The organism is Enterococcus sp. 2STP (genome assembly GCF_032465635.1).
GTDB classification, from domain to species: domain Bacteria; phylum Bacillota; class Bacilli; order Lactobacillales; family Enterococcaceae; genus Enterococcus_B; species Enterococcus_B lactis.
On the sequence record NZ_JAWDJH010000013.1, the window covers coordinates 57,672 to 115,342 of the forward strand.

Genomic DNA, 57,671 nt, shown 5'->3' on the forward strand with positions numbered 1-57,671 from the left:
TCGCAATCGTTGCATTGATCAAAGGCCCCGTGATGATTTTGTGGGGGATGTTGTATTCCTTTCTAGTGGGGCTATTCCCACCTATCGGTATTTTGCTTTCAGCGATTTTCTTTTTATTGAACATTGGAACATTTACAAAGAACTGGCGGATGACCTTAGTAGGGATCTATTTTTATTTTTATCCCTTCGGAGTGATGGCACTTCGTGAAGTCATGCATTGGAATAATCATTGGTTTTCAGCTGGTGCCTTGCTTTTAGGATTGATCTTGCTTCACGTGATGTTGACGAAACTGTATCAGCGTTATGGTATTGGAAGAACGATTTTCTGGTATGTCTTTTCGATTCCATTTGCACTGCTTACTGCGCTCTTACCAAGCCGTTTGAAGACAAAAATAAAAGGTTACCATAAAATCAAATAATAGGATTTTTACAAAATAAAGAAAACAATCATCGATTTTGACCTCGATGATTGTTTTCTTTATTTTAAATACTATTAGTAGATGTCAACAAATTATTGCTTTCAAAATCCTTGGATGTAAGAGACAATAAAATAAAAAGGAGTACCCCAGATGAACCAATTAAAAACCGCCCGTCCACTTATCATTATGTTGCTTCTTTCTGTCTTTACGATTCCTATCAGCCTTTTTCTTAATTGGCAGACAGAGGAAAGGATCACAAATATTTTATTCAACTATTCGCAGCCACTTTTTCTTTTGTTTTTAGGAAGCTGCAGATTCCATCGGTGGGTAAAGCTCGTCCTTCTTTTTCTAGGATACATTTTATATGGTTATATGTGTCTTTATTATATGATTGGCTTCCATAATTCTTACTGGGGCAATTGACAGGAATCAAAAAAACCTCGCAAGCAGCATTGTCTTGCGAGGTTTTCTTATGATTTTATGCGATCTCTGAGCCATTCGGCATGGATTTTGGTGCTTCAATCACTTGTAAAGAGCCATCTGGTGCTTCTGCGGAAAGGATCATTCCTTGACTGATTTGTCCACGCATCTTTCGTGGTTTCAGATTTGCTACAATAACGACTTTTTTCCCGATCAATTCGCTTGGATCAGGATAGAATTCAGCGATTCCTGACAAAATTTGACGATCTTGGCTGTCTCCAGCATCTAGTCGGAATTGCAACAACTTATCTGCCCCTTCTACTTTTTGGCAGTTGATGACTTCTGCTACTTTTAGTTCAACTTTTTCAAATACATCAAATTTGATTTGTTTTTCTTTCGTTGAAACAAGTTCTGTTTCTTCTGGATCCCATTTGACTGTATCTTCGTTTGTTTGAGTACCTTCAGACATTTTTTCTTGGATAAAAGCAACTTCTTCTTCCATATCCAAACGTGGGAAGATTGGTGTACCTTTTGCAACTACTTTTGTTCCTGAAGGGAATTCGCCAAAGTGCAATCCTTCAAGATTCATCGTTTCAGGGTCCAACCCTAGTTGATTGAAGATCTTCTCTGGCGTTTCTGTCATGATCGGTTGAAGTAAAATTGCGGCGATACGCAAGGATTCAGCTAAATGGATCATGACACTATTCAATTCAGCTTTCTTTTCTTCATCTTTTGCTAATACCCATGGTTCTGTTTCGTCAATGTATTTGTTTGCACGAGAAATCAGCACCCAGATTTCAGCTAACGCTGTATTGAATTCCATTTTTTCCATTGCATCATGGTAACGTCCGACAACGTTAGCAGCCGTCGTAGACAGTTCACTGTCAAATGGAGTGACAAGTGAGGCATAATCAGGAACGAGTCCATCACAATATTTATTGATCATAGCGATCGTACGATTCAATAAGTTCCCTAGATCATTTGCCAGATCATAATTGACACGAGAAACAAAATCTTCTGGCGTAAAGACGCCATCTGACCCAAATGGCACAGCACGAAGCAAATAATAACGGAGTGCATCTAAACCATAACGTTCCACAAGCATTTCAGGATAAACGACATTTCCTTTTGATTTAGACATTTTTCCATCTTTCATCAATAACCAGCCATGACCAAATACTTTTTTAGGCAGAGGCAAATCAAGAGCCATCAGCATGATTGGCCAATAGATCGTATGGAAGCGAACGATTTCTTTACCGACCATCTGAACATCTGCAGGCCAGTATTTTTCGAATAGACTTTCATCCTCGGACCCGTAGCCTAGTGCAGTGATGTAATTGGACAATGCATCGATCCATACATACACCACATGTTTCGGATCACTCTTGACTGGTACCCCCCAAGTAAAGGTTGTTCTTGAAACTGCAAGATCTTCTAATCCTGGTTTGATAAAATTGTTGATCATTTCATTTTTACGAGATTCTGGTTGGATGAATTCGGGATGTTCTTCATAGTATTCCAACAGACGATCTGCGTATTTGCTCATGCGGAAGAAGTAAGATTCTTCTTTTACCAATTCTACTTCATGTCCGCTTGGCGCTTTACCGCCGATCACATTACCTTCATCATCTTTGTACACTTCTGCAAGTTGTGTTTCTGTAAAGAATTCTTCGTCAGAAACAGAGTACCAGCCTTCATATTCACCTAAGTAAATGTCTCCCTGTTCTAATAAACGATCAAATATTTTTTGAACAGCTGCTTTATGGTAATCATCTGTCGTACGAATGAATTTGTCATAACTGATATCAAGCGTTTTCCATAATTTTTTGACATCAGCCGCCATTTTATCTACGTATTCTTGCGGTTTTACACCTAATTCTTCTGCTTTTGTTTCGATTTTTTGACCATGTTCATCCACTCCAGTGAGATAAAACACATCAAAGCCCATCAACCGTTTATAACGAGCAATTGCGTCACATGCAATCGTAGTATATGAGTTGCCGATATGAAGTTTGCCGCTTGGATAATAGATTGGCGTAGTGATATAAAAAGTTTCCTTTTCTGCCACGGGGCTCTTCCTCCTTTATCGCATGATGCGAATTCGTTTCCTTGCTAGTATACCATAAAAAAAGCATGCTGTTAGCTTTTTTTCAAAATGAAAAAGTCTGGATAAATGACTTCTTCTCTATGATGAATCCCTCCTTCAAAAGGAAGGACAGAGGGAATAAATGCTATTTTTCATCTTGTTTCACGTTTAGTTGGAGACGGCTTTTTATTTCTCTTCTGACTCGTGGTATAATAAAGACTATCTATTTTAGTAAGGGACTGGAACGATCATGCAGAAGAAATATCTTTTTTTTACACTTAGTATTGCTTTTCTTTCATTAGCACATTTGATATTCAGCTATTTTTATATTCGTATGTATGGTTATTTTAACCTTCATGGGCATTTGAACAGTTTCATGACAGTCGCATGGCTTTTACGTTTTGTCATTGACGCATATATCGTTATTTGCGGCTTCTTTGCCGTTCGTGAAGAGCGGTATAAAGTTTTGCCGTTTTATCTGCTTTTCTTTTTATTCAATCTAGTACTTCCATTTATTTTTCATATTTAAGGGAGAACCAAGGATTTTTCAAGTAAATCCTTGGTTTTTTTTCAGAGTCTGCTACAATAAGGTAAAAAGTACTTTTAATGTCAACGGAGGTGGTCTGATGAACCGATTTGCTTCTAAAGAAGAAGAAAAATTATATTATGAACATGAAGCAAGTGAAGAAGATTTTCTTAACTGGTATCAAAAACAGGAACGTCCAGAATATGACAAGCCCTCTTTGACTGTCGATATCGTACTGATGTGCTATAACAAAGAAGAAGATCAGCTGAAAGTATTGCTGATCCAACGAAAAGGGCATCCTTATCGAAATTCATGGGCATTACCTGGTGGTTTTGTCCAAAAGGATGAGTCAACTGGAGAAAGTGTCCTAAGAGAAACAAAGGAAGAAACTGGTGTAGTTATCTCTAAAGAAAACATTGAACAACTGCATACATTCAGCACGCCTAATCGAGATCCGCGAGGCTGGGTCGTCACAGTCAGCTACTTAGCTTTCATTGGAGAAGAACCGCTGATCGCCGGAGATGATGCTAAGGAAGTACGCTGGTTCACATTGGAACGTCACGGCAACAAAATCAATTTATCGAGCGGAGAAGTAGCTATCTCACTTGACTTAGTCACTGGAGAGTCTTCTGGCAAAGATACTTTAGCTTTTGATCATAGTCAAATCATTTTGAAAGCATTCAACCGTGTAGTCAATAAAATGGAACACGAACCGCAAGTTTTGCAAGTTTTAGGTAAAGATTTCACGATTACAGAAGCTCGAAAAGTATTTGCAAAGTTCTTAGGAATCGATTATAAAACGATCGATCATTCCAATTTTAAGAAAGCTATGCTCCAATATTTCGACGAGATTGGCGAACGTCCTGTAGGAATCGGTCGCCCTTCAAAAATCTATCAGCTCAAGCCGGGGCATCATGAGTAAGGATTGTGAAGAAAGGGCTCCGTTCTAAACACTCAAGAAAAATGGAAAGCCGCTCTTTGTGTTTTGCGTTTTTTGCTCTATACTTTGGCGTGTCAGTAAAATTCTTCGAATAAAAAAATAACAATAGCAGAAAAAACTCGTACGAATTTTTTCTGCTATTGTTTTATTGGTTTGTCATAATTAGTGAGCTTTTCTTCAAAAGAAAATTCCTAGAAACAAAAGTCAATCAGACTTTTTATTAACAAGGCGAACCCTAACGCTCCTGTCAGTTTCATTCATTTTTTATTCCTTGATGACCGAATGCCTGCCTAGTTGTTCTAACACTTGGCTCTTTCTTACAGAATTGCTTTCTTCTGCTCCGTCGGTATTGATCAAAAGAAATTTTTTATTATACCATTGGGACTTATAACGCAATTTTGTTATTAATTTATGCCAGTCATGAATAGAAAAATCAGCATGTGCCTCTTCTTTTGGAAAAGATTCTACAAATAAGTAGTCATATTGTTTGACCAATTTCCCAGATAATTGTTCAAGATAATCTTCTCGCTGGTTCTTTTGTTTCAGATAAAGATCCATTACTTTTCTCTTTTGTTTCTGATAATTGCTTGCCTTATCTAACCTGGTCTTTCTATGGTGAGCGGAGCGGACTTTTACGCTTAATTTCCGCTGTGCATGCTGAAGTTTTTCTTCTGTCTGGTCAAATTTTGGCAAAGTTACTTCTATGGGCTGCGATGTTTCGATCAATGTTTTTGGATGATAGGCAATCCCAATCCATTTAGCTGAAGATTCTTTTTTTATTGATGAAACATCACAAAGTAGTGCGACATAGAACTCTTCATTATATCGAGCAGAAATCGTAGCGGAACGAATCGTGCCTTCGACTGGACGGTGCTGGTTTATCTTGATCAGTTCTTTTTGTTTTGGTAATTTTAAATGACCGTTTTTCAGATAGACCGTATGGGTTTGATTATTCGTCGTATAAGATTGCCACATACTTTTTTTCGTTTTAAGCTTTGGAAAGCTGGCACGTCCCTTGAAATAATTGCGAAAAGCTCGGTCCAAATTAAGCTGTGCATTTGCTAAAGCAAGACTGTCTACCTCTTTTAAGAATGGGTATTCTTTTTTTAACGTAGCAGGCGTGAGCGAAAAATCGGCCACTCCTGTTTGTTGCCAACTTTTCTGCCGTTCTTTCAGCAAATGGTTATAGGTAAATCGAACACAGCCAAAAGTACGGATCAATTGCTGTTTTTGTTCTTCTGTCGGATACATACGGAATTTAAAAGCTTTTAGCATCTATGTCCCTCCTAGTTAGCAACCAGAAGAGATTCCTTTTGTCGTTTTAATTTTTTTGCATAATATGGGACTTCCTGCTCAGTTGCATAAACAAAATGTTCTGGTGCGATTTCACGAAGCTGACGTACTTGTCCGTCATCTGGTTCGGGTTGATATTTGATTCTTCTGCGCTTTCTCTCATGATCTGGATCTGGCAAAGGAATAGCAGATAACAAACTTTCTGTATAAGGATGGACACCATGATTATAGATTTCATCACTTTTACCCATTTCTAATAACAAACCGTTATGCATTACACCGATTCGGTCGCTGATATGTTTAACCATTGATAAATCATGCGCAATAAATAGATAGGTCAATTGATGTTCTCGTTGGAGATCTTGCAATAAATTGACAACTTGGGCTTGAATGGAAACATCTAATGCAGAAATCGGTTCATCGCAAATGATAAATCGCGGTTTTACTGCTAATGCTCGTGCAATACCAATACGCTGGCGTTGTCCTCCTGAAAATTCATGGGGATAACGAGTGCCATGGCTCGGATTCAATCCAACGGTTCTTAGTAGATCATCGACTTTTTTGGCACGTTCCTCTGGTGATTTAGCTAACCCATTGACATCAATTCCTTCCGCAATGATATCTCTGACTTTCATCCGAGGATTCAACGAAGCGTATGGATCTTGAAAGATCATCTGAACATCATGTCGGAATTTCGTCAATCCTTTTTTGTCTTTGATCTTCGTTACATCTTGACCGTCGAATAATATCTCACCGTCAGTAGGTTCATTCAAACGAATGATCGTACGGCCAGTAGTGGATTTTCCGCTTCCAGATTCTCCTACTAAACCAAATGTTTCTCCTTCATAGATGTGAAAGCTGATGTCATTTACAGCATGTACTTCATTCTTTTTTCCTACATTGAAATACTGTTTCAGTCCTTTAACTTCAAGTAGTTTATTTGGCATCAGCAATTCCTCCTTGACCATAAGTATGTTTTTGTTTCTCTTTAAAAATAGCCCAGCGACGTTGGATTTCTTCTGGCGGCGTCACTTTAGGCGCTTGTGGAGCAAGTAGCCAAGTTGCTGCCTTGTGTGTTTTTGATAGTTCAAAAAATGGCGGTTCTTGTTCTGCATCGATTTTCATCGCGAATTCATTTCTTGGGTAGAATGCGTCTCCTTTTGGCGGGTTCAATAAATCCGGTGGAGAACCAGGAATGGCATACAATCGGTCGTTCGCACTGTCTAATGTCGGCATTGAGCCAAGCAGTCCCCAAGTATAGGGATGTTGTGGGTTGTAGAAAATCTCTTCGGATGTTCCAACTTCAACGATTCTTCCCCCATACATAACAGCTACACGGTCAGCAACGTTTGCTACTACACCAAGGTCATGAGTGATAAAAATGATTGATGTATCGATTTTTGTCTGAATTTCTTTCAGCAGTTCCAAAATTTGTGCTTGGATAGTCACATCAAGTGCTGTTGTGGGTTCATCAGCAATCAGTATTTCCGGATAACATACCAGTGCGATCGCAATCACGATCCGTTGGCGTTGACCTCCTGAAAACTGATGGGGATAACTATTGATACGTTTCTCAGCTTCAGGTATACCAACTAATTTAAGCAGTTCTAATGCAGCTTTTTGTCCCTCTTTTTTCGAAACTTTATTATGCTTTCTAAGAGACTCAGCAACTTGTTTCCCAATAGGCATCGTCGGATCTAAAGAGGTCATTGGATCTTGGAAAATCATTGCTATTTCTTTTCCGCGGATTTTTTGCATCTCTCTTTCTGTCTTTTCAACGATGTCTTTACCTTTAAAGAGGATTTGCCCAGCATCTATATTGGCATTGCTTGACAGCAAGCGCATGATGCTTCTGGTCGTCACTGATTTTCCGCTTCCAGATTCCCCAACGATCGCCAATGTTTCTCCTTTATTCAAATAAAAATTGACACCGCGAATCGCTCGTACCTTTCCAGCATACGTATCAAAAGAGATTTCTAAGTCTTTCACTTCTAAAATTTTCGTCATCGTCCTCACTCTTTCATTTTAGGATCAAAGGCATCACGCAATCCATCAGCAAGTAAGTTAAAGCCAATCATGATAACCGATAAAGTTACTGCCGGAATCCATAACAGATAAGGCAGATACAGGAATGTCTTGTACCCTTCGCTCAACATCGTTCCTAATGAAGCTGACGGAGGCGTAAGACCTAAACCGATAAAACTTAAAAAGGCTTCGAAGAAAATAGCAGATGGGATGCTAAACATCATTTGAATAATAATGACACTGGAGATATTCGGCAAAATATGTTTGAATGCAATTTTCATTCTTGATTCACCTAATGTCAATCCAGCTAGAACATATTCTTGATCTTTTAATTTCATTGTTTGTGCACGAACGATACGTGCCATTGGTATCCAGTTTGTGATGGCCATAGCAGCCACGATGGAAAAAATTCCTGGTTCAAAAACGACCAACATCAAGATCATGACAACGAGGTTTGGAATTCCTGACAAGATTTCCAAAAAACGTTGCATCGCATTATCGACACGTCCGCCTAACAAACCAGATATTAACCCGTAAGCTACACCAATCGTTACATCTAGTAATGCAGCAATAAATGCGATCAACAACGAGATTCTCGTTCCCATAAATAAACGGCTTAATACATCACGGCCCAAACCGTCTGTTCCTAAAAAGAAACTTACATTTGAAGGAACGTTTGCTTGAGCATATTTATCCACCAGTTCACCGCCGACCATTGCTTTTCCATTCAATCCATCGATATTGATTCCCGGAATACGAGGAGGCAAATTGATATAAGCCACATTTTGGGCAGTTGGATCATGTGGAGAAACAAAGATCGTGACCACAGAGATCAAAATGATGACCAACAGTAAAAACATTGAAATAACGGCAGCTTTGTTTTTCTTTAAACGGCGCCATGAATCTTGGATAAAATTCAAAGAAGGCGCAGTAATCTGCTCACGTTCTTCTTCGGTATTTTTTTGTAATGGAAGAAACTCATCCGCAGGAATATCTGCGACTGTTTCATAACGCTTTGGTGTCATTTCCATTTATCCTCGGCTCCCTTCTGAAACACGAATTCTTGGATCAACTAGACCGTACAACAAATCAACGATCAAAATAACAAAAATCAACATAAATGAGTAAAGGATCGTTACAGCCATGATCGTAGGATAATCATTTGTTGTGATCGACTTAACGAATTGTTCCCCGATACCAGGAATAGCAAAGATATTTTCTACCACCAGTGATCCGGTCATCAATGCGACAGCCAAGGGTCCTAATAAAGTCATCAATGGGATCAAACTATTTCGAAGACCATGTTTAAAGGCGATTTCCCAACGGCTCAACCCTTTTGCTTTTGCTAATTCCACGTAATCACTATGCAGTACTTCCACCATTTCCGTCCGGATAAATCGAGCAGAATCAGCAAGCGGCGACATGGCCAATGCAATTGTCGGCAAGATCGTGTACACAAAGCCATCCCATTTTGCGATTGGTAAAACTTGTAATTTGATTGCAAAGATATATTGTAGTAAAACAGCAAATACAAAGTTTGGAATGGAACGACCTAATATCGCTACAAGTGTAGAAGATGTATCTGCCCATGTATTTTGCTTCATGGCAGAAATCGTTCCTAAAATCGTTCCTAGGACTGTTCCAAAGATAATTGCCTGTAACCCTAATTGCAAAGATGGTCCGATTCTTCCAGCTAACAAATGTGCGACTGGCTGGTTTTTAAATTGGAAGGAAATTCCAAAATCTCCTTGAAGCAAATTAGAAAGATAAATCCCATATTGTACGATAACTGGTTTATCCAAACCGACTTGTTTATTTAGCATCTCGATTGTTTCAGGACTCAAACGTTCCTGATTCGTATATGGCGTGCCCGGCAGCAATTGCATCAAGAAAAAGGTGATTGTTGCAATTAACCAAAGCGTGATGATCATGAAAAAGACACGTTTTAATACATATTTGATATAACTATTCACTAATGTTTCCCCCTAGCTTTTGACTTCTGACAGATGTTTCGCTACATTATTAGATAATGAACCAAAAATAAAGGAGCAATCAAATGAAAAAAAAATCTATCCCTTACGCAGTAGCTTTTCTACTGATTCTGGTTATTTTAATAAAAAACGTCATCAACCATTCCTTTACACTCATTCAATTATCTAATGATCTATTCTTATGGTCATTGCCGTTTCTGATTATCGGCGGTTTTTTATGGGTCTTTTCTTCGGGTTTCTTTGATCATTTTCAGCGATCGGTCCATCTTGCACGAACAAGGAACCGAAAGAAAAAACCAGAATTTTCCTCGCTCTCGTCTGCCAGCTACGGTATGTACAGCTTTTGGCTGATCATTGCCGGAATACTAATTGCTCTTTCTGCTATTTTCATGCTTTTTTCTTTGTTAGGATAAGTAAATATGAGAACGAGGTTGCGACATTTGCCGCAGCCTCGTTTTTTCTCATGCTCACGGTATTAACGATTATTCTTCAACGTATGTCCATTTGTAATCCCATGAAGCGCCTGCAGCATGGTGAACGATACCTTTGATTTTTTCATTCACTAGGTGACCTTCTGCTTTTTGGTACACCGGAACGACACCCATATCATCAGAGATGATCTTGATTGCTTTTTGGAAATCATCCCAACGTGCTTGTTCATCGCCAGCATCTGTTGATGAAGCTGCTTTAACTGCTTCGTCATATTCTGCATTGCTCCAGCGTCCACGGTTGTATGAATTACCTGTGACAAACAAATCAGTAAAGCTGCTTGGGTCTGCATAGTCAGCAGCCCATCCGCCTAGTACTGCGTCAAAATCACCCGAAGTTGAGCGGTCAAGACGTACAGAGAATGGAACAGGTGTCGGTTTGACTGTTACGCCATCCAAGTTTTCTTGGATTGAGTTTTGAACATATTCGATTACTTTTTTCGATGAATCATCATCAGAAGCCATCAAATCAAATTCTAAAGAATCAACGCCCAATTCTTTTTTCGCTTTTTCCCAATATTCTTTTGCTTTGTCTTTGTCATAAGAAACTAATTTTCCAGCTTCTTTTGCAAAGTCTTCGTTCGTTGTTGGACTTTTTACCATATCTGATGGGATCAATCCTGTAGAGACAACTGATCCGTCACCTAGTACTTGTTTTACTAAAGCTTCACGATCGATAGAATAAGAAATAGCTTTTCTTAGGTTCACATTGTTGAATGGTGAATTCTTTTCGCGTTGGTTGAATTCGATATAGCTTGTTCGTGCTTCTTTAACAGAAGTATAAGCTGGATCGTTTGCGTTTTGCTGTGCTAATTCACCAGACAAGATCACATCATCTGCTTGGCCATCTTTGAATAAGTTCAAAGCAGTAGAAGATTCTTTTACTACACTGACTTTGATTTCAGAAAGTTTTACTGTGTCTTTGTCCCAGTAATGGTCATTTTTCTTATAAGTCCATTCTGTATCTGTTCCTGGTCCATCGAAATCTTCTAATGTGAATGGTCCATTATAAACAGCTTTATCACTTGCAGATGCATAGGCATCCCCATTTTCTTCCACTACGGATTGTTTTTGTGGGAAAAATGATGGGAAAGCAAGCAGGTATTGGAAATATGGTGTTTGTTTCGTCAATTTGATTTCTAATTCATAGTCGCCAACTGCTTTGATCCCTAGTTCTGATTTATCTTTCTTTCCAGCTGTGATGTCTTCTGCATTTTCAACTGGCGCATACAGGTAAGCATATTCAGAAGCTGTAGCTGGGTCTACTGTTCGTTGCCAGCCATAAACGTAATCCGCTGCTGTCACAGGATCACCATTTGACCATTTTGCGTCTTCTCGTAATTTGATTTTGTAAGTTAATCCGTCTTCACTGACTTCTGCCAACTCGCTAGCTCCTGCCGGCTGTGGTTTGCTATCTTCATCAAGACGGTAAATACCTTCATAAACGTTATTCAATGCTGTAAAACTGATTGTATCTGTTGCAACTGATAAGTCAGCTGTAGGCATTTCTTGAGGCACGACTAAGTTAAATACGCCTCCTCCATCTGCTGAACCGCTTTTTGCTGAACTATTGCTTGTGGCTGAACTGCCGCCATAACATCCAGCAAGTACAAGGCCGCATACCGCAACCAAACCAAATGTAAATTTCTTTTTCATTTTACGTACCCCTTTATTGGAATTTTCAGAATAATTAATATTTTCTGAAGTTGTTTAAGAGTTTAATGAATAATTATTAAAAAATCAACACTTTTTTTTGCCTTTTTCATAAAATAATGATTTTTTCGTGAGGTTTCAAGGGATTTTTCAGAAAAAATAGCTTTGTACAAGGTTTTCTATTGTCTTTCAGTAGCCATTAAATAATTTTTGTTATATTGTCTATTATTGCCATACAAAGATAAAAAAGAATAAACAAAAAGGAACTCTGACAAAAGTCTTGTCACAGTTCCTTATCCGAATAAACGGTGTTCAATCAGCTGACCCTCGATATTAGCTCAACAAACGGCAAAATATGAAGAACTATTTTTCCGTTTGTTGAGCTAATACTCAGGTCAGGACGCTGATTTCACAACCTCTTTTTATTATTGAGAATCTGGTCGAGGAATAATCGTTTTTGCCATCCAAATATCCGGTTTGTCCCAACCACTTGCATTTGGTAAGACACCTACGATTTTATAACCTAATTTTTCATAGAACTCATATGGATGTTCACGAAGGTTCTGGATGGAGGCCACTTTATCAAACGTATGCTCATACAGGTCCGTTTGACTTAACGTTGTTCCATGGTCTAAATCATCCGTACCTAAATAAATCGTTATTCCTCCTCTGGAAGCTACTTCTTTTTCTAAGTAATTGACTAATCGAGTACCTATTTGGTTCTTTCGTCGGGAGCTTTCTACAACTAATGGATGCAATTCCCAACCTGTGATACCGTATTGAGGGATTGCACCAATAAATCCTACTAACTCATCTTGGTCAACCGCTGCTACCGCGATCCGTTCTGGATTCATCATTTCTTCTACTTCTTCTGCCGAGCTGTCTCCATATTCTTCCGGCCAAGTCAGTCTCAGTAAATCAGAAAGCTGATCTTTCAATACTGGATTATTACGGTCAAATTCACTGATTATCATACGTCTTCCCCCTTGTTCTTGCTTATTCTAACAGTCCTTTTGAAAAAACGAAATGTTCTCGCTCAAAAATCTTTAGCTACCAATCATTATCCCTATTCTTTCATTATTTACCTTACTTATAAAATAAAAAAATTATACAGAAACACTTTATTCAAAATAGGAAAGATCAGGAAGGCCATCAATTGGAGGGAAAAACTCTGTTTGTTCATCATGATATAGATTATCTTTTGCTTTAAAAAAACCAATTATGAATTGACAAATGAAACACATTTTTGTAAAATAATCTAAATATTCAGAATTTTTAGATCATTTAAATAAGCAAGAGGAATCGTAGAAAATACTAAGAGGAACAAAAATTCATTATTTTCGTTTTCAATGTTTTTGTACTTATTTTATTTTTAGGATACTTATTGATGATTTCAAGGTGTTCATGCCACCTTATTCATTACTTATCCTGTCTTAGGTTCGCCTCTACTCCATCTACAGCCGCGGTCAGAAAGATCACTCTTTAAAATTTTAACCCGTTTCAACGAAGAAAGAAGGAAAAGAATATGAGTCAAAGTGTTTTCTTACCAAATTATACCATTGGAACAGATGCGTATGAAAAAGCAAATGGAATCGTCAAAGAATATGGGAAAAAAGTAGTGCTGATTGGAGGGAAGACTGCACTTTCAAAGGCAGAAAACAAAATAAAAGCAGCTTTGACTCAGGAAATAGAAGTTATCGCCAGTCTCTGGTACGGGGGTAATTCAACTTATGGAAATATTGAACAGTTGATCCAGCATGAAAGTGTTCAAAAAGCAGACGTCTTGTTTGCAGTCGGCGGTGGCCGTGCTTGCGATACTGTAAAAGTCATTGGTGAAAAACTAGCTAAACCAGTCTTCACCTTCCCCACTATTGGTTCGAACTGTTCGCCCGTCACGGCGGTATGTGTCATCTATAACGAAGAAGGCATAATGGACGGACTCTTCTTTCCTTCAAAACCACCTGTACACACCTTCATTGATACAGCAATTATTGCCGAAGCACCTGATAAATACTTATGGGCAGGTATTGGCGATGCTTTATCCAAAGAAGTCGAATCTACTTTTTCTGCTCGTGGCGATGATTTAGGCTACACGGATAGATTAGGAATCCAAATCGGAAAAATGTGCATTGATCGTCTCTTGACTTATGGTACGCAAGCATTGAAAGATAGTGCCGACAATCGTCCCTCATATGCAATTGAACAAGTCGTTTCGGATATCATTGTTACTACCGGATTGGTTTCTGTTTTAGTTAACAATAACTATAATTCTGCTATGGCACACTCATTCTATTACGGTACGACTGTTCTAGAAAAAATGGAGGGATACCTTCACGGAGCATCTGTCAGTTATGGTGTACTGACCTTATTGATGATGGATCAGCAGTTCGATTTGTTTGATAAAATCTATGTGTTTATGAAAAAGAACCAACTTCCAGTATCGTTAGCCGACATGAATCTCAATGTCACGACCGATTTAGAAGCAATCTTAGATAAAGCCATGACCACAAATGATATCAAACATGTGCCTTATGAAATCACCCGAGAAAAATTTAAACAGGCCATTCTTGACGTAGAAACTTATCATGCTACACAAGAAAGCCAGCAAGGATATAAGAAAATCAGTTAAATAATTGCTAAAACCCCCATCAAGCAGGCTGTCAACAAATTGACGACATTTCTTTGCTTAATGAGGGCTTTTCTTGTCAAAAAACGCTTTATAACTTTCGCTATAGAAACTTTTCACTTATTTAAGTTGAACAGTTCCTTAATTAAGAAAACTGCTCCTTTTATGGTAATTGAAAAAACGAAGTAGGCTACGATTATTTGGCAGCTGTTTTTTTCATTTGCTTGCTTCGCAATTGTCCGCAAGCTGCATCAATATCTGTACCATGTTCTTTACGTATCACACAGTTTACGCCGTTTTTCTTCAATACATCATAAAATCTCAATACATCAGCTTTTGGACTGCGAGAATATTGATCATGTTCACTGACTGGATTATATGGAATCAAGTTGACATATGCTAACTTTTTCTTATCTTTTAATAGATCTGCTAATTGTTGCGCATGCTCTGGTCTATCATTTACTTGATTCAACATGATATATTCAAACGTGATTCGACGGTTTGTTTTCTCTAAATACTCATCCACAGCTTCCATCAATTTCTCAATTGGGAAACTTCGGTTGATCCGCATGATCGATGTTCGCACCTCATTATTCGGCGCGTGCAAGGAAATAGCCAGATTGACTTGCAAGCCGTTATTAGCGAATTCCTTGATTTTGTGTGCTAAGCCACTAGTAGAAACTGTAATATGTCGCGCACCAATCGCCAATCCTTTGGCATCATTAATAATATGCAAAAAGTCCATTACATTGTCGTAATTATCAAATGGCTCACCGATTCCCATTACGACGACATGGGAAACACGTTCACCAAGATTGCGCTCATCAAAATAATGTTGAACCATCATGATCTGCGCAACGATTTCTCCAGCGGTCAGGTCTCGGTTCTTTTTAAGCAACCCGCTTGCACAAAATGTACAGCCGATATTACATCCTACTTGTGTCGTCACGCAAACGGACAAGCCGTATTCTTGTCTCATTAGTACGGTCTCGATCATATTTTTATCAGGAAGTTCAAACAAATATTTAACTGTACCGTCCGAAGCTTCTTGGACGACCATTTGTTTCAGAGGATTGATGATAAAATGCGCCGATAATTTTTCTATCAATTGTTTTGATAGATTCGTCATTTCTGTGAAGTTACTTACACGTTTTTGATACAACCATTCCCAAACTTGGGCAGCTCGGAATTTTTTCTCACCGTTTTCTATAAACCAATTGATTAATTCTTCATTCGTCAAGCCATAGATGGATTGTTTTTCCAAAGTATTTTCCCTCTTTTTCTCAAAGTTTCGCTACATACTATACATGATTCGTTTAGTTAATGCAATACTTCACAAATAAATCGAATAGAACTTTCATCTCATAAAAAGCAAAAAAGACAAGACATCCTACCGTATTAGAAAAAATGGGAAAAAAGCCATTTTTTCTCTTGGTATCATCATGTCTTGTCTTTTTTACATAGTTACTTGTTTTTCAACCGTTCATCGAACAAGTTTTACATTTCATTATCTTCCGGCAGTGGTTCTGATGTTTCCTCTTGCTCAATGAATACTTTCCGAGGCTTACTTCCTTCTGATGGGCCAACAACTCCATGAGCTTCCAGTTCATCTACGAGTCGAGCGGCTCGGTTGTAACCGATTCGAAACCTTCTTTGGAGAAGGGAGATACTTGCTGTTTGCATTTCAACAACAAGTGCTTTTGCTTCCTCAAACAGTTCATCTTGTGGCTGTTCTGGAGCACCTGCCGTTTCAACTTCATCTGTCGGCATCATTTTCTCTTCATAATGAGCTTCTTGCTGATCTGTAACAAATTGAACGACCCGCTCCACTTCATGGTCAGAGATGAATGCTCCTTGCACACGGATAGGTTTATTCTCACCCATTGGCAAGAACAGCATATCTCCTCGCCCTAAGAGCTTTTCTGCTCCATTAGAGTCGATGATCGTCCGAGAATCTGTACCGCTTGATACAGCAAATGCCATTCTGGAAGGTACATTTGCTTTGATGATCCCTGTGATAACATCCACACTTGGACGTTGAGTAGCTAGAATCATGTGGATGCCCGCTGCCCGAGCCATTTGCGCTAAACGAATAATCGCATCTTCGACTTCGTTGCTAGCTACCATCATCAAGTCAGCTAATTCATCTACGATTACTACGATGAATGGTAAGGTTGGATGTTTCGTTCCGTTTTCTAAGTTTTTCTGCTGAACAAATTCATTGTAACCAGAAATATTTCTTACACCAGTTGCCGCAAATTTTTCATATCGTTCTTCCATTTCTTGTACTACTTTTTGTAAGGCTTGTGCCGCTTTTCTAGGGTTCGTCACGACCGGCGTCAACAGATGAGGTATCCCGTTGTACATATTTAATTCAACCATTTTCGGATCGATCATCATCAGTTTTACTTCATGGGGCTTAGCACGCATCAATATACTTGTAATGATCCCATTGATTGCTACTGACTTCCCACTACCAGTCGAACCAGCTACAAGTAAGTGAGGCATTTTCGAAAGATCAGCCGTTTGTACTCGTCCAGAAACATCACGTCCTAAAGGTACTTCCAGTAATTTGTCTGGATGGTTTGGCTGAGCTTCGATGATTTCTCTAAAGGAAACCATACTGATCTTTCCATTTGGTACTTCAATACCAATCAGTGATTTACCTGGGATCGGCGCTTCCATCCGAACATCTTTCGCCGCTAAAGCAAGTGCGATATCATCTGTTAAGTTCACGATTTTACTTACTTTTACCCCTACAGCTGGTTGGACTTCGAATTTTGTGACGGATGGGCCTAAACTAGCTTTGACGACCTTAGCATCCACACCGAAACTTTGGAAAGTTTGTTCCAATACACCGATATTTTTTTCGATTTTTTTATACTCATCACTTTGATCCACAGTTGGTATAGAATCAAGCAAGTCAACTGTCGGCAATTCATAATCTTGATTTTCCTGTTCTGCTTCGATCTCAAATTCTAATGAGGTACCGTCATCCTCTGGCAACTCATCAGCAAAACCTTCCGCTGTATTGGTCTGTTTTGGTGTATCTGGTACTGGTTTCTCTAGATTCGCAGGATGGATATTTTCTTGAAAACTGTCAATTGGAACAAAACTTAACTGCTCAGGTTCGGCATTTTCTGGTTCCTGCCATTCATCAGGAGTATTTTTCCTTTGCTGGTTCACAGCTTTTTTCTTCTCATATTCTGCAGCTTCTTTTTCTGCTGCTTCTTGCTCAGCCAAGCGTCTTGCTTCTTTCGCTTCTGCACGCTGTTTCATTCTTTCTTCCTTTGCCGCTTGCTTTTGAGCTTGCTTGGCAGGATCACCTTCTAATAATTCCTGTACCCGTTCTCCAATTGATTGGATACCATTCAGCAGCTGATAGCCTTCCAAATTACTGAACAAGAATGCTCCACCCGCCAGTAATAGAACGGCTGCTAAATAACTTCCAGGCTGTGCAATCAAGAAATAAGTGAAATGATAAAGAATTGCTCCGATCATTCCTCCGCCAACGTTATTATCTACTTGACTTTGTTTTATATCGCTAGCCAATAAGTCCCATGTCGTCCCCATGATATTTGGTTCCCCAGTATGGAGTTTGCCGAATAAATGGGCATGTAGCAATAATAAGATACCGAAATAAAAGAGTATACCGCCAAACCAGCGTCGGTTTTTGCCAATTGAAAACTCTGTATTCTTAATGACAATCCAAAATCCTAATACGGCTAATAAAAGACAGAGGATTTGGTAAGTATTTCCTGCAATGATCCGAAAGCCGTTTGCAATCAATATTCCTAAAAAACCTAATTTTAAAAAGCCGAATACAGCAAATAGAATCAAGGCAAATCCAACACCAATCGTCAGCATTTGTTCTTGCTGCTGTTTTTGCTTTTTCGTTTTTTTCGTCTTTTTCCTTTTCTTAGTAGGCCGTTTCTTTTGTGCCATTTATTATCCCTCATTTCATCAAGTTTCATTATACAAAAAAAAGCAAGGGAACTAAAGTTTTGTTTGAAAGAACTGACGCTTTCTTTCATTTTTCAGCTTATTTTACAGTTTTTCTTAATTTCTAAATGATTTTATCAAAAAAAGGCACGGCCATATCCAGCCGTACCTTCTTGTTTTAAGCATGAGAACTAAAGGTTCTCTCCATTTTCTTCGATCAGTTTTTGGTACCAGTAATAACTGTCTTTCTTATATCGTTCCAAAGATCCTTCTTGTGTTTCATCTTGATCGACATATACAAATCCATATCGTTTTTGATAACCGTTCAACCAGCTAAGCAAATCTGTATAAGACCATGTACAATAGCCTAATACTTCTGCTCCATCTGAAATTGCTTCTTTGATTGCTTTGACATGGCTTTGTAAGTAATGGATTCGATAGTCGTCATGGATTTGTTTGTCTTCTGTCAACTTGTCATACTCTCCTAAGCCATTTTCCGTGATCAGCACCGGCATGCGGTAACGGCTCGTGATACGACGCAATCCGATCCTTAAGCCTTCTGGGTCGATTTCCCAGTCCCAATTTGTTCGTTCGACAAATGGATTCTCAACTTTTTTATACATTCCAGGAACCCCTGTTTCTTCTGATGAACCTTTTTTCCCGGTCGTATTCATTTTTCCTGCTCCAACCCCATCTAATGGATTGAATGCATTCGTCGCTGTTTGATAGTAATTGATCCCAAGAAAATCTGGCTTGGCTGATTCTAGCAATTCTGCATCGCCCGCTTCAATCGTTGGCGCCCATCCTTTTTCTTCTAAGAATCTCATAGCAGCAATAGGATATTTCCCCCACATGTAGACATCCATCCAATAATTGGCCATCAGATCTTCTGCATTTTCGGCTGCCAGAACATTTTCAGGATTACTGTCGATTGGATAATTTGGTGTATACGCAAAGCTTGGTCCGATTTTCCCAGGCATTTCTAACTCATGGAATTTGTTGATGACAGATGCATTTGCTAGATTTGCGATATGGTTGACTTCATACATTCGTTTTGGATCCGTCACGCCTGGCGGATGTGCTGCTAATAGATAGCCTAATGAAGTGAAGATATTTTGTTCATTCAAACTAATCCAGTAATGGACTTTCCCGCGGAATGCCTCAAATAATGTTTCTGCATAATGAGTGAAATCTTCAATGATCTGACGTGACTCCCAACCATTATATTCATCTTGCAACGCTTGTGGAAGATCCCAATGATACAAAGTCAACATAGGTTCGATACCGTTTTCAATCAATTCGTCGATCAATCTCTCATAAAAAGCGAGCCCAGCTTGATTGACTTCTCCGCGCCCATTAGGAAAAATCCGTGTCCAAGCTACAGAGAAGCGGTAAGCTTTTAGACCTTGTTCTTTCATTAAAGCAATATCTTCTTTATAACGATGATAGTGGTCTACTGCCAGATCACCGTTTGTTCCTTTAAATGTCTTTCCTGGAATCCGAACAAATCGATCCCAGACTGATTCGCCTTTCCCATCTTCTTGCCAAGCTCCTTCTACTTGATACGCTGCAGAAGCAGAGCCCCACAGAAAATCTTTTGGAAATGAGGTAAGTTCTTTGTGTTCCATTCATCTCTTCCTTTCCTATAACCTTCAATCGTTCCTCTTTTTAGAATAACACGAAACCCCTTCCATAACAAAATAAAATTATGTAAAACATACTAAGATTAGAGGGGAACATCATTGACGAATGATGTTCCCCTCTAATCTTAGTATGTTTTTGTTAATTTCTCGGCGTGACATCTTCACCAAACCATTTATTGGAGATTTTTTGGAATTCCCCTGTTTTTTCTAATCGATCAAATGCTTCATTTATCTTCTTCACTAACGTATCATCTGACTTACGCACGCCAACCGCAAAATCCTCACTTTCGTAAGAACCTTTTGTCATGTTGAAGTCTTCTAGCTCGTTTCTTTGTTTCAAATAATAGTCCGCATATACTTTATCCATCAGCAAACCATCGATCCGTCCGCTTTTCAGATCAATCAGTGCTTCATTAAAACTATCGTACAAAACAGCATCTTGGTTTTTGACTATCTCTTTTAACACTTCTGGTTGTTTCGTAAATACATCATAACCAGATGACCCATTTTGCGCACCTAATCTCTTATTTTTCATTTGCTCAAAGCTTGTGATTCCTGATTCTTTAGGTGTGATCAGTACTTGATCATTTTCCATATAAGGTTTTGTAAACTGCACTTTCTTTTCTCTTGCCGGTGTCTTGGAATAGCCGTTCCAGATCAAGTCGATCGTTCCATTGTTCAATTCAAATTCCTTCATTGACCAGTCAATAGGCTGAAAGTCTACCGTAATCCCATATTGTTCAAAGACTGCTTTGGCTAAATCAATATCGAATCCTGTAAGCTTCCCGTCTTTATCTCTAAATCCCATAGGAACAAATGTATCGTCCAAACCTATAACGATTTTTTTCTCTTCGTTGATAGCCGCCCAATTATCTGCTGAAGCCTTTTTATTCGAACAGCCTGCAAAAAGAAGAAGACCTACGAGCAAAGCGAATAGAAAACTGATTTTTTTCATCTCTATCTTCTCCTTTCTTAACGAATTGGGGAAACTTTTAATAGTTGATCACCGACATTTTCTGCAAATACGAGATCATGTGTGACAATGATTTGGGTTACCCCGTCTTCTTTCAATGATAGGATCAAACGCTCGACTTGCTGACGCAACTCAGGATCTAAAGCACTCGTTGGTTCATCATAAGCCAATACCCTCGGATTCATGGCCAATGCTCTGGCAATCGCTACCCGTTGTTTTTGTCCGCCAGAAAGCTGATAAGGATAGTTATTCAATAAATCGCTAATCCCTAATGAAGCCGCTAATTCTTCTGCTTTTTTGGTGTATTCTTCTTTTGTCTGTTTCAATACCATTTTCGGTGCTAAGGTAATGTTTTCAAAAATATTCAGATGTGGAAATAGCTGGAAGTCTTGGAATACGACTCCTACAACTTGTTCTTTCATTTTAAGTTCGAATGGATTGAACGGTACACCGTCTAAATAAAATTCTCCGCTGTCAGAGCTTTCTAAGCCAGCCAAGATACGTAAAAGTGTGGTTTTACCGCCACCGGAAGGACCTACGATAGCTAATGTTTTCCCATCTGGAATGATTAGATCCAAATCTTTGATTATTTCTTTTTCACCAAATGCTTTGTTCATTTTCTTCAATTCAATCATATTTCTTCCTCCTATCAGTTAGCGGTAATAATTTAATTTTCCTTCAACTTGTTTCATTACGATTGTTAGAATACCAGTCAATGTAAGATAGATGATTGCCACGCCTAGCAAAGGCAGTAAAGTCGCGTCGCGTTCCATCGCGATTTTCCCGGCACGCATTACGTCACCTAAACCTAATATATAGATCAAGGAAGAATCTTTGACCAAGTTGATAACTTCATTACCTACAGAAGGTAAAACAATCTTTGTCACTTGCGGGATGACGATTTTCGTCACCGTTTGGAAGGGACTTAATTGCAAAACTTGCGCTGCTTCATATTGACCTTGAGGAATCGATTGTATCCCTCCACGGAAGATCTCTGCAAAATAAGCGGCATAGTTCAAGATAAAAGCAATGAGCGCTGCTTCGAATCGATCAAAAACGATCCCAATCGTCGGCAAACCATAAAAAACAAAAATCAGCTGTAACAATAGTGGCGTTCCCCGCATGATCCATACATATATTTGAAGAAAGTAGCGTAGTGGCTTAAAATGCAAGGACAATCCTAGTGCTAAAATAATCCCTAATGGCAACGAGCCAATCAAGGTAAATAAAAATAATTTCAATGTTGTGAGTGCTCCTACTAATAATTGCGGCATAACTTCAATTAAATACTCCATCTTCTTTTCCTCCTTTAAAATAAAAAAATCCTCTTGGCAAATGCCAAGAGGACGTATTATACGTGGTTCCACCTCTGTTTATTTTTTCCTTGCAGAAAAAAACTCACACAGTCGTTGCAAATCAGATGAAAACAAAAAGTCCTTTGATCCGAAGATCAAAGGACGTTAATCACGTGGTTCCACCTTTTTTTACCGGCTCCTCACGGAAAAGCCAGCCTTATCTGGTCATCTAGCAACGACCGCAGCTGTAACGGGCTCCCCGGATTTTCCTACTATACGCTTCAGAAAATCGACTCCAAGATGTGTTTCACGGTTAACTGCTGCCTCTTTCCACCAACCAGAGACTCTCTAAAAACACCTAACTGCTACTCTTCTTTTCGATGTCATTTGTTTTAACTTTACGTGTAATTTACATGATTATTTTTCATTTGTCAACTCTTTTTTATGATACACTAATAAAAAAGGAGGATGATGCGCAATGAGTCGTGCAACCGAACAAGAAGCTTATGAACTACTAAAAAAACTGGATATCTCTTTTCAAAAAGTCGATCATCCTGCGATTACGTCAGTCAAAAATGTCCCTTTTTCCTTACCTGGTCCGCAAGTAAAAAATCTATTATTGAAATCAAGAAAAGGAAAAAAAATCTATCTTGTCATCTTGCCTGATGAAAAGCATGCCGATTTAAAACAACTAGCTGAACAATTAAAAGAAAAGCGCTTATCTTTTGTTTCTGAAGAACAGCTTCCTGACCTCCTAGGCGTTCCAGCAGGTACAGTGACTCCATTAGCACTGATGCACGACAAAGAGAAAAAAATCCAAGTCGTGATCGATGCTGCTATTGATCGTCAAGATACCGTAGGCTTTCATCCAAATATCAATACCACTACGTTGATCATGGATTTTTCCGACTTTGAAAAGATACTTGTTTACTTAGAACATCTGCCAGTTTATGAAAATTTGTAATGATAGAGTAGTTTTCTTATTTCCCAATCCAAGCGTCTTTTTCTTTATTTAGTACAAAATATATCAGAAATTCTTTTAGCCAATCAAACAATGTAACAACTAGTATGGACGCTGAAAACTAGAGTATTCTTCCATAGTTAGCCAAATCCATATTTATTGATTCTACGAAAAGAGGCTGGGACAGAAGCGTTTAACTCCAAGAAATAAGAAGAAATTCACGAAAATTGCTTTTCAAATTTTTGTGAATTTCAGCTTATTTCCGAAGGAGTTGCTTCTGCTTCCGCCGTTTATACGTGTTTAGAGCGTGAGACAAAAGTGTTCTTTACTTTTGTCCCACGCTCTTTTCAATTATAAAGCGGAATTTTATTCTTTTGCTTTCAGTCATATTTAACAAAAAATATTATATTCTGAATAACAAAAATTATTCTATCTAAACTTTTTTATATTTTTGTAAGAATATCCCTGTACAGATAGTTACTATCAATAAACCAATGATTACAGCAAAACTAGATTTTTTACTACTTGTTTTAGGAAGAATGCTTTTTGATTTATTTGTTATCTGTTTAGGTACAGCTCTCTTACTAATATAATTGGTTCTTTGTTCGCTAGATTCCCCTGTATGAGCAAATATTTGCAATTTTTGAGAGAATAGATTTCTAATTTTTTCTCTCTCTGTCTTCTCTGGAAAATTTTTCCACGGTTTTATGTGGTTACCTGGTATAGCTATATTTGTTTTGCCCGGTATATAACTGTTTTTGATGTTATACCCGTCAATCGTCGTACTGTATTCTGGCACGTTGTCTTCCGTTACTGTATAGATGATTTCTTGCCCGTCTTTGTATTTTGGCAGATTTGTGAAACGATAGCGCCAATCATCTTTTTCACTTACTTCTTTATGTTGGATTGGCTGACCGTCGGCTAATAGATTCACTGTGATCGTTGTCGGTCGCTTACCATCTTGATTCTCATTGTCTTCCCATGTTTTTTGTCCTGAGACCTCTTTGGTTTCTGGCACATGGGTATTGGTAATAATGATGTTTCCATCCTTTGTTTGTTTAACTTCATTGGTATAGCCAGCTACTTTGGTCAACTCTTCCACTCGATAAGTGATAGCTTGACCTTTCGCCTTTTCTGCCAATTCGTTCCATGTGGTCGTCCAGTGATTCTCCTCGCTCAGTTCTACTGCTTCGCCTATTTTTTGGTTATTAGCATACAGCTGGACTTGAATACTTTGAGGTCGTAGCCCATCTTGGTTATTTCCATCATCCCATACTTTAGTAGCGCTTAGACTAGTTTTACCCGGTGTATACCTGTTTTTGATGTTATACCCGTCAATTGTCGTACTGTATTCTGGTACGTTGTCTTCCGTTACAGTATAGATGATTTCTTGCCCGTCTTTGTATTTTGGCAGATTCGTGAAACGATAGCGCCAATCATCTTTTTCACTGACTTCTTTGTGTTGGATCGGTTGACCGTCGGCTAATAGATTCACTGTGATCGTCGTCGGTCGTTTGCCGTCTTGATTCTCATTGTCTTCCCATGTTTTTTGTCCTGAAACCTCTTTGGTCTCTGGTACATGAGTATTGGTAATAATGATGTTTCCATCCTTTGTTTGTTTAACTTCATTGGTATAGCCAGCTACTTTGGTCAACTCTTCCACTCGATAAGTGATAGCTTGACCTTTCGCCTTTTCTGCCAATTCGTTCCATGTGGTCGTCCAGTGATTCTCCTCGCTCAGTTCTACTGCTTCGCCTATTTTTTGGTTATTAGCATACAGCTGGACTTGAATACTTTGAGGTCGTAGCCCGTCTTGGTTATTTCCATCATCCCATACTTTAGTAGCACTTAGGCTAGTTTTGCCCGGTGTATAACTGTTTTTGATGTTATACCCGTCAATTGTCGTACTGTATTCTGGTACGTTGTCTTCCGTTACTGTATAGATGATTTCTTGCCCGTCTTTGTATTTTGGCAGATTTGTGAAACGATAGCGCCAATCATCTTTTTCACTGACTTCTTTGTGTTGGATCGGTTGACCGTCGGCTAATAGATTCACTGTGATCGTCGTCGGTCGTTTGCCGTCTTGATTCTCATTGTCTTCCCATGTTTTTTGTCCTGAGACTGAAATGACTTCTTTATTCTCATTGGTAACGACTAGCCCGTTTTCAATTTTTTGATAACCTGAAGGGACGTAATCATTTCCGTTTTGGTCTACTTCTTGCACTTTAAACGTATATTCGTTTCCGCTATCATCATACTGTTGGATATCTTCCCAAGTCACTGAAGTTATTCCATTGTCTAATCGTTTTGTTTCTGCATCAGGAACTGGTTCCCAATTGTTTGTACTTGCTCTGAATAATTTGAAATAAATACTTGGTCTGGGAGTGGTTCCACCGTTCCAAATTTTAGTTGCTGTGATGTTCGTAACCTTTTTCTTGTTATAAATAGGTAAACTGACTCCCTCTGTATCATTTTCGTTTATGGAGAATTTGAGTTCATTTGAACTTAGTGGATCAAAATCAATCCAATTGGGTGCTTCTTTTTCTTTTACAACATAATCTCCTACTTGCAGACCTTTGATACTAACTTCTCCCTGTTCATTCGAAGTCAACAGGATACTAGACTGTCCTTGAATAGGCTGTTCATCTGCTCGTCTTAATTCGAAAGTCACATTTGGGATACCAATCTCTGTGCCATTGATATATTTGAAAATCTTCAATTCGCCTCTAACTGTACCGTTGACTCCACCAGAAGCTGAAATATTTTTAACTGTATGATTGAAACTTTCTCCATCAACAGCAGGTTTATTAACTTCTTTAAACCAAGCTTTCGAATGATTCTCAAAACTTGTTTGTTCTGGTTCTTCTATGATCGTCTTATAACTCACCATTATTGTTCTAAGATTGACAAAGTTTTTTGGTATAGTTATTTCAATGTAATTATCATTTACTGAAAAATCAAATGTAGCACCGGGGAAATCTTGTAAAAATTGTTGGATTCCCTCTTCTCCTCTGTAAACTTTCTGTTCACCTAAGTGTATTTGATTAATTTCAAACGTACTTGGATCTAATCTTTGTCCACTTTGGATTTCATCACTGATTTTAACTGGTTGTTCAACGTAAGTGCCGTCATTGTTAATATTCAAAAACCATCGAATGTGCTCAGTATCTTCAGGAAGCATGTCTCCTGTTTTATAATAAAAAACGCTAGAAGAAGAACCAGAAGCTGGCTTTGTCACATTTACAGTAGCCGTTTTGTCACCGCTCGTCACGGTGAATGGTCCCGTATTTTCTTCACCGGTATCGGTTACGTTTCTGGCCTGTATCTCAAATTGCCCCCAACCTTCTACTGAGTCTATGTTTTTAATATTTTCATTAAATACAACCTGTGCAGAATCTTTTCTGACCGTTAAAGTTCCAACATTTTTATTTTCAATCATTAATGGGATTTCTTTTTGAAATCCTTCACCGCGAATATTTCCTTCACTTGGCCAATTGATCCAAAGATAATCACCTGGCTGGATGTCTTGTTTTTTTTCGTCAAACGAGAATTTTACTTTTATGTTTCCTCCATCTGTAATATTCGTTGAATCCACGGTCAACGAAGTGACATTACTGCTGATATCTCTGCCTGCATCCGCATAGACATGAACAGGAATCAGTGATGTTATATTAGTAATAATAAATAACATTGATAAAATAATATTTCTACACTTTTTCATTTTTTCTATCTCCCCTATTTTAACTAAAAATAAAACCTACCATATCATCTCTCAAAAATCCTTTCTTCAATTCCTCCCCCACTCATTTCCAATCTTTTAACTAAAAAATTGATAGTTATTTTACAAATATTTATAAAAAATAAATATGCCAAAAAACTGTTTTTACAAGGTTTTTCCTAATGTAAATTATTTTTTCGCATATATTCATTTTATTTTACTTATTGCTTTCATTTTTTCAATCTATATTTCCAATTTTTAACTTACAAAAATGCAACGTGCATAAATAACTATAGTTGCATAAAATATTCTTTTAATTAGCATTATTATTTTATAACAGCTGTTTTTATGTTAAGTAAAGAATAAAACACAATATAAAAAATACAGACTTTGTTCAAATAAACGAACTTAGCCTGTATTCTGTGATTGACGCTACTTTTTAATTCATTGAGATGAATAATCCATTTTTATAAATGCCCAAAAGTAATCGGTGCCGAAGCCATTCCTCGACCTAATTCTTTTTCAAATTTTCCTATTGTTGATATCTCCATATAAAACGGTGAGACTGGTTTAGACAATTCTCCCTTGATTGCTAACGGACGTAAACTACGTTCCAAATTATTCATGACTTTAGGATAATACTGACCTTTTTCTAAGCCTGTTTTTGCTTCTATCAGAAGTATACGTTCCTTTTCATTGATCCCTGGATTTAAAACGAGATCATATAATTTTAGTACCATGTTTTCTATTTCTTCACTTTTAGACATCACGATTTCCTCCCAGAAATATATTTCTCCCCACTACATTCTATAAACAAAGTATACGCTATTTTTAATGGTTTTTAAATCACACAGACATAAATAAAAAAGACAGATACCCGATCAGGGTATCTGTCTTTTGCTTTATGCCAGCTATAGGGATCGAACCTACGACCTACGCGTTACGAGTGCGTTGCTCTACCAACTGAGCTAAGCTGGCCTTATCCAAAAGAAATTATATACTCTATTTGGCTGATTGTAAAGAGTTCGATGGAAAATTAGTTTAATTTCATGATATTTTTCATAAAACGTGGTATAATTGATGTGAAAGGCAGGTTTTATGAAAATGGCAACTTTTGGAAAATTTGATACAACTATCGTACCATCGGAAATTGGTGAAAAATTCAAGATCAATACTCACGTAATGTTCACGATTCACGGCAAGCCGCAAACTGGAACGATTTCAAAACAATTGAAAAATTCCGCTGTTGTTGAGATTGATGAAACTGCAGAAAATGCGAACTTGATGACGCAAAGCAAGGGTGTAGTAATCGTTAACTACAAAGAACTTAAAAAGATTTGAATTTGACCATCTCTGCATTTTTGGGATGGTTTTTTTATATACAAACGAAAGCTGTGAAAAAGCTGCTCTGCCTCAAACATTAAAAATGACCAAAAAAGGATGTGACAAAAGTTGTGTCACATCCTTTTTCATTTTCACTTATTTTGTACCAAACAAACGGTCACCCGCATCCCCTAGTCCAGGAACGATATAACCATGTTCATTCAATTTTTCATCTAGAGAAGCTGTATAGATATCAATATCAGGATGCGCTTCTTGCAAAGCTTTTACTCCCTCAGGTGCTGCTACCAAACAAACGAATTTGATGTTCGACGCGCCACGTTCTTTCAATGCATCGATTGCCATGATTGCTGATCCGCCTGTTGCCAACATTGGATCTACTACAAACAACTGACGTGCATCAATGTCTTCTGGAAGTTTGACGAAATATTCATGTGGTTCAAATGTTTCTTCATCTCGATAAAGACCGATATGGCCCACTTTAGCAGCTGGAATCAATTCCAAGATACCATCAACCATTCCGATACCTGCGCGCAAGATTGGAATAATCGCTACTTTTTTACCGGACAACGTTTTTTGTGTTGTTTCAGTGATCGGTGTTTCGATCACGATGTCTTCCAACGGCATATCCCGTGATACTTCATATGCCATCAACATAGCGATTTCATCGACTACTTCACGAAAAACCTTTGTTCCGCAGTTTTTGTCCCGAATAATAGTTAGTTTGTGTTGAATCAATGGATGATCGATCACTTGAAATTTGCCCATTTTTTAAGCTCTCCTTTGTTCTGTCGTTTCTTTTTAATTGTAAAACAAAATCAAGTGATTGACTAGTCAAACTCGCCATTTTTCCTAAGAAAATCCTTTTTTGAAAAGAAGTTTTCCTGCTGACAAGCAAAGCTTATTCTTTTTCCATGATCCAAGAAGTAGATAATGCCATTGCTGCACGCGCTGCCTTTGTTTGATCCATAGCATTTACCATGACGAAATCATGGATGATTCCTTGGAAGCGTACTTGTGTAACAGGAACCCCTGCATCACGAAGTTTGCGTGCATAAGCCTCGCCTTCCTCTCTTAATACATCCGCTTCTCCTGTCAAAATCATTGCTGGAGGTAGATCTTTTAGTTCATTCAGGTCTGCTCTCAAAGGCGAAGCTGTGATTTCAGCACGTTCTTCTTCATTCGTCGTATATTGATCCCAAAACCATCTCATTCCATCTCTCGTCAAAAAATAGTTTTCTCCGAATTCATGATAGGTATCTGTATCAAAATCAGCGTTGGTAACTGGATAATACAGCAATTGTTTAGATATTGGGAGCCCTTTTCGTTCTTTTGTTAAGATCGTCATGACTGTAGCCATGTTACCACCTACTGAATCTCCTGCAACAATTAGATTCTCGAGATCCAGATTTTTTGACTTGGCTAATTTATTCAGCTGTTGCAACACAGCATAATTTTGTTCAATTGCTGTTGGATATTTCGCTTCAGGTGATCGACTATATTCTGGAAAGACAACGACAGAATTCGTGCGGACCGAAAGTTCTCTGATCAATTTATCATGGGTTTGAGCACTGCCAAAGACCCAACCAGCTCCATGGATATAAAAAATAACTGGTAATTTATCTATATTTCCTTCTGGTCGTACAAAACGAATATTGATTTTTCCCCATTCGCCAGTATCTACCATCAAGTCTTCAATATCAACGGAATATTTGTTCACAGGTGATTCTTGTACTTCTTCCAGTAATGCTCTTCCTTCTTCCGGTGCTAGTTCATAGATTCGCGGATGAGGTGCATTTGCATCACTGAATGCTATGGCTTCCTTTTCTAACGAGATACGATCAGTCATGACTTTTCCTCCCTGAGATTTAATGTGAAGACTAAAATTACACCTCATATACTAGAGAGCATCATCGATATTGTCAAAGAATCCGTTTTCTCCAAAAAAATAAACAGAAAAGTCCAGCATTGAACTTTTCTGTTTTATATAGAATTTAAATTTTTATTTTTTGTGCAATGGAAATTTTTCAGTTAATTCGCGTACACCTGTTTTGACTTCGTCTAGTTGAGCATTGTCGCCTTTTGCTTGTAATGCTTTAACAACTAATTCAGCCACTTTTACAGCATCTTCTTCTTTGAATCCGCGAGTAGTGATTGCTGGTGTACCGATTCTGATGCCGCTTGTTTTGAATGGACTTAGTGTTTCAAAAGGAATCGAGTTTTTATTTACCGTGATATTCACACTGTCCAAAATACTCTCTGCTTCTTTTCCATTTATACCTAACTCACGAACATCGATCAGCATCAGATGATTATCTGTCGCTCCTGAAATGACTCTTGTTCCGATTGCTTGATTGAATACTTTGACCATTGCTTTTGCATTGGCAATGATTTGTTCACTATATTCTTTAAATGCAGGATCTAGTGCTTCTTTGAATGCCGCTGCCTTCCCAGCAATCACATGCTCTAGAGGTCCGCCTTGAATACCTGGGAAGACCGCACTATTGATTTTTTTCGCTAATGCTTCATCGTTTGTCAAAATCATGCCGCCTCGAGGTCCGCGCAATGTTTTGTGAGTGGTAGTCGTTGTGATATCTGCATAAGGAACTGGATTAGGATGAAGTCCTGCTGCTACTAATCCTGCGATATGTGCCATATCTACCATCAGTTTTGCGCCTACTTCATCTGCGATTTCTCTGAATTTCGCAAAGTCGATCGTTCGTCCATAAGCACTGGCACCTGCTACAATCAATTTTGGTTGATGTTTTCTAGCTAAAATACGTACCACATTATAATCAATAACTTCTGTTGTCGGATCAACACCGTAAGCAACAAAGTGATAGGTTTTGCCACTGAAGTTGACTGGTGATCCATGTGTTAGATGTCCGCCTGCGGAAAGATCCATTCCTAAGATCGTGTCCCCTGGTTCTACCAAAGCGAGATAAGCAGCCGTGTTGGCTTGAGAGCCGGAGTGAGGTTGGACGTTCGCAAATTTTGCTCCGAATAATTCTTTTGCACGGTCAATCGCTAAATTTTCAACGATGTCGACAAATTCACATCCACCATAATAGCGATGCCCTGGATAACCTTCTGCGTATTTATTTGTCAAAATACTTCCTTGCGCAGCCATCACTGCTTCGGAGACAAAGTTTTCAGAGGCAATCAGCTCCAAATTATGTTCTTGTCTTTCTTCTTCTTTGGCGATCGCAGCCCAAAGATCAGGGTCAAACGTTTTGTAATCTACCACAAACAACAGCTCCTTTTTATTTTCCTACAATTTTATTTTTCCCATCAAAAACAAATTGCCAAATATTCGTATCTCTTCTATTTACACTTCGTTTTTCGTTCACTGATAGAAGATTTACTTGATAGCATTGTATCATACTAAAAGAATGCGGCAATAACCAATTGATCATTTTTCAAAATAATTTTGCCCAGCTGCTTTTTTCAAGCGATTCATATAAGCATTCCCCAATCCAGTTTCTGGATATACTTGTACAAAAATCAAATCTAATCCAAGTGTTGGTTCATCTAATCCTCTTAGACCTGCAAACAATCCTTTAGCCGCCGCTTCTACTGAGTTGTCGTTATACATATAAACAGCTGCAGTATCTGTCCGCACTTGATCCGCAATTTCGGGGCTTGCTATGACACCTGCACGGATCTTCTTGTTTTTTGCCCATTGAACTGCAATTGACCAATCGCCATCTCTGACCATCAGAACACGTGTATCGGGTGAGTAGTGTTTGTATTTCATCCCAGGCGCTTTTGGTGTTTCATTCTCTTTTACAAGATGCTGATCAACAGCAACAGGAGATCCGATGACTGCTTCGATTTGTTCTTTCGTTACTGCACCTGGTCGTAAGATCATAGGCATGGCTGTTGGATCACTTAAATCAAGAACAGTGGATTCTACACCAATTCGCGTAGCTCCATCCTCAATGATCCCGGTAATTTTTCCTTGTAGATCATGGAATACATGATCTGCAGTTGTCGGACTTGGTTTTCCCGACGTATTTGCACTTGGACCGACAAGCGGAACCCCTGAAAGTTCGATTACTTCTAGTGTTTTTTTGTTATCCGGCATACGAAATGCAGCTGTGGATAATCCTCCTGTTACAACTGAGGGCAAGGTGTCTTTTTTGATTTTAAATATCAAAGTTAGTGGTCCAGGCCAGAAGTTCTTCACAATCTTCTCTGTTTCTGGATGAAAGTTGTCCACATACTCTTTTACTTGTTCAAAAGAGGCGACATGGACGATTAATGGATTGTCTTGAGGTCTTCCTTTTACAGAAAACACTTTCTTGACAGTATTTGGCAATAGAGCATTGGCGCCCAATCCATACACTGTTTCAGTAGGAAAAGCAACAAGTTCTCCTGCTTTCAGTGCTTTGGCTGCCTCTTTTAATTCAGTTTCATCATAACGTTTCGTTTCCACAGTTTATCCACAACCCCTTTTTCATACATTCTTGTTTTATCCAACTTTATCCTCAAGTTTTCCACTGACTGTGGATAATTCGTTTGTCAATAGTGGATAAACTTGTTGATAAGCCAAAAAGTCGTTTACATCCTTGTCAAATTAGTGTTTTTTTATAATAAAAAAACAAATAAAAATTTTTTCATCCACAACTTCAACTGTAGACTTGGATCATTCGTTCATTACCAAAAAGATCCTTTTTTATCGCTACTTTTTTATCTGGAAATGCTTGCTGAAATATTTTTTTTACTGCTTCACCTTGGCGAAATCCGATTTCTAAAAAAATCGTTCCATTTGGTTTTAGTACGCTTGGTGCTTCAACTGCTATTTTTTCATAAACAGCTAATCCATCGTTCTCCGCAAAAAGGGCCATCTTAGGTTCGAATGACCGGACACTTTCATCCATCAGTTCCCATTCATTCCGACTGATGTACGGCGGATTAGAAATAATCACATCAAATCGCCGATCCTGTACTGGTTCCAATGTATTCCCATGGTAAAAACTGATTTTCGTTCCTTCGTGCTGAGCATTTTCTTTCGCGACTTCTAACGCTTCTTCAGAAAGATCTACAGCAGATACATGCCAATTTTTTCTTGCTGCTTTCAAACTAATAGCAATCGCCCCAGTACCTGTCCCAATATCTATCACTTCCAATGGTACATCAGGCGTCTCGTCTAAACACCACTCCACTAACTCTTCTGTTTCTGGTCGAGGAATCAGTGTTGCTTCGGTTACCTTCAACCGATGATCATAAAAATCTGCATATCCTAGCAAATACTGAGGCGGATGATCTGCAAGCAGAAGTCGCAGATCTGTTTCGATCAACTGTTGTTCTTCTTCTGAAATCTCTTCGTTCATATGAAGGAGCCAATCAAGTTTTTTCCATTGTTTCCGTTCCAAAAATAAAAATTGGATACTGTATGCTTCTTTTCCATGATCCTCTAAAAAAGAAGAAGCCCGTGACAGGACTTCTCGATAGGTCATTTTACCCATTTTGCATAGCTTCCAGTTTTGATGTTTGATCATACATGATCAATGCATCAACGATTTCATCTAATTTCCCTGCTAAAATCTGATCTAATTTTTGGATAGTTAATCCGATACGGTGATCAGTCACGCGATTTTGCGGGAAATTATATGTCCGAATCCGTTCTGAACGATCCCCAGTTCCGACTGCTGATTTTCGATTGGCATCATATTCACTTTGTGCTTCTTGTTGGATCTTATCATACACACGAGCACGCAAGATTTTCATTGCTTTTTCACGGTTCTTGATCTGAGAACGTTCATCCTGCATAGCAACGACGATCCCTGTTGGTAAGTGAGTCAAACGTACAGCAGATGCTGTTTTATTGACGTGCTGTCCGCCAGCACCTGAAGCATGATAGATATCTGTGCGGATATCTTTGTCTTCAATATCGATCTCTACTTCTTCAGCTTCTGGCATCACGACAACTGTTGCTGTGGAAGTATGGATACGCCCTTGCGATTCAGTTGAAGGAACACGTTGGACACGGTGTGCACCACTTTCATATTTTAATTTCGAATAAACATTCTCTCCGGTAATCATCATGATCACTTCTTTGTATCCACCGATTCCGGTAACGTTCGCTTCCATCACTTCTGTTTTCCAACCTTGCGCTTCAGCATACTTTTGGTACATATTGAAAAGATCACCCGCGAATAAGGCTGCTTCGTCTCCACCTGCTGCTCCACGGATTTCCATGATGATATTTTTATCGTCATTTGGATCTTTTGGTAAAAGCAGGATCTTGATTTTTTCTTCTAAGACTTCTTTTTCTTTTTTTAATTCAGATAATTCTTCTTTTGCTAGTTCAGCCATTTCATCATCCAGTTTTTCACCAAGCAGTTCTTCTGTATCGGTGATTCCTTGTACTACTTCTTTATAACGACGATAAACTTCGACTGTTTCGCGCGTGTTTGCTTCTTCTTTTGAAAGCTGCATAAAGCGCTTTGTATCAGAAATCACTTCTGGGTCACTTAAAAGTTCTCCAAGCTCTTCATAACGGTCTTCAATTGATTGTAATTGATCGTACATGCTTATTCTCCTTCTGTAATCATTGATGGATGAAAGTAATGTTTTCGACAAACGGGGTAATAAGCTTCATTTCCGCCAATTTGCACTTGATCGCCTTCATAAACAGGTTTCCCATCAATATAATGTAAATTCATGATTGCTTTTTTGTGGCAGAACCAACAGATCGTTTTCATTTCTTCAATCTTGTCTGCGTAAAGCAATAAATATTTTGATCCTTCAAATAACTCGTTTCGAAAATCATTTTTCAAACCAAACGCCATAACCGGAATATCCAATTCATCCACGATTCTCGTAAAAGCAATGACATGTTTCTTTTTTAAGAACTGCGCTTCATCGATCAGCACACAATAGGGTTTGCTTTCCATGTTCTGAATCACGTCAAATACGTCTGTTTCTTCAAATATCGGCATTGCTTCACGTTTCAGTCCGATTCGGCTTGAAACAACGCCTAAACCATCTCTTGTATCAATACCGCTTGTCATCAAGACAACTGGTTTGTTTTGTTCTTCATAATTATGAGCGACTTTTAGGATCTCGATCGTCTTGCCGCTATTCATTGCGCCATACTTAAAAAATAGTTGTGCCATGCTCTTTTTCACCTTCCAGTTTGTTCCTATGGTATTATACTTGATTTTCAACATTTTTTACAGTGAGAATTTTCATCAAGCACAGATTATCGTTCAAATCCCTTGCTTACTTTTGTTCCAACTTTTTGACAAGAACTAAATAAGGCGATCCATTTCTCTCATCTTTCTGGAAAAATTTCTGTCCTTGAAAATTCTTAGGAGTTATAAAAATAAGTACATCCGCTAAATACTTTCTTTTTGAATTGAGTATAGCATGTTTTCTTTCTTTTCACGTGCTATAATAAGTTAAAATTCCAAAGTTTTATGTAAGGAGCTATTTGATGACAAAAAATATTTTTGATTCCATCGCTAACCATTATGATTCCCCTGACCGTCAAGCATTAGCCAAGATTATTCGCGAAGAACTAGCTACTTATCTACCGCGCGACAGCCACCAAAAAGTTCTGCTGGATTACGGAGGCGGAACTGGGCTTGTGAGTTTACCGCTTGCGGAAAGATTCAAAGAACTGATCATTGCCGATGCTTCAGAAACTATGTTGAAAATGGCAGAAGAAAAGATCCAAGCAGCAGATCTGAAAAATGTCCACACGATCCACGCTGATGCCTCTGTCGAATTTCCTGCTGTCCAAGCAGATGTGATCCTTCTATCACTCGTACTTTTGCACATTCCTGATACAGAGACTATTCTCATGAAACTTTTCGAACTTTTAGCTCCTGGCGGTCAACTGATTATTGTAGATTTTGACAAGAATGAACAAATCAGTCATCCGAAAGTCCATAATGGTTTTATTCAAGAAGAATTGAACGATCGATTGAAAAAAACTGGCTTTGTCTCTACTGCTAGTCATACTTTTCATCGTGGAGAAAAGCTATTCATGAATAAACATGCGTCGCTTTTCTTATCCATCAGCCAAAAAGATTAAAAAGAAGCTGTGACAAAAATATGTCACAGCTTCTTTTTTCGTTTAAACGGTGTTCCAAAAGCAGCTTCTTATTTCTTGAAGCTGACCACTTCTGTCACAACCTCTTCTTTTTATTTTTTCATCAAATGATTTTGATTTCTGAAAGAGGCCAGTAGCGGAAAACAACTTTGCCTTGGATCATATCTTTGTCGACTAACCCAAACATTCGGCTGTCTTTTGAAATCAAACGGTTATCCCCCAGAACAAGATACTTTCCTTTCGGCACAGTATATTCAAAATCGCTCGTAAAGGTAGAGGCGCTTTCTGCTTGTGCTTGGAACCCTGAACTATAAGCATACTCTCCTTGTAACTTATCTTCTGAAAATTCTTTTTTGAACTTATCTAGATAAGGCTCATCATACTTTTTGCCATTAATGGTCAATTGGTCATTTTCCATCTTGACTGTGTCCCCAGGCATACCAATGATTCGTTTAACGATCATTCGTTCTTCATCCCCTGGTTCCTTCGTAGTAATGATGTCCATTCGTTCATAGTTCGAGATTTTAGATGAAATCAGTCGTTGTCCATCACTTAATGTAGGGTCCATCGAATGTCCGTTTACAGTGACTGGTGTAAACACGTACACTCTAGCTAATAAAATAGCCGCTAATACAAGGATCAGGATCCCCCAATTTTTCAAAAATTCTTTCACAGCTTACCTCCTACTTATATTTCCTCGTTATTTATTACATTTTTTTACGATATTTCGTTGTACTCTCTTTATTCTACAATGTTTATAAATGAAAGGAAAGAATAAGTGACGTGTTCGTTCTATTTTTCTCGTTATATAAAAAAGGGACACGACAAAAGTCATGTCACATCCCCTTATGAATGTCTTCTTCTTTGGCTTCGACTATAAACAACTTGTTCTTCTTGTGATTGTGCTTTTTTTGCAATTAATTTCAGGCGATAAGGCTCATGATAACGCAACCCATCTTTGACAAAATCACCGCCAACGATGAACAATCCGACAGGTTCCAATGTGTCTTCTGTTGAGCTCAGTCGAATGGTCCCTACTTTTTCCATGTCCGAGTAGCTTCGTCCAATATTTAGAACATACTCTTTCTCACCTGTTTTCTTGACATAGTAATAAGGATACAACGTATTTCTATCGACAAGAAACCCATCCATGCGACCGAGTTCATTTGTTTTGATCTCACCATTTCCAATCAAATACCGCATATTCTCGGCTAATTTCAATTGGTAATCTTCGTCATACGAAACCATGACCTCTTGTGTATTCACTTTATCGATCGAATTTCCATTATTGATCGTTTCTTCTGTCTGGATGTTGAACGCTTCATCAGGCAAATACTTCACAAAAAGCTGCGTGACATCGGCTTTCGTGTTTTTATCTAAAAAGTAATAAAATACATTTAAAACAGTAAAATAAACAAGCACTAGAAATGCAAGTCCATATAAGAAAAATTGAAGATAATTTTGGTTTTGCCAAAGTCCATAAACAATTCTCAATAAATAAAGCGTGGGGATCACACTTAAAATCGTATATCCACGGTTAAGATATTTAGGACTGATGTCTAAATAGCCAAGGAATTTATGCACCCCGTTGATAAGGTCTAGTAAAAATGTCATTGAGAATCACCTGCTTGCTGGTTATACGTTTGGGTATTTCCTGAATCTTGGTTTTGCTGTGCTGTACGTGCTGCATCATCATTTTGCGTGTTATCATCTACAGTCGTACTGCTTGGTATCGTTTCGGAGCTAGCACTTGTATCCGGACTTGTACTTGGATTGGTTGAATCCGATGGAGTGCCATCTGGTACCGTATTACTTGTTTCGCTTGAGCTGTCAGTTGTATATGTCTCATCATACGACGAACTAGTTGTTGTATCGTCCCATGTACTTGTCGTAGTGGTTTCATTCAAACTTTCCGTTGTTGTTGGTTCAGATGTCGAGACTGAAGTAGTTGGTGTTGTTTCTTCTACAGTACTAGAACTTGAACTTGGTGCACGGTAGCTGGAACTATTCACAATACCTGTAGTAGTCGCGACAATCGTCGAGATTGTTAATACAGCGATTGGCTTCAAAATAGGTGCTACTTTTCGCATCTTATCTCTTCCTTCATTGAAATTTATTCTTGTTTCCTTACTTTACTACGGACAAATTATACAGTCTACCTTATTTCTACCATAAATTCTTTATTTTTTTCTTACGTTTTTCCGAAAGATTTCTTTAATTTTCATCAAAAACTACGGTCGATGTTTTTAAGTAAGCTTTTGCTTCCCGATTGATTTTTTTCAGATCACATCCTTGCTGCTTGGCAGCGAACACGCAACCACAATAACATTGGCGATAGATATCATACTCTTTGCACATTTGCAAAGAGCGTTCATAGCCTTTGTTTTTCTTGAAATCACTTGGCAAATATTGTGTCCCGTAAATCTTTTGGATATCCATTCCGATTTGATTGATCAAGGCGGCATTTTTCTTTGGTGAGATCGTCAGGGCACTTCCAAAGTAATCGTATCCTAGTTCTTGCGCTTTTTGCGCAACAAGATCTAATCGCATATTGAAGCATGCACTACAGCGAGCACCACCTTCTTTTTCGTCTTCAAGATGGTTTGTTAAAACCATTTTGGTGAATTCACTTGGACGGTATTCATCAACAATCAGCGCTACATGATGGTCAGTTTTCTCATTAAATTGGTCTACAAATCGTTTTTGTTCATGTAATCTCCGCAAATACTCACTTTTAGGATGGATATTCGAATTTGAAAAAAATAACGTGATATCTGCATATTGAGACATGAATTCCAACGTGTGCGTACTGCAAGGAGCACAGCATGTATGTATTAATATCTTAGGCTTTACTTCTTCTTTCTCCCATTGCATGATCATTTTTTTCAGAACTGTATCATAATTTATTTTTTGATTTTTCATTTTTTCTACGATTTGTTGGGCATTGATCAATTTGTTATTCCTCCTCCTTCTTTTTTCTAGGATTTGCTTTATTATAAGCCATTTCTATTTTAATCGAAAGCTGTATTGTTATCTGTTCAATAATTTCTTTGAGTATTCCTGATTCCCCTTGTATACTGGTAGAAACGACTATTGTTAGGAGGATAGTACTGTGCATGTTGATTTATTCTTTCAAAGGCTGCAGCGGCGAGGACAAAAGTTTGCTGCCAATCATTTCTCATCGATCCAAATCATCGTTTTTTATTATATATTGATGACGGTCTTATCACTCGTTCTATTTTATCTGCCGATTTTTCGCGAACCAGATAGCCATGTTTCTTTTGTGGACATGCTGTTCATGGCAATCAGTACAGTGAGTGTGACTGGACTATCGACTTTTGATATCAATTCTGTGTTCAATGATAACGGCATTATACTGCTGGAAATATTATTTCAAGTTGGTGGTTTGGGGATCATGATGATTTCTACTGCTTTTGTCATTTTTTCTAAACGACGAATCACATTGAAACAGCGGCAGCTGATCATGACGGATATGAATCAACCGCGTTTGTCTGGTATCGTCCGACTGATTCGGATCACTTTTGCTATTTTAATCTGGTTTCAATTACTTTTTGGGACATTCTTTTCTATTTATTTTTATTATAGAGGCTATTTTGATCGTTGGCGTGATGCCGTTTTTTATGGTTTTTATCAGGCGATATCGGCTGTCACGAACTCTGGATTTGACGTCACTGGGGATTCCATCAAGCCCTTTGCACATGACTATTTTTTCTTGATTCTGATCATGTTTTTGATTTTTGTCGGCGGAATTGGTTTTCCTGTATTGATGGAGTGCCGGGAGTGGCTATTATATAAACGTTCCAGTGCAAAGCTTCCATTTCGTTTTTCCTTGTTTACCAAATTAGCTGTGTTGGCTTTTGTCATCTTGTTTGTTTCGGGAACTATCTTAATTTATCTATTGGAAAAAGACCATTTGTTCCAAGATTCCAGTATGAGTGTCAAATGGATCAATTCGATGTTTTATTCGATCACGACTCGTAATGCCGGTCTCCAGATTCACGATTTGGGTGATTTTCAGATCACGACACTGATTATTTTTTCTTTACTGATGTTTATCGGATGCAGTCCTAGTTCTGTAGGAGGCGGGATACGAACAACTACTGTAGCGATCATCGGTTTGTATCTATACTCCTTCCTCAAGAGTGAGGATAATATCAATATTTTTGGACGAAGAATCGAACAAGATGATGTGCGAAAGTCAGTCGTTGTCTTTATGCTTTCTCTTGGTATGTGTTTCTTTTGTATCGTTTTTTTATCTGCTACAGAGGAACAAACACTGATCTCGATCATCGTCGAAGTAACTTCTGCTTTTGGAACAACTGGTTTGTCCTTAGGGATTACCGGCGACTTGTCTGTTGTAGGGAAAATCACGATTGCTGCCCTGATGTTTATTGGGCGGATTGGGATGCTGTATACATTGATGCTGTTCGTACCAAAAGAAACCCGAGATCTGGGCTATGAATATCCAAGTGAGAAAATCATTATTGGTTAATAATGAAAAGACCGATGAGGAGTAATAAAATCACAGCAGCTTGAAACAATCATTTTGTTTCAAGCTGTTTTTTTGTTAAATCATGCGGTTTTGTCCGATTTCATGCACTTTCAGCCGTAACCTTTTCTTAAGAATAAGAAAAGCAATTTAACCTTTTTTTCAACATATGGTATGATTAGTTGAATTTATTCGTCAGCAAATCGTTTTTGGAGGTTACATAATGGGAATACGCAGTCATTTTGCGATTGCAGTTGGGAAAACGTCGCAATGGGCATTAAAAACTTTTTTTAAAGGCGGATCAAGTTTACCAGGTAAACTAGCGCTGAAAGTCGATCCACATATATTGGATAGCTTGGCAAAAGACTACCAAGTCGTCGTTGTTACCGGAACAAATGGTAAAACATTGACTACCGCTTTAACAGTCAATATTTTGCGCCAGCAATTCGATGAAGTTCTAACCAATCCTACTGGTGCGAATATGGTACAAGGAATTGTATCGACTTTCTTGCAGGCAAAACCAAAAAAAGGACAGAAAAAATTTGCTGTCCTAGAAATAGATGAAGCAAGTTTGAGCAAAGTCACAGAATACATGAAACCAGAACTATTTTTATTTACAAATATTTTCCGTGATCAAATGGATCGGTATGGAGAAATTTATACGACCTATAAAATGATTGTAGACGGTGCTGCAAAGTCACCAAATGCAACGATTATCAGTAACGGTGATTCACCGATCTTCAATTCGATCGAAACAGTTAATCCTAGAAAATATTATGGCTTTGACCATGAAGAAGATCGTGAACAAATGGCGCATTACAATACAGACGGTGTCTTGTGTCCAAATTGTCATCACATCCTGCATTATAAAATGATCACTTATGCAAACTTAGGAAAATATTACTGTCCAAATTGTGACTTCAAACGTCCTGAACTGGATTACCGTTTGACTGATATGGTACGGATGGACAATGTTTCAGCAGATTTTGTGATCGATGGTCATGAATATGGAATCGAAGTTGGTGGTATGTATAACGTCTACAACGCTTTAGCAGCTACTGCAGTGGCGGAGTACTTCAATGTTGATCCTGATAAAATCAAACAAGGGTTAGGATATGACGAGAAAGTGTTCGGCCGACAAGAAGTCATCAATATCAATGGAAAAAAATCTACATTAGTACTTGTCAAAAATCCTGTAGGTATCAATCAAGTAATCGATATGATTGGTCTAGCTCCTTATCCATTTTCTTTAGTGGCTTTATTGAATGCCAATTACGCAGACGGAATCGATGTCAGCTGGATTTGGGATGGTAATTTTGAAAACTTTGCCGATATGGATATCCCAGCCGTTATTTCTGGAGGAGACCGTCATACAGATATGACTTTACGTCTGAAAGTTGCCGGGATTCCAGAAAATAAATTGACAGAAACAAAAGAATTACCAGAAGTAATCGAAAAAATCAAAGAATTGCCAACTGAACATGTCTATATCTTAGCTACTTACACTGCTGTATTGCAGCTACGTAAAGAACTAGCGGCTCAAGGATTTATCAAAGGAGGAATGAATCGTGGCTAATTATGAACTCAATATCGCCCACCTTTATGGAAATTTGATGAACACATATGGCGATAACGGAAACCTTTTGATGTTGAAATATGTAGCAGAAAAAATGGGGGTTTCTTGCCATACGGAGATCGTTAGTATACATGAACCTTTTGATGCTGATAAATATGACTTGGTTTTCTTTGGCGGTGGTCAAGACTTTGAGCAACTGATCATTTCAAAAGACATCCAGAAAAAGAAAGATTCTTTGATCAACTATATCGAAAATGATGGTGTCATGTTAGCCATTTGCGGTGGTTATCAGTTGCTAGGTCACTACTACATGGGAGCCAACGGAGAAAAGATCCAAGGTATCAGTGCCCTGGATCACTACACATTAAGTCAGGAAAATAACCGGTTTATCGGTGACATTGTCATCCATAATGAAGAATTCAATGAAACTTATTATGGATTTGAAAACCACAATGGTCGGACTTTCTTAGGTGAAGGTGAACGGCCTTTGGGGAAAGTGGTACAAGGTCAAGGGAACAATGGGGAAGATCAATCCGAAGGTGTCATTTACCGAAATGTCTTCGGTTCTTATTTCCATGGACCTATCCTTGCAAGAAATGAGAAATTAGCAGCTCGCTTGATCCGCCTAGCTTTAGAACAACGTTACGGTGAAGAGTTGGACCTGCCCTATCTTGAAGGACAAACAGCCTAGTTATTCGAAAAAGGGGAATGTGACAAAAATTGCGTCATATTCCCCTTTTTCGTATCCTATTTTAAGCGACTTGCTTGGCATAACGGTTCACGTTTTGCTTGATATTCCCAATTGTTTTCGGATCGTTGATTCCTGTGACTTCTTGGATCAATTGTTCCAAGTTTTCATGGATCTTCATTTCATGCAGTTGACGGCTTTGTTCATCTTCAGGATCATAGTAATTAAAAATAATACCCATTGTTGCCGTCAAATGTGGACAAGTCAAGTTATGTTCTTGCAGTTCTCTCATTGGCCGTGTAAACCGTTCTTGATAACCTAACTTACGTAATGGTGTCCGAGCGACACGTGTGATTGCATCAGAGATATATTTGTTTTGGAAACGATGGATGATTTTTTCAATATACGCATGATGCTGCTCTGCATCAAACCCCCATTTGGCAATCAGCAAACTTCCTGTTTCCTGCAGAACTGATTTTAATTGTGCCACAACTAACGCATCTTGCATTGCTTCATCAATGGTCTGGTAACCTAACAAGGCACCTGTATAAGCGACAGTCGCATGACCAGTATTGACACTAAATAGTTTGCGTTCGATATATGGTTCTAGATCATCTACATATAAAACCCCTTTTAATTGGATTTCTTTATTTTTTCTTTGGCTATCGTCAATGACCCATTCCTTGAAAGGTTCTACTTGGACGAATAAAGGATCTTCATGGTGTTGTAATGGGACGATTCGATCGACTGCTGCATTTGGAAAGCCGATATATTTGTCAGTAAATGATGTTTCTGGAAGATATTTATACACTTCTTTTTCTAGAAATGCTGAACCGCCAATCATGTTTTCACAGGCAATGACATCTAAAAGTGTTGTGTTTCCTTCCATTTCTCTTTCTTGGATACCTTTTGCAATCAACTCGGCAATAAAAGGTAAGATATTCGGGCCAATGGCGGTAGTGACTAAATCTGCTTCAGCGATTTCTTGGATTACTTTTTCTGGATTTGTTTGATTGTTGATTCCTTTGACATTTTTTACAGTGATTCTTTCTTTTGATTCATCTGCTAATTCGATTTCGTATTCTTTTCTTTCATTTAAAGCATCAATGATCGTGTGATTCACATCTACGAAAGTAATCTCAAATCCATTAGCTGCCAAAACTTCTCCAATAAATCCTCGACCGATATTTCCTGCACCAAAATGTACTGCTCTCATTTTTCTCTCTCCTTAAGCAATTGCTAGATTTTCCGTTACTTCTTCTTTGCTGAGCGCATCTGCTAGTTGGACAACATTGTCCATATCACTGCAATAAAGTGCGATTTGCTGTACAAGCTGCAGATGTTCATCGCCGACTCCTGCTATACCGAACAAAACAGTCGCAATCTTTTCTTCTTCTTCCGTACCAAAATTGACACCGTCTGGCACCTGTACGACACAAATGCCGGATTTTTTCACATATTTTTTTGCTTCATCTGTTCCATGAGGAATCGCGATAAAATTCCCCATGTAAACAGATAACATGTTGTCTCTTTCTACCATGGCATCGATATATTCCTCATCAACGCATCCTGCTTCTACAAGCTTCTGACCGCAATAGCGGATCGCTTCTTCTTTGGTTTTAAATGATCGATTGAGCTCGATCATGTCGAATGGCAAACTTTGCATGCTGTTTTCCTCCCTTAAGCTGTCTGTTTCAAATATTGTGCAATCGATTCAAATTTTTGTGGGTTGACCATGCTATTGACCGATAAATGAATGGATTGAGGCGCAGCCATCCGTGCTTTTTCTGCTAAACTTTCTTTGGCTACGATCAGTGAATCAGGTTCCCCTTTTAACTCCTGGATGTTTACTTTTCGTAACGGGATAGTTAAATGGTTCTTGTCTAATATATCTTTGAGCACGGTCATCCCCATTGTTGCTGATCCCGAACGATCATCGTGGACAAGTAGAATCTCTTTGATTTGTTTGATGTTTGCTGAAAGAAACTCTTCTGTTGGCTCGTTCTTAGTTTCAGAAGCTGATGGTTCCTGTTTGCTACTCAATTCTTGAATGATTTCATCATATCGAGGTGAATTCAAAAAGTTTTCTACTGAGACAAAACGCGCGTTCGGTGCTTTTTGTTTTGCTCTTTCTTGTAGTTCGACCTGAGTAACGATCAATGTATTCGAGTCATCTGTCAGTTGGCTGATTGCTTGGTTAGTCACCGTTTGAGGCAAGTCTGCTTCCTGTACTTTTTTTCTCAAGATCGAAGCGCCCATCGCACTTGATCCCATCCCTGCATCACAAGCAAAAATGATTTTTTGTACGCCAGATAGCGCAGTTCCTTGAGGAATACCTTGGGCACCTTTAGATGCTTGTTTAGCTGCTTTTGTCTCTTGCACAGACTTTTCAAAGTCTTCATTTGTATCTTTCGCATCCGCTTTCAAAATCACTGCAGAAATACCGAATGAAACAGCTGCGGCAACAATCACGCCCAGAATAACAGGAAGGTAAGAATTGAACGGTGTCATCGCTAGAATCGCAATGATCGATCCTGGAGAAGCTGGCGCTCTTACTCCAGCATCCATCAATTGGAAAATGAAACTTCCTGACATTCCTCCGCCTATAACTGATAAGAATAATAACGGTTTCATCATGACGTAAGGAAAATAGATTTCATGGATCCCACCTAAAAAGTGGATAATCACGGCACCTGGTGCTGAAGATTTTGCTGCTCCTTTGCCAAACAAAGTAAAAGCAAGTAATACGCCAAGTCCTGGACCAGGATTTGCTTCAAGCAAGAATAGAATAGATTTTCCTGCATCTGCTACTTGTTCAGTTCCCAATGGTGTCAAAATCCCATGGTTGATTGCATTATTCAAAAATAAGATTTTTGCTGGTTCAATAAAAATACTTGTCAATGGAATCAAATGGGCAGATAAAATGATCTCTACACCTTTTGCCATTGCTTGAGTCAATGCATCGACAACTGGACCAATCGCAGAAAAACCTAATAACGCTAATCCAAAACCGATAAGACCTGCTGAAAAATTATTGACCAACATTTCAAAACCGGATTTGATCCGTTTTTGGAACAGCTGATCAAATTTCTTGATGGCATATCCACCAAGAGGTCCCATGATCATCGCACCTAGCATCATTGGAATATCTGTTCCGACAATCACACCCATCGTTGCAATTGCTCCCACAACTGATCCGCGGTCACCAGCAATTACTTTTCCGCCAGTATAGCCGATCAATAAAGGAATCAGATAAGTTAGCATCGGGCTTACCATGGTAGCGAAAGCTTCATTTGGCAAATAACCATCTGGGATAAATAAAGCCGTTAACACACCCCAAGCAATCAGTGCTCCAATGTTTGGCATGACCATGCTTGATAAGGTACTGCCTAATTTTTGTACCTTCGCTTTTAACGAAATGTTGTTTTTGGGATTCGTCTGTTCCATTTTGTCTCTTCCTCTCTCCTTTTGATACTCTAATTGTATCCGCTTACTAAAAAGAGAAATAGTCGTACTTTGGCACGAAACTTTGTGCCAAAGGTTTGAGGATATCAGCAAAGTAAAAAATTTCGGGATCAGCAAACTTTACTTTTAAATAAACATGTTATTTTAACTTTTTTATAATATGTAAATAATAACTTTTGTCAGCATTTTATTTGGATATTTTTTGTTTTATTATGATATTAAAATTTATATTGGAGGCCTATCTATGACATTACTGATCAAAAACATGAACATGAAACGTGGTAAAAAACGTGTGATTCGACAATTGGATCTTTTAGTAGAATCAGGAGAAGTAACTGCTTTGATTGCCCCGAACGGATTTGGCAAAACAACTTTGCTGAACGGCATTGCCCAACTGCTGCCAACAACTTATGATCAATTGTCCCTTCACAACATCTCTCCTACTGCTTATACAGATTATCGCCGGTCTTTCTTTTTTCTAGAATCAACGAATCAGTTATCCGACTATCTAACGGCTGTTGATTATTTGACTTTGATCAAATACTATTGGCAGAGCAAAGTAGAATGCCAAACTGTTTTCCAACGATTGAAGATGACTGAGTACCTTACTTTGCCGATTGGAAAAATGTCTCTAGGAATGAAACAACATGTCTTGCTTGCTGCTTACTTGATCAGTGATTCATCTGTCATGTTATTCGATGAACCGTTGAACGGGTTAGCCCCAGGAAGTATTGATATCTTGAATAGGCTGATCAGACAATGGCAGGAAGAGGGGAAGACGATTCTTCTTTCTTCCCACGCTATCGCGAATATCCAATCGATTTGTTCTAAAGCATGTTTTCTAAAAAATGGAGAAATCGTCACAGAATCCTCAAATATGGAAGAGATTTTAGCTATTTATCGTAAATTGTATGAGGTGTAACTATGACTTTATTTACATTTGAACGCAATCTCTTACTAAAAAACAAAGTAAACTTTTTATTTCCTCTATTGTTGATCGTGCTCTTTGCATTCCCACTTTTTTTTGATTATGAACTTGCTTATACAGAATTCGATGAACTGAATCATAACTATGAAGAGACGCAACGTTTGATTGAAACGTTGAAAGAAGATGAGAATGAGAAAGAATTTGTGGAAAGTTTAGAGAAAAGCAACAAACTGATCGAAGCAATCTTACATGCAAAAAACACAGGGAACGTCCAGGAAATGGTCGAAGCAACTTATCATTATGAAAAAGATATACTGGATCGACTGATTTCTGGTCAAAGACAAGGAATTCCAATCATTGAACAACAAAAACGTGTCGAGTTGCTCCATTATATGAAAGAACATCAGATCCAAAGATATTCTATTTTTGACTTGCCAGCGCATCTCCCTTTAGCGAATTACTACGAAAATATTTTTTCAGGAATAATTTCTAGTTTTTTGATTTTATGTATAACCGCCTTGTTTCTTTCCTCGATCATCTCTTATGAAAAAAGAAAGCAGGTAATCTCTCTAGTCAATCTATTACCGGATAGTATGGTAAAGAAACATAGCATCCGTTTTACCGTTTATTATGGTGCAGCTATGCTAAGTCTCGTAATTCCATTTTTGTTCGTCTCTATACTAGTAGTAATCAAAAATGGTTTGGGCGACTTCCGTTATCCTGTAGGAACGATCATTGGTCAGGAGATACGAATCCTTCCGATGTATGCGTATCTTTTCCAGAGTTTTCTGTTCCTGTTGTTGTGGGTACTCTTTTTAAGTACAATCAGTTTTCTTCTATCTGCTTTATTTGAACATTCTCTAGTCAATCTTTTAGGTACACTTCTTTGTCTTTTCTTAGCAGAGTATCGCTTGTTTTCTTCGATTGGATGGATAGAATCAATCAGTCATTACTTGCCAACTTCTTATGTTGATTTTCAAAATGTGATCGTAGGAGGAGATATGTTCTCTCCACTAGCTTCAGAACAGGTTACTTTCATGAATGGTATCTTGACACTTGGTACATGGAGTATTGTTCTATTATTCATATGTATGGGCGCTATCTATATAAAAAAGAGTTATTAAAACACAAAAATAATAGGAGCGGTGACAAAAATCTTGTCACCGTCTCCTATTTTTCACTTGGTTGAAGTTATTACTTGATGCAAGGCATCTTTTTTACTGAGAACATTGGTTATATATGTCCATGTTCAAAAATCATTTGGACTTCTTCAATGGTTTCCGCATCACTGAGTGCCATTACTTGGTCGATGTCTGAACAGAAAAAGGCTAAATCTTGGAGCACAGCTAACTGATGTTCTTTTTTTAAAGCCACTACAAATAAGAGTGTCGCGATTTTTGGTTCCTCTTTTGTTCCAAAGTTCACACCATCAGGCACTTGGACTAAATAGATCCCTTCTTCTATTACTTCTTCATCTTTGTCAGTCCCATGTGGCAAGGCTACGAAATTCCCGATATAGACACTCGATTTTTCTTGTCTTTCGATCATTGATTGGATATATGCCGCTTTGATTCCCCCTTGTTGGGTCATCCACTGGCCGATCTCGGTCAACGCTTCTTTCCAATTTTGATAGGATTGATCGAGCAATATTTTTTCTGCTGGTAGCTGGATCATCTTTTCACCCTCATTTCTTTATTTCTTCAATCAGGATTTTCGCTAACAATTGATAAACGATTTCTTTATTTCCTGAGCGGAAGATCTCGGTGTTCAAATCGTTCATGATGATTGCTCCACTGATCTTTCCTAAAAGAATCCCGTCTTTTTCTTGGATTGGCGAAGGCGCCAGCATAACTAACATACGGGACAAATCGACTGGCTGTCTATCCATCCCGTCAATTGTCAACGGTTGTTTCAAATTGAAAATACAAAAGATCGGTTTAGAAACCAATGAGCTGGATGTATGGAATAACCCCATATTTGTATGAGGAATTCCGATAGGTGCTTGTTCATATCGCTTAAGCAGTCGGCGATGAACCACCTCTTCATCCGTTACTAGTCCTTCAGGAAAATAAGGAAATAAACTGCGAATCGTTTCGGAGACCGTATCAGGGTTATCTAGTTCTTGAATAAAGAAACGATCAAGTAATTGATTGATTTGCTCCATGAAATGCATCGTTTCCTCATAAGTATCTTCTAGCATCCACTCGTTATTGCTGTTATACATATTTTTTTGCCTTTTTTTCTTCTCAATATGCGAAAAAGCTTCTTTTAGCTGCTTGACTTCCTCTTCCAGCAGTAGCGGGGAGACTAAAATATATGTTCCATCATATCCTGGTAGAATAGATGTAGAAATAACAATATCATATTCTTCTTGTAAATCAATTTTTTTCAAATCAGCGATCCGATAGAAATGAATCTGTTGAATGAAAGGAAAATACCGTTTCAAACGCAGTTCCAACATGCTAGTAGAAGCTAAGCCGCTTGGTGAGAATCCTGCAATACTGATATTGCTTTCTTTCGGACTTTTTTCCAATGAATTTGCAAAATGAAGGACCATATATGCGATCTCTTCTTCTGATAATTTCTTTTCTTGAAAAATCCGCTCTACTGCTTGGCGGATTGCATTGGCAATTTCCTCATATTGAACCATGATTTTTTCTAAAATCGGATTAGTCAGTGTCTCTTCTTGTAAAACGGCTCTTGAAAACACACCAGACAAATGGGTCAAAAGCATTTTGTACAAGGTTTCATCTTCATAAAAATGGACATTCGTCTCTTCACTTACTTCTTGAATCAGTTGTTTTACTAAATAAGCAAGCTGTGTATCGAACGTTTCTTCAAAGAAATTCTGATCAAATGAGTTCGTGAAGTCATTTAATAATCCTGCAAAAAAGACGATCTCATTTACTGGGTAAAGTTGTTTTGTCTCAGAAGCAATCCGTGAGAATAATCGTTTAGCGGTCTGAAGCAATTCTTTGTTTGCCAGACCATTATACGTCTCATTTGTCAGTAAATGATTTTTCGTTACACGATCCATCGTAAATGTCAGCATCAAAACCAAATGTTCAAGTTTTCTATCACTTAGATTGGTCTTTTTTTGGATCAATTCTTCCCCGACTACTTGGCGTGCAAGAGACAGATGCTGCGGATCAACGAATCGAAAAAAGTAATTCAGCGATGAATCAAAAGAAATACTATGAAAAAGTTCATATTCATTGATTTCTAATTCTAATACATTCGCTGTTAGAAGCCGACGGTATTTTTCCGGTCCTACAATCTCATATCCTTGGTTCCGAATGATTTCCAAAGGCAGTTGGCGGATACTTTCTTCCAACTGTTTGATATCTGCATAAAAAGTAGTATTACTGATGCGGTATAATTCCATAAAATGGGCAAGACTCAACGGTTCTGTCGTTAGTAACAGCTCGGCTAAAATTGCGTGCTGTCGTTTAGCAGTAGGCAAATCATCGCTTTTCCCATCTGTATTTTCTTTTAATTGCTCCATTACTTCTTCCGATGCATCAATGACAAACGAACCTCTTGCTACTTTTTTCAACGAAGCATTTACCGATTTCAATGAGACTTCAAGATTATCTAATTCGCGGTAAACGGTCCGCTTGCTGACTTTCAATAAATTCATCATTTTTTGGATAGTCACAGGTGAGGGACTGCTGAGAAATTCTGCTAATAATTGTTTTTCTCTGGGCGATAAGTACATCTTATTTTTCTCCCTTCACGAGTTTTTCGTATTCATTCGTAGCTACCCAATGTTCCACTAGGACTAGCTGAGGGATCGTTTCTTTTAGCCGTTCATTTACAGCTAGTTCTCTTTGGGCGATATAAATCGTTTCTTCTTGGATTTTGAGCTGTTCGATTGGTTCCTTTAAGATAACAAACTGTTTTTTATCTTTTTTTGCTAATTGACTTAAAATCGCCATGCCCATGGTTTGTGAACCACGTCTATTATTTTTATACAAAAACACAACGTTAACGGGCGACTTTTTCTGTTCTACTACTTCTACTCTCTCTTTTTTTTCTTTCCAATTTGGTTCGTGGATCGCTTCTTTTATTCGTGACAGCAAGATATCTGTTTCCAAAAAGTGATCCAGTACGAAAATTTGACTTTGAGGTACTTTTTCTCTTGCAAGATCCGCTAATTCATGTTGGACGATAACAAGCTGATTTACTTGATTGTTCAATTCATAGACAGAGCTGTATCCAACAGCGAGATCAATTTTTTCCGCTGCTAATTTTTTCTTCAGCAAGGCGGCTCCCATAGCGCTTGATCCCATGCCTGAGTCACACGCAAAAACGACAGAATGAATGGTAGATAGTTCCAAGATTTCTCCCCTTTCTTTGACCGTGTTGTCTCCTTTTTCTTTTTTCGGTAATTTCAATAGCAGCGTTGCACAAATGAAGGTTACAAATGTACTGATTGCTATCCCTATACTTACCCCAGCTAGTTGCGGATAAGGCGTATTGGCAAAAATCACGAGTAGTGACCCGGGCGATACAGGAGTAGCTAATCCCGCATCTAACCATTGGAATATCAACGTGCCGCTTGCTCCACCAACCATTACAGCTAAAAACAGATATGGACGCAACAAGACAAACGGAAAATAAATTTCGTGAATCCCACCAATCGCATGGATCATCAACGCTCCACTTGCGTTTACTTTTTCCTGTTTTTTTGCAAAACAAAGGATAGCAAGTAAGATCCCTAAACCAGGTCCCGGATTTGCCTCCATCAAAAACAGGTAAGAGTGTCCGACTGCTTGTGAGAATTCGATTCCTAAAGGTGTCAACACACCATGGTTGATTGCATTATTAAAAAATAATACTTTTAGAGGTTCTAGGATCAAACTGACAAGCGGCAACAGATTCATTTTGACTAGCCAAGACACGACGGAGACAAGCAACAGGTGGAAACTATTTAAAGCTGGCTCAATAAAAACGATTCCAATTATACAAATGACACTACCAATCAGCCCTACTAGTAAGTTGCTGACAAGCATTTCATACCCAGTTTTGAATTTCGCATGAAATCTAGAAATAAATTGTTCATACAAGAAGCCGGCAAGCGGTCCTATAATCATCGCTCCTACAATTTGCGGGGCATCGGAACGAGCAATCAACCCTAAAGAAGCGATTGCGCCCGCGACTGCCCCTTTTTGTCCCCCTACCGATTTTCCGCCTGAATAGCTGATCAAGATTGGTAAAAGCAGTTGAATCATCCAGTGGCATACCTCTTCCAACGTGGCGTGCAAATCGCCAGACACACCTTTCATTACTAATGACAAGATTCCCCAAGCAATAAACAGACTTAGGTTTGGCATGATCATTTCATTCAAGTGGTGTCCGGCTTTTCTCAGTTGTTTCGTAAACACTCGACTGCTGCCGTTTGCTTTCCATTTGTATTCCATCTTTTTCACCATACTTCTATTTATTGATAGACGGATTTTATGTAGAAAAAGCAGCAAACGAAAACCGTCTGCCGCTTTCAGCTATCTGGGAACTATTTGCCTGGTTCAGACGCAATGATTGCTAGTTCACCTTGGACCGTCCACTCAGAAACGCCACTTGGAATGATACAGCTTGTTCCTTTTTCTAATGGATATGTTTTTCCGTCAACAACAAGGTCTCCTGCTCCTTCAATCACTGTCATCAACGTATAAGGGGCTTGTTTTTTGAAAGATGTGATTCCTTTAATATCCCACTCATATACATTGAAAAACTCAGTTTCTAAATAAGTGACGATCGATGAATTCCCTTTTCGGACTTCTTTGATTTGTAATTCTGGTGTTTTGGCAGGGACAGTTGTTACATCAATCGATTGTTGGATATGCAGCTCTCTTGTTTGTCCTTGCGCATCTTTTCTGTCATAGTCATACACGCGATAAGTCGTATCGGAGCTTTGTTGTGTTTCTAAAATCATGATCCCTTTACCAATAGCATGGATCGTTCCGCTTGGTACATAAAAGAAATCACCTTTTTTAACTGGTACTTTCTTCAAAAGGTCATCCCAGCGCCCCTCTTTGATCATCTCAGCTAGTTCTTCTCTTGTCTTTGCATGATGACCGTAGATAATTTCTGCACCAGGTTCAGCATCGATGATATACCAGCATTCAGTTTTTCCTAATTCACCTTCATGTTTCATCCCATAGGCATCATCTGGATGTACTTGTACAGATAGATCATCTTCTGCATCTAAGATCTTGATCAACAATGGAAACACTGGTTCTGAAGGATGGCCAAACAATTCCTTGTGTTCTGACCATAGTTCATCTAATCTTTTCCCTTTGAATTCGCCATTTTCTACTACACTGACACCATGAGGATGCGCGCTGATCGCCCAATCTTCTCCGATTTTATCGTTAGGGATATCAAAACCGAAGACTGAACGTAAACGGCTTCCTCCCCAAATTTTTTCTTGAAAAACTGGTTTTAAAAACATAGGTTCCTGCATAATTCAAACTCCTCTCATTTTTCATAGCTATTATAGCATTATTTCTGTAATACCGCTTTCTCTTTCAAAAAGTTTTCAACAATTTCATCTCGACATATGAGATACTCCGCACGATGATCGACAGGATGTACGCGATTGGACAGAAATATCAACGCTTCTTGTGTTTTTATATCAATCAAGAAAAACGTACCTGTATAACCAGTATGAAAAAGAATCGCATGACCGTCTCCTACATCTTTTTTTAGATCCCACCCTAGAGAACGATAGCCATTTCTTTCTGGAGTTTGATCTTGTAGCAAAGAATCAATCGTTTCTTCTTCTAAAAACCGACCATTACTGATTTTTCCCTTGTTCAAATACATTTGGACAAAAGTAATGCTGTCGTTCAAATCAATAAAGAGCCCAGCATTTCCTGCATGTTCAGCTAAAACTCTTGCTTTCGGATCATGAGTTTGTCCACACAAAACCTCACCCGAAGGCAGTTGTTCTGTGGGAACGATTTTTTTGGAAGGAAAAGGAAGAAATAAGCTGTTCATCATTCCTAATGGTTCCAATACTTGTTCTTGAAAGATTTCCACTGCAGTTTCTTGGTAAATTTTTTCCAGCATCAATCCAAGAAGAATCGTTCCGGCATCTGTATATTTTACTTCTTTTCCTAGTTGCTCACCTGGTTCTAGCTTCAAATAAGCGGCAATCAATTCTTCCTGAGATAGCTCATCTCTGTTTGGTATCCATGTTTTGATATCAGAAGTATGTGTCAGTAAATGACGCAAAGTGATTGTCTGATTTTCAAATTCAGAAAGATATTTATGCAGTGGTTGATCGAGTTCTATTTTTCCATCTTCTAATAGACGCAAAACTAATGAAGTGGTTGCAACGACTTTCGTCAGTGATGCTGCATCAAACAACAGATCTTCTGTCATCGGCTGTTTTTCAGGAACGACTTGGGCAAAGCCAGCTGTAAATGATTCTACTTGATTTTCTTTGATGAAGGCGGCTGCTACACCTGGATAAAATCCTTCTTCCATTTTTTTCAAAATAAGCTGTTTCGTTTGTGGGTACATCTTCTTCTCCTGCTTTTCTGTCAAATTCTTACAGTCCAAGCTTAAAGCTTAATCTATGAGGAATCAACCTTTTTACACAAAAAAAACTGCGCGGAAAACCACGCAGTTTCATTCGGTATACCGTTTGCTCTTTCTATCTCTAGAACAAGTAATAGTATGACCGTTCATAAAATGACGAGACATGCGACAATCGTTAAGAAAGAAAAAGTTAAGCGTCGCATCGAATGTCAGTTTTATTCTTTTCTTTTGGCTCACTGACGAACCACCATTCGATTCCTATGGCATCATAGATTGTGAGTACTGTATGCTTTTTGTCCAAGAAGAAATCGACTGATAATTGCTGCAAGTGAGCAATCAGTCCTTCCATGCTTTCAGTATCAATCATGAATTTCAGAAAATCAAGGCCAATCACTTCATCTGTAGGCAAATCGATGGCACCACCACTTGCTTCTGTCAATCCAACATGGAAATCTCCTTCATTCAATACATGGATGCCCTCTTCTTCATTATGTACCTTCAAACCAAGGATACGATTAAGAAATTGGCGTTCTTTTGCTAAATCAGTAACATTTAAATGGATTTTTTCAAAATAAGATCCTGCTGTTAGTTTACTGAATTTTTCTTCAGATTTTCTTAACAACGCTTCTTGATCCATCGTCTCTGGAACTTCTCTTTGGTGATTCTTATTCTCTTCATGGTAAATTTCTAATTCATTCTCTTCTGGGTCTACGAGTAAGATCCCCATACGTCCATGATCTTCTAAAGCTTCTTTGATTGGATAATTCATTTTACGAATACGGCAAAGAATATCTGCCATTTCTTCTGTGCTAGGGATAATCAATGAGAAACGGTTCAGCTTTTTGATCTCCCCCATGTGATCATTCGCTCTAGGACTTTCTTCCAACAGCAACATTTCACTTCCAGCTTCTTCTGTTCCTAAAATGGCTAATTCGTTTTCTTCTCTTTTCAAATCAAAGCCAACAACGTTCTTGTAAAAATCAATCATTTTATCTCGGTCTTTCACCCGAATGGCTACACTTTTTAAATAGGTGGCAGCCCCCAATTGAAAATCTCTCATATTTCTTGCTCCCCTCTACGTCAAGCTTTATTTTAACGATGGATTCTTCTTCTTTCAAGCAATAACTTTGATTTTGTTAAAAAAAGTGTGAGAAACTTCGCATTTTACTTGTTTTTTATAAATAAATGAGTAAAAAACCACATGAAACTCATTTTCTTGAAATGTGCTTCATGCGGTAAAGAAAAATAATAAATTTGTACGTTTCTATGAAGCTTCTTCTTCAGAAAACTGACTGTTATAAAGATCTGCATAGAATCCGTCTTTTTCCATCAATGTATCGTGGTTTCCAGTTTCTACGATCGAACCATGATTCATCACAATAATGTTGTCTGCATCGCGTATTGTAGACAAGCGGTGAGCGACAACAAAACTTGTTCGGTTTTCCAATAGGCGATTCATCGCTTTTTGAATCAGTATTTCTGTTCGTGTATCTACACTAGATGTTGCTTCATCAAGGATCAGGACATCCGGATTTGCTAAGAATGCCCGCGCAATAGTGATCAGCTGACGCTGCCCTTGCGAAATATTGCTTGCATCCTCGTTTAATACAGTGTTATATCCTTCTGGCAATTTACGAACAAAATCATCTACGTGAGCGGCTTTAGCAGCTTCAATGACTTGTTCATCTGTTGCATCGTCGTTCCCATATTTGATATTGTCATAGATACTTCCTGTAAACAGCCAAGTATCTTGCAGTACCATTGAAAACTGTGCGCGCAATTCATCACGTGAAAGGTCACGGGTATCTACACCATCGTAACGAATACTGCCTCCAGAAACATCGTAAAACCGTTCAAGAAGGTTGATCAGTGTCGTCTTTCCTGCACCGGTTGGCCCTACAATAGCGACCATCTCACCAGGTTTGATATCCAAGTTGAAATCAGTCATTAGCAAGTTATCTGGTGTGTAGCCGAATTGAACATTTTCAAAACGAACTTTGTATGGTGTATCTTTTTCTTCTGGAAGGCCAGATTTTTCATTGGACATCTCTTCTTCATCCAACACTTCAAATACCCGTTCGGCTGAAGCAACTGTTGATTGGATAGTGTTCATCAAACTTGCAAGTTGAGTGATTGGTTGAGAGAACTGTGTCGTATATTGTAAGAATGCTTGAACATCCCCTAATGTCATGTTCCCATTTGCAACTTTTACTCCGCCTAGTACAGCGACGAACACATAGCCTAGATTTTTAACGAAATTCATCAACGGCATGATGATTGCCGAAATAAATTGAGCTTTCCAACCAGCGGCATACAGATTCTGATTTTCTTTTTCAAATACTTCCTGATCTTTTTCAGTATGATTGAATGTTTTAACGATCGTATGACCACCATATGTTTCTTCTACTTGGTTATTCAATAAACCTAAACTTTTTTGCTGATCTGCGAAAAACACTTGTGATTTTGGCGCAACGACCATAACGATGATCAAGCTTAAAGGAATCATCAATAACGCGACTAACGTTAATTGCCAGCTGATTGAAAGCATCAT

Annotated in this window: 51 protein-coding genes, 1 tRNA gene, 2 pseudogenes and 1 other annotated feature (2 of these 55 cut by a window edge); of the genes and pseudogenes, 15 read left to right on the forward strand and 39 right to left on the reverse strand. The window is 38.4% G+C overall.

Annotated features, from left to right (window positions below; translation table 11 throughout):
• Both RWU19_RS04340 and RWU19_RS04345 read left to right on the forward strand, forming a co-directional pair.
• Nucleotides 1–419 carry the 3' portion of a hypothetical protein gene (locus RWU19_RS04340; protein ID WP_002315757.1) on the forward strand. Its footprint begins 169 nt before the window's first position, so 419 of the gene's 588 nt are visible here — the last part of the coding sequence; its start codon lies off the left edge, out of view; the stop codon is at nucleotides 417–419.
• Nucleotides 420–569: 150 nt separating this feature from the next.
• The gene (locus tag RWU19_RS04345; protein WP_123837636.1) at nucleotides 570–842 is read left to right on the forward strand and encodes a hypothetical protein; all 273 of its coding nucleotides are present in this window, start codon (nucleotides 570–572) and stop codon (nucleotides 840–842) included.
• Between the two features lie 55 nt (nucleotides 843–897).
• Here RWU19_RS04345 and metG read toward each other — a convergent pair whose 3' ends face one another.
• On the reverse strand, nucleotides 898–2,907 hold the full coding sequence (gene metG / locus RWU19_RS04350) for a methionine--tRNA ligase (RefSeq protein WP_002293583.1): 2,010 nt from the start codon (nucleotides 2,905–2,907) through the stop codon (nucleotides 898–900).
• A 268-nt stretch (nucleotides 2,908–3,175) separates the two neighbouring features.
• On the opposite strand from metG, the gene RWU19_RS04355 reads away from it, so the two are divergent.
• Both RWU19_RS04355 and RWU19_RS04360 read left to right on the forward strand, forming a co-directional pair.
• Entirely contained in the window at nucleotides 3,176–3,454 is a 279-nt protein-coding gene (locus RWU19_RS04355) for a hypothetical protein (protein WP_123837638.1), read from the forward strand.
• 97 nt (nucleotides 3,455–3,551) lie between these two features.
• Entirely contained in the window at nucleotides 3,552–4,373 is an 822-nt protein-coding gene (locus RWU19_RS04360) for an NUDIX domain-containing protein (RefSeq protein WP_002293580.1), read from the forward strand.
• 282 nt (nucleotides 4,374–4,655) lie between these two features.
• Here the strand turns inward: RWU19_RS04360 and RWU19_RS04365 are convergent, their stop codons facing one another.
• Genes RWU19_RS04365 through opp3b form a run of 5 tightly spaced genes read right to left on the reverse strand, consistent with a single transcriptional unit; the run spans nucleotide 4,656 to nucleotide 9,682 of the window.
• Nucleotides 4,656–5,666, reverse strand: a complete 1,011-nt coding sequence (locus RWU19_RS04365) for an RNA-guided endonuclease TnpB family protein (protein WP_002293578.1) — start codon at nucleotides 5,664–5,666, stop codon at nucleotides 4,656–4,658.
• Between the two features lie 11 nt (nucleotides 5,667–5,677).
• A complete protein-coding gene (locus tag RWU19_RS04370) occupies nucleotides 5,678–6,631 on the reverse strand; it encodes an ABC transporter ATP-binding protein (protein WP_002310132.1) in 954 nt (317 codons plus the stop codon).
• A complete protein-coding gene (locus RWU19_RS04375; RefSeq protein ID WP_002293575.1) occupies nucleotides 6,621–7,691 on the reverse strand; it encodes an ABC transporter ATP-binding protein in 1,071 nt (356 codons plus the stop codon). The genes RWU19_RS04370 and RWU19_RS04375 overlap by 11 nt, the downstream gene beginning before the upstream one ends.
• A 5-nt stretch (nucleotides 7,692–7,696) precedes the next feature.
• Complete coding sequence (locus RWU19_RS04380; RefSeq protein WP_002293574.1) at nucleotides 7,697–8,740, reverse strand: ABC transporter permease; 1,044 nt, start codon at nucleotides 8,738–8,740, stop codon at nucleotides 7,697–7,699.
• Nucleotides 8,741–9,682: an oligopeptide ABC transporter permease gene (opp3b, locus tag RWU19_RS04385; protein ID WP_002293573.1), complete on the reverse strand. Its 942-nt coding sequence runs from the start codon at nucleotides 9,680–9,682 to the stop codon at nucleotides 8,741–8,743.
• A gap of 83 nt (nucleotides 9,683–9,765) precedes the next feature.
• Between opp3b and RWU19_RS04390 the strand changes: the two genes are divergently transcribed.
• Complete coding sequence (locus RWU19_RS04390; RefSeq protein ID WP_002293571.1) at nucleotides 9,766–10,113, forward strand: DUF3899 domain-containing protein; 348 nt, start codon at nucleotides 9,766–9,768, stop codon at nucleotides 10,111–10,113.
• Between the two features lie 69 nt (nucleotides 10,114–10,182).
• Here RWU19_RS04390 and RWU19_RS04395 read toward each other — a convergent pair whose 3' ends face one another.
• Nucleotides 10,183–11,844 carry a peptide ABC transporter substrate-binding protein gene (locus RWU19_RS04395; RefSeq protein WP_123837639.1) on the reverse strand — a complete coding sequence of 554 codons (1,662 nt, stop codon included), beginning with the start codon at nucleotides 11,842–11,844 and terminating at the stop codon, nucleotides 10,183–10,185.
• 193 nt (nucleotides 11,845–12,037) lie between these two features.
• On the opposite strand from RWU19_RS04395, the pseudogene RWU19_RS13965 reads away from it, so the two are divergent.
• Nucleotides 12,038–12,139 (forward strand): annotated as a pseudogene (locus RWU19_RS13965) (ribonuclease P); the annotation flags it as partial.
• Nucleotides 12,140–12,266: 127 nt separating this feature from the next.
• On the opposite strand, the gene aac(6') reads toward RWU19_RS13965, so the two are convergent.
• Entirely contained in the window at nucleotides 12,267–12,815 is a 549-nt protein-coding gene (gene aac(6'), locus RWU19_RS04400) for an aminoglycoside N-acetyltransferase AAC(6')-Ii (protein WP_002293569.1), read from the reverse strand.
• Nucleotides 12,816–13,366: 551 nt separating this feature from the next.
• On the opposite strand from aac(6'), the gene RWU19_RS04405 reads away from it, so the two are divergent.
• A complete protein-coding gene (locus RWU19_RS04405; RefSeq protein WP_123837640.1) occupies nucleotides 13,367–14,470 on the forward strand; it encodes an iron-containing alcohol dehydrogenase family protein in 1,104 nt (367 codons plus the stop codon).
• On the opposite strand, the pseudogene RWU19_RS04410 reads toward RWU19_RS04405, so the two are convergent.
• The 7 genes and pseudogenes from RWU19_RS04410 to RWU19_RS04440 form a co-directional block, all read right to left on the reverse strand.
• Nucleotides 14,467–14,674 (reverse strand): annotated as a pseudogene (locus RWU19_RS04410) (hypothetical protein). The gene RWU19_RS04405 and the pseudogene RWU19_RS04410 sit on opposite strands and share 4 nt — an antisense overlap.
• The gene (gene rlmN, locus RWU19_RS04415; protein WP_002293564.1) at nucleotides 14,664–15,731 is read right to left on the reverse strand and encodes a 23S rRNA (adenine(2503)-C(2))-methyltransferase RlmN; all 1,068 of its coding nucleotides are present in this window, start codon (nucleotides 15,729–15,731) and stop codon (nucleotides 14,664–14,666) included. The pseudogene RWU19_RS04410 and the gene rlmN overlap by 11 nt, the downstream one beginning before the upstream one ends.
• Before the next feature lie 233 nt (nucleotides 15,732–15,964).
• Complete coding sequence (locus RWU19_RS04420; protein WP_123837641.1) at nucleotides 15,965–18,412, reverse strand: DNA translocase FtsK; 2,448 nt, start codon at nucleotides 18,410–18,412, stop codon at nucleotides 15,965–15,967.
• A gap of 188 nt (nucleotides 18,413–18,600) precedes the next feature.
• Complete coding sequence (locus RWU19_RS04425) at nucleotides 18,601–20,037, reverse strand: glycoside hydrolase family 1 protein (RefSeq protein ID WP_002315747.1); 1,437 nt, start codon at nucleotides 20,035–20,037, stop codon at nucleotides 18,601–18,603.
• A gap of 154 nt (nucleotides 20,038–20,191) precedes the next feature.
• Nucleotides 20,192–21,007: an amino acid ABC transporter substrate-binding protein gene (locus RWU19_RS04430; RefSeq protein WP_002328943.1), complete on the reverse strand. Its 816-nt coding sequence runs from the start codon at nucleotides 21,005–21,007 to the stop codon at nucleotides 20,192–20,194.
• Nucleotides 21,008–21,024: 17 nt separating this feature from the next.
• Nucleotides 21,025–21,660 (reverse strand): amino acid ABC transporter ATP-binding protein, encoded by a 636-nt coding sequence (locus RWU19_RS04435; protein WP_123837642.1) that lies wholly within the window; start codon nucleotides 21,658–21,660, stop codon nucleotides 21,025–21,027.
• A gap of 18 nt (nucleotides 21,661–21,678) precedes the next feature.
• Nucleotides 21,679–22,320: an amino acid ABC transporter permease gene (locus tag RWU19_RS04440; protein ID WP_123837643.1), complete on the reverse strand. Its 642-nt coding sequence runs from the start codon at nucleotides 22,318–22,320 to the stop codon at nucleotides 21,679–21,681.
• Between the two features lie 44 nt (nucleotides 22,321–22,364).
• Nucleotides 22,365–22,710 (reverse strand) — a binding site (T-box leader).
• An 88-nt stretch (nucleotides 22,711–22,798) separates the two neighbouring features.
• Here RWU19_RS04440 and RWU19_RS04445 point away from each other — a divergent pair.
• On the forward strand, nucleotides 22,799–23,284 hold the full coding sequence (locus RWU19_RS04445; RefSeq protein WP_002293342.1) for a prolyl-tRNA synthetase associated domain-containing protein: 486 nt from the start codon (nucleotides 22,799–22,801) through the stop codon (nucleotides 23,282–23,284).
• Between the two features lie 430 nt (nucleotides 23,285–23,714).
• Here the strand turns inward: RWU19_RS04445 and RWU19_RS04450 are convergent, their stop codons facing one another.
• The 3 genes from RWU19_RS04450 to RWU19_RS04460 form a co-directional block, all read right to left on the reverse strand.
• Nucleotides 23,715–27,002, reverse strand: a complete 3,288-nt coding sequence (locus RWU19_RS04450; protein WP_185022578.1) for a Cna B-type domain-containing protein — start codon at nucleotides 27,000–27,002, stop codon at nucleotides 23,715–23,717.
• 464 nt (nucleotides 27,003–27,466) lie between these two features.
• Nucleotides 27,467–27,766 (reverse strand): bacteriocin immunity protein, encoded by a 300-nt coding sequence (locus RWU19_RS04455; protein WP_123837644.1) that lies wholly within the window; start codon nucleotides 27,764–27,766, stop codon nucleotides 27,467–27,469.
• A 138-nt stretch (nucleotides 27,767–27,904) separates the two neighbouring features.
• Nucleotides 27,905–27,977 (reverse strand) — tRNA-Thr (locus RWU19_RS04460).
• A gap of 120 nt (nucleotides 27,978–28,097) precedes the next feature.
• Here RWU19_RS04460 and RWU19_RS04465 point away from each other — a divergent pair.
• The gene (locus RWU19_RS04465; protein WP_002291542.1) at nucleotides 28,098–28,340 is read left to right on the forward strand and encodes a hypothetical protein; all 243 of its coding nucleotides are present in this window, start codon (nucleotides 28,098–28,100) and stop codon (nucleotides 28,338–28,340) included.
• A gap of 138 nt (nucleotides 28,341–28,478) precedes the next feature.
• Here RWU19_RS04465 and upp read toward each other — a convergent pair whose 3' ends face one another.
• The 7 genes from upp to RWU19_RS04500 form a co-directional block, all read right to left on the reverse strand.
• Nucleotides 28,479–29,108 carry a uracil phosphoribosyltransferase gene (gene upp, locus RWU19_RS04470; RefSeq protein ID WP_002291540.1) on the reverse strand — a complete coding sequence of 210 codons (630 nt, stop codon included), beginning with the start codon at nucleotides 29,106–29,108 and terminating at the stop codon, nucleotides 28,479–28,481.
• Between the two features lie 133 nt (nucleotides 29,109–29,241).
• The gene (locus RWU19_RS04475; RefSeq protein WP_033650198.1) at nucleotides 29,242–30,189 is read right to left on the reverse strand and encodes an alpha/beta hydrolase; all 948 of its coding nucleotides are present in this window, start codon (nucleotides 30,187–30,189) and stop codon (nucleotides 29,242–29,244) included.
• Nucleotides 30,190–30,342: 153 nt separating this feature from the next.
• The gene (gene glyA, locus RWU19_RS04480) at nucleotides 30,343–31,587 is read right to left on the reverse strand and encodes a serine hydroxymethyltransferase (RefSeq protein ID WP_002291533.1); all 1,245 of its coding nucleotides are present in this window, start codon (nucleotides 31,585–31,587) and stop codon (nucleotides 30,343–30,345) included.
• A gap of 165 nt (nucleotides 31,588–31,752) precedes the next feature.
• The gene (locus RWU19_RS04485; protein WP_123837646.1) at nucleotides 31,753–32,778 is read right to left on the reverse strand and encodes an L-threonylcarbamoyladenylate synthase; all 1,026 of its coding nucleotides are present in this window, start codon (nucleotides 32,776–32,778) and stop codon (nucleotides 31,753–31,755) included.
• A gap of 193 nt (nucleotides 32,779–32,971) precedes the next feature.
• Complete coding sequence (prmC, locus tag RWU19_RS04490; RefSeq protein WP_002291522.1) at nucleotides 32,972–33,811, reverse strand: peptide chain release factor N(5)-glutamine methyltransferase; 840 nt, start codon at nucleotides 33,809–33,811, stop codon at nucleotides 32,972–32,974.
• Nucleotides 33,804–34,877, reverse strand: a complete 1,074-nt coding sequence (prfA, locus tag RWU19_RS04495) for a peptide chain release factor 1 (protein ID WP_002291519.1) — start codon at nucleotides 34,875–34,877, stop codon at nucleotides 33,804–33,806. Before prfA ends, prmC begins: the two co-directional genes overlap by 8 nt.
• 2 nt (nucleotides 34,878–34,879) lie before the next feature.
• Complete coding sequence (locus RWU19_RS04500; protein ID WP_002291517.1) at nucleotides 34,880–35,464, reverse strand: thymidine kinase; 585 nt, start codon at nucleotides 35,462–35,464, stop codon at nucleotides 34,880–34,882.
• 320 nt (nucleotides 35,465–35,784) lie between these two features.
• Here RWU19_RS04500 and RWU19_RS04505 point away from each other — a divergent pair, with 320 nt between their 5' ends.
• Entirely contained in the window at nucleotides 35,785–36,387 is a 603-nt protein-coding gene (locus RWU19_RS04505; protein WP_123837647.1) for a class I SAM-dependent methyltransferase, read from the forward strand.
• Nucleotides 36,388–36,508: 121 nt separating this feature from the next.
• On the opposite strand, the gene lepB is transcribed toward RWU19_RS04505, so the two are convergent.
• The 4 genes from lepB to RWU19_RS04525 all read right to left on the reverse strand — a co-directional run bounded on the left by lepB (nucleotide 36,509) and on the right by RWU19_RS04525 (nucleotide 39,357).
• Nucleotides 36,509–37,078 carry a signal peptidase I gene (gene lepB, locus RWU19_RS04510; protein ID WP_002316795.1) on the reverse strand — a complete coding sequence of 190 codons (570 nt, stop codon included), beginning with the start codon at nucleotides 37,076–37,078 and terminating at the stop codon, nucleotides 36,509–36,511.
• Nucleotides 37,079–37,251: 173 nt separating this feature from the next.
• Nucleotides 37,252–38,019: a DUF6681 family protein gene (locus RWU19_RS04515; RefSeq protein WP_002291511.1), complete on the reverse strand. Its 768-nt coding sequence runs from the start codon at nucleotides 38,017–38,019 to the stop codon at nucleotides 37,252–37,254.
• A complete protein-coding gene (locus tag RWU19_RS04520) occupies nucleotides 38,016–38,495 on the reverse strand; it encodes a hypothetical protein (protein ID WP_002294107.1) in 480 nt (159 codons plus the stop codon). Before RWU19_RS04520 ends, RWU19_RS04515 begins: the two co-directional genes overlap by 4 nt.
• A gap of 124 nt (nucleotides 38,496–38,619) precedes the next feature.
• The gene (locus RWU19_RS04525; RefSeq protein WP_070770169.1) at nucleotides 38,620–39,357 is read right to left on the reverse strand and encodes an epoxyqueuosine reductase QueH; all 738 of its coding nucleotides are present in this window, start codon (nucleotides 39,355–39,357) and stop codon (nucleotides 38,620–38,622) included.
• A gap of 160 nt (nucleotides 39,358–39,517) precedes the next feature.
• On the opposite strand from RWU19_RS04525, the gene RWU19_RS04530 reads away from it, so the two are divergent.
• The 3 genes from RWU19_RS04530 (at nucleotide 39,518) to RWU19_RS04540 (ending at nucleotide 43,182) form a co-directional block, all read left to right on the forward strand.
• Nucleotides 39,518–40,918: a TrkH family potassium uptake protein gene (locus tag RWU19_RS04530; protein WP_070703963.1), complete on the forward strand. Its 1,401-nt coding sequence runs from the start codon at nucleotides 39,518–39,520 to the stop codon at nucleotides 40,916–40,918.
• Between the two features lie 220 nt (nucleotides 40,919–41,138).
• Nucleotides 41,139–42,491 carry a Mur ligase family protein gene (locus RWU19_RS04535; protein WP_123837649.1) on the forward strand — a complete coding sequence of 451 codons (1,353 nt, stop codon included), beginning with the start codon at nucleotides 41,139–41,141 and terminating at the stop codon, nucleotides 42,489–42,491.
• A complete protein-coding gene (locus RWU19_RS04540; protein ID WP_123837650.1) occupies nucleotides 42,484–43,182 on the forward strand; it encodes a type 1 glutamine amidotransferase in 699 nt (232 codons plus the stop codon). The genes RWU19_RS04535 and RWU19_RS04540 overlap by 8 nt, the downstream gene beginning before the upstream one ends.
• A 61-nt stretch (nucleotides 43,183–43,243) precedes the next feature.
• On the opposite strand, the gene RWU19_RS04545 is transcribed toward RWU19_RS04540, so the two are convergent.
• The 3 genes from RWU19_RS04545 to RWU19_RS04555 are packed head-to-tail and all read right to left on the reverse strand — an operon-like array spanning nucleotide 43,244 to nucleotide 46,626.
• Nucleotides 43,244–44,395: a mannitol-1-phosphate 5-dehydrogenase gene (locus tag RWU19_RS04545; protein WP_104867504.1), complete on the reverse strand. Its 1,152-nt coding sequence runs from the start codon at nucleotides 44,393–44,395 to the stop codon at nucleotides 43,244–43,246.
• A gap of 12 nt (nucleotides 44,396–44,407) precedes the next feature.
• Entirely contained in the window at nucleotides 44,408–44,845 is a 438-nt protein-coding gene (locus RWU19_RS04550; RefSeq protein WP_002291499.1) for a PTS sugar transporter subunit IIA, read from the reverse strand.
• A gap of 14 nt (nucleotides 44,846–44,859) precedes the next feature.
• Entirely contained in the window at nucleotides 44,860–46,626 is a 1,767-nt protein-coding gene (locus tag RWU19_RS04555) for a PTS mannitol-specific transporter subunit IIBC (protein ID WP_316002820.1), read from the reverse strand.
• A 262-nt stretch (nucleotides 46,627–46,888) separates the two neighbouring features.
• On the opposite strand from RWU19_RS04555, the gene RWU19_RS04560 reads away from it, so the two are divergent.
• Both RWU19_RS04560 and RWU19_RS04565 read left to right on the forward strand, forming a co-directional pair.
• The gene (locus RWU19_RS04560; RefSeq protein WP_123837652.1) at nucleotides 46,889–47,566 is read left to right on the forward strand and encodes an ABC transporter ATP-binding protein; all 678 of its coding nucleotides are present in this window, start codon (nucleotides 46,889–46,891) and stop codon (nucleotides 47,564–47,566) included.
• A 2-nt stretch (nucleotides 47,567–47,568) separates the two neighbouring features.
• Nucleotides 47,569–48,696, forward strand: coding sequence for an ABC transporter permease (locus RWU19_RS04565; protein WP_123837653.1), 1,128 nt, complete (start codon nucleotides 47,569–47,571; stop codon nucleotides 48,694–48,696).
• A 109-nt stretch (nucleotides 48,697–48,805) separates the two neighbouring features.
• Here the strand turns inward: RWU19_RS04565 and RWU19_RS04570 are convergent, their stop codons facing one another.
• The 7 genes from RWU19_RS04570 to RWU19_RS04600 all read right to left on the reverse strand — a co-directional run.
• The gene (locus tag RWU19_RS04570; protein WP_123837654.1) at nucleotides 48,806–49,246 is read right to left on the reverse strand and encodes a PTS sugar transporter subunit IIA; all 441 of its coding nucleotides are present in this window, start codon (nucleotides 49,244–49,246) and stop codon (nucleotides 48,806–48,808) included.
• 10 nt (nucleotides 49,247–49,256) lie between these two features.
• Nucleotides 49,257–51,290, reverse strand: coding sequence for a BglG family transcription antiterminator (locus tag RWU19_RS04575; RefSeq protein WP_123837655.1), 2,034 nt, complete (start codon nucleotides 51,288–51,290; stop codon nucleotides 49,257–49,259).
• Between the two features lies 1 nt (nucleotide 51,291).
• Nucleotides 51,292–52,995, reverse strand: a complete 1,704-nt coding sequence (locus tag RWU19_RS04580; protein ID WP_316002821.1) for a PTS transporter subunit EIIC — start codon at nucleotides 52,993–52,995, stop codon at nucleotides 51,292–51,294.
• A 92-nt stretch (nucleotides 52,996–53,087) separates the two neighbouring features.
• On the reverse strand, nucleotides 53,088–54,038 hold the full coding sequence (gene manA / locus RWU19_RS04585; protein WP_002291489.1) for a mannose-6-phosphate isomerase, class I: 951 nt from the start codon (nucleotides 54,036–54,038) through the stop codon (nucleotides 53,088–53,090).
• A 38-nt stretch (nucleotides 54,039–54,076) separates the two neighbouring features.
• Complete coding sequence (locus tag RWU19_RS04590; RefSeq protein ID WP_002291488.1) at nucleotides 54,077–55,102, reverse strand: serine hydrolase domain-containing protein; 1,026 nt, start codon at nucleotides 55,100–55,102, stop codon at nucleotides 54,077–54,079.
• Between the two features lie 208 nt (nucleotides 55,103–55,310).
• Complete coding sequence (locus RWU19_RS04595) at nucleotides 55,311–56,180, reverse strand: VOC family protein (RefSeq protein ID WP_123837657.1); 870 nt, start codon at nucleotides 56,178–56,180, stop codon at nucleotides 55,311–55,313.
• A gap of 204 nt (nucleotides 56,181–56,384) precedes the next feature.
• Nucleotides 56,385–57,671, reverse strand: partial view of an ABC transporter ATP-binding protein gene (locus tag RWU19_RS04600; RefSeq protein ID WP_123837658.1) — the 3' portion only. It continues 606 nt past the right edge of the window; the window shows 1,287 of its 1,893 coding nt (coding positions 607–1,893); its start codon lies beyond the right edge, outside the window; it ends in the stop codon at nucleotides 56,385–56,387.

Coding starts and splice junctions, on each gene's coding strand:
- RWU19_RS04565 (WP_123837653.1), top strand. CDS start 47,569: ATGACTTTATTTACATTTGAACGCAATCTCTTACTAAAAAACAAAGTA.
- RWU19_RS04535 (WP_123837649.1), top strand. CDS start 41,139: ATGGGAATACGCAGTCATTTTGCGATTGCAGTTGGGAAAACGTCGCAA.
- prmC (WP_002291522.1), bottom strand. CDS start 33,811: ATGGGTAAAATGACCTATCGAGAAGTCCTGTCACGGGCTTCTTCTTTT.
- RWU19_RS04590 (WP_002291488.1), bottom strand. CDS start 55,102: ATGTACCCACAAACGAAACAGCTTATTTTGAAAAAAATGGAAGAAGGA.
- RWU19_RS04425 (WP_002315747.1), bottom strand. CDS start 20,037: ATGGAACACAAAGAACTTACCTCATTTCCAAAAGATTTTCTGTGGGGC.
- RWU19_RS04595 (WP_123837657.1), bottom strand. CDS start 56,180: ATGAGAGATTTTCAATTGGGGGCTGCCACCTATTTAAAAAGTGTAGCC.
- RWU19_RS04430 (WP_002328943.1), bottom strand. CDS start 21,007: ATGAAAAAAATCAGTTTTCTATTCGCTTTGCTCGTAGGTCTTCTTCTT.
- RWU19_RS04395 (WP_123837639.1), bottom strand. CDS start 11,844: ATGAAAAAGAAATTTACATTTGGTTTGGTTGCGGTATGCGGCCTTGTA.
- RWU19_RS04545 (WP_104867504.1), bottom strand. CDS start 44,395: ATGAGAGCAGTACATTTTGGTGCAGGAAATATCGGTCGAGGATTTATT.
- RWU19_RS04575 (WP_123837655.1), bottom strand. CDS start 51,290: ATGTACTTATCGCCCAGAGAAAAACAATTATTAGCAGAATTTCTCAGC.
- prfA (WP_002291519.1), bottom strand. CDS start 34,877: ATGTACGATCAATTACAATCAATTGAAGACCGTTATGAAGAGCTTGGA.
- RWU19_RS04475 (WP_033650198.1), bottom strand. CDS start 30,189: ATGACTGATCGTATCTCGTTAGAAAAGGAAGCCATAGCATTCAGTGAT.
- RWU19_RS04370 (WP_002310132.1), bottom strand. CDS start 6,631: ATGCCAAATAAACTACTTGAAGTTAAAGGACTGAAACAGTATTTCAAT.
- RWU19_RS04345 (WP_123837636.1), top strand. CDS start 570: ATGAACCAATTAAAAACCGCCCGTCCACTTATCATTATGTTGCTTCTT.
- RWU19_RS04420 (WP_123837641.1), bottom strand. CDS start 18,412: ATGGCACAAAAGAAACGGCCTACTAAGAAAAGGAAAAAGACGAAAAAA.
- RWU19_RS04375 (WP_002293575.1), bottom strand. CDS start 7,691: ATGACGAAAATTTTAGAAGTGAAAGACTTAGAAATCTCTTTTGATACG.
- RWU19_RS04560 (WP_123837652.1), top strand. CDS start 46,889: ATGACATTACTGATCAAAAACATGAACATGAAACGTGGTAAAAAACGT.
- RWU19_RS04455 (WP_123837644.1), bottom strand. CDS start 27,766: ATGTCTAAAAGTGAAGAAATAGAAAACATGGTACTAAAATTATATGAT.
- RWU19_RS04550 (WP_002291499.1), bottom strand. CDS start 44,845: ATGCAAAGTTTGCCATTCGACATGATCGAGCTCAATCGATCATTTAAA.
- RWU19_RS04515 (WP_002291511.1), bottom strand. CDS start 38,019: ATGACATTTTTACTAGACCTTATCAACGGGGTGCATAAATTCCTTGGC.
- RWU19_RS04435 (WP_123837642.1), bottom strand. CDS start 21,660: ATGATTGAATTGAAGAAAATGAACAAAGCATTTGGTGAAAAAGAAATA.
- RWU19_RS04555 (WP_316002820.1), bottom strand. CDS start 46,626: ATGGAACAGACGAATCCCAAAAACAACATTTCGTTAAAAGCGAAGGTA.
- manA (WP_002291489.1), bottom strand. CDS start 54,038: ATGCAGGAACCTATGTTTTTAAAACCAGTTTTTCAAGAAAAAATTTGG.
- RWU19_RS04355 (WP_123837638.1), top strand. CDS start 3,176: ATGCAGAAGAAATATCTTTTTTTTACACTTAGTATTGCTTTTCTTTCA.
- upp (WP_002291540.1), bottom strand. CDS start 29,108: ATGGGCAAATTTCAAGTGATCGATCATCCATTGATTCAACACAAACTA.
- RWU19_RS04360 (WP_002293580.1), top strand. CDS start 3,552: ATGAACCGATTTGCTTCTAAAGAAGAAGAAAAATTATATTATGAACAT.
- RWU19_RS04450 (WP_185022578.1), bottom strand. CDS start 27,002: ATGAAAAAGTGTAGAAATATTATTTTATCAATGTTATTTATTATTACT.
- RWU19_RS04390 (WP_002293571.1), top strand. CDS start 9,766: ATGAAAAAAAAATCTATCCCTTACGCAGTAGCTTTTCTACTGATTCTG.
- RWU19_RS04440 (WP_123837643.1), bottom strand. CDS start 22,320: ATGGAGTATTTAATTGAAGTTATGCCGCAATTATTAGTAGGAGCACTC.
- RWU19_RS04380 (WP_002293574.1), bottom strand. CDS start 8,740: ATGGAAATGACACCAAAGCGTTATGAAACAGTCGCAGATATTCCTGCG.
- RWU19_RS04580 (WP_316002821.1), bottom strand. CDS start 52,995: ATGGAATACAAATGGAAAGCAAACGGCAGCAGTCGAGTGTTTACGAAA.
- RWU19_RS04365 (WP_002293578.1), bottom strand. CDS start 5,666: ATGCTAAAAGCTTTTAAATTCCGTATGTATCCGACAGAAGAACAAAAA.
- RWU19_RS04500 (WP_002291517.1), bottom strand. CDS start 35,464: ATGGCACAACTATTTTTTAAGTATGGCGCAATGAATAGCGGCAAGACG.
- RWU19_RS04405 (WP_123837640.1), top strand. CDS start 13,367: ATGAGTCAAAGTGTTTTCTTACCAAATTATACCATTGGAACAGATGCG.
- RWU19_RS04445 (WP_002293342.1), top strand. CDS start 22,799: ATGAGTCGTGCAACCGAACAAGAAGCTTATGAACTACTAAAAAAACTG.
- RWU19_RS04520 (WP_002294107.1), bottom strand. CDS start 38,495: ATGCGAAAAGTAGCACCTATTTTGAAGCCAATCGCTGTATTAACAATC.
- RWU19_RS04465 (WP_002291542.1), top strand. CDS start 28,098: ATGAAAATGGCAACTTTTGGAAAATTTGATACAACTATCGTACCATCG.
- RWU19_RS04505 (WP_123837647.1), top strand. CDS start 35,785: ATGACAAAAAATATTTTTGATTCCATCGCTAACCATTATGATTCCCCT.
- RWU19_RS04570 (WP_123837654.1), bottom strand. CDS start 49,246: ATGATCCAGCTACCAGCAGAAAAAATATTGCTCGATCAATCCTATCAA.